Here is a 41724-nt window from a genome sequence, read left to right as displayed (position 1 = left end):
CGAGTTACAGTCGATCAGCGCAAATACCTGGTCACTGCGCATGGTCACGGACGCTATAACGCACCACGCCCCAGACCACCAGCTCATCACCCTCCATCACGTACCGCGGCGGATAGGCTTTATTCTCCGACTTGAGGATTACCAACCCGTCTCTTCGATGCAGACGCTTGCACATCGGCTCGCTGTTGATGGCAGCAATCACGATGTCGTCGTGCTCTGCCTCTCGCCCGCGATCCACAATCACCAGGTCGCCAGAATAGATGCCGGCGCCCTGCATGCTGTCCCCCTCCACTTTCACCAGATACACATGGGGTGCGCGGATGTCGAATAGCTCATCAAGGGACAAATGCCCCTCCAGGTGATCCGCTGCAGGCGACGGAAAACCGGCAGGGACGTGGAAAGAGTACAGCGGTAGAGGTTCAGATCCGCCTAGCGGCGTACCCAGGATTGTGACGGTCATGAGAAAGGGTCCAATGCAAACTGTATGCATATACAGTAAATCCGGCATTGGGCAGCCGGTCAATCCTGGTCAATGGAATTTCTGACGGACGAGAGGTGGAAAATGTGCGGACGCTACTCACTCTATGAGTCGATGGATCACTACCTGAAGCAGCTAGCATTGGACCTGGTGGTGATCAACGGGTACGACCATGAGCCGATCAATCGCTACAACATCGCGCCGTCGACCCGCGTCGAGGTGATTCGCCAGGTGGAGGAAGGCCTGACCATAGACCGGGTCAGGTGGGGATGGTCGCCCTTTTGGGCGAAAGGCAAGCGCCCAGACCCGATCAATGCCCGGGCCGAGACGGTGGTGACAGGACGGTTTTTCAAAGGGCTGTGGCCCCAAGGTCGGGCCCTGGCGCCTGCGAATGGCTGGTTTGAGTGGGTGCCTGACGCGGAAAACCCGAAGCAGAAACAGCCTTACTACATCACCAGCGCCGACGGCGCCCCGCTCTACTTCGCCGCGCTGGCCGAGGTGCACCAGGGAATTGAAGCCGATGAGAGAGACGGGTTCGTTATCATCACAGCAGCTGCAGACCAGGGGCTGATTGACGTCCACGATCGCAAACCCCTGGTGCTCACCGCTGAAAGGGCCAGGGAGTGGCTGGACCCGGCTACCTCGCCGGACCGCGCTGCGGAGATCGTAGAGTCAGGGTGCAGGCCAGCGGAGGATTTCCGCTGGTTTGCTGTTAGCAAAGCTGTGGGGAGCGTCAAAAATCAAGGCGCTCATCTGATCGAACCGCTCAATGACGCTCATCAGCAGGGCGACCTAGAGCTTTGAGCTGGTAGTCAGTCACGGCCTGGAATTGAGCCTCAGCGATCAAACGAAGCCGCTCCACTTCAAGAGGCGGCTCACCGGCTGACTGTGCCTCATGGAATCTCCGGAGAGCATCCACGGCATCCGTATACATTGGGTGGTCAGGATACAGGATCGGAGCTTTCGACTTCACGCGAGATCCTCCTGCTAGGCGTCAGTGCACCGTTGAAGGTGCCCGGCCCTGCTCAATCAATTGGAAATCTAAGACAGCTTCGAATAGGGAATCGGCAAGCAATCGACGCTGTCGGACTTCCTCGCTTGGCAAACCGGCATCCTCAGCCTCCTGGTACCGGCGAGTGGCATCAATGGCTTGTCGGATCAAGGACTCACCTGCCTTGATCGTGCCTATGAAGCTGCGTTTGGTCATCAATCCACCTCAGACACATTCCATTTCGCGCTAATGATGCCATCCAAAATGGATAAACGCCTGGGAATACTAATCGGGTTTCGGAGGATTCTCGTCCTCGTATGTGAGATCAACTACTAGCTTTACCGCCTCTTCATCGTCCTCCAGCAACTGGACGTCCCCCTCGTTATCTTCCACCTCATAGAGCTCGTCGAGGTCTTCCCGCTTATACCATTCTGGAATGTCTTCCCCGCGATACGTCCGTAATTTTACAACCATCTTCAATCCCTCCGTGCGTATCAAGGTGACATGGACGAGTCGGGCAGAGTTCAGCCGGATGATGCAGCGCCCCGGTAGGCGAACATTAGCGACAAGCGCCCGCTGCAGCCTCGAGTAAGCGCTCGTAGCCAATACGTTGCCGGCGCTCTGCCAGGAGGGCCCGCACCTTTACTTCCAGGCTGTCGCTCTGTCGCAGGCTCGCGGCGGCCCAAGGTGGTACGGCTACATCGGGAGTTCGGCAAGGAACCTGCACCGGCACCTCCACGCGCACTGTGCGGATCTCCGGCTCGACCCTACCTGCACAGCCGGCAAGCAGGAGGAACCCGGCGAGCACCCCCATCCCATGCAGGGATTGCCTTGCAATGGTCATAGGCCAAGCTCCTTGTCGATGATCGAGGTCGCCGCCTGGCACTGGTCGCCACCGGTGCGCTCCTGCTGCAAGCGGTTGGCGGCCTGGAAGTCGGCCTGGGCCCTGTCCTTCGCGGCGTCCACGGCCTGCTGGGCCTCGGCCTGGCGATGCTGGCTGGCTAACTGCAGGTCGCCAAGCGCCTTGCCCTGTTCAGTGGTCAGCGCAACCAGGTTGTCTCGGGCCGCCTGGCAAGCACCGGCCTCCCCGGCCATCTCCGCGACATCGGCGCGAGCGTCTTGTAGCTGCCCGTGCTGCCACCAGATAACGCCGGCAGCGGTCATGGCCAGTACGAGCCAGGGCGGTATGGCCTTGATTGCGGCGAGCGCGGCGTTCATGCCAGGGCCCGCCGCACGCCCTCGTCGATCACCTCGGCCTTGTAGGGGTTTCCACCGTTCTCGTGCACGATGATGCCCACCACCAACTCGCGCAGGGTCTGCGGCTTGGAGATGTCGATAGAGTCGCGCACGCCGACACCTAGGCGCTTGGCGATGGCCTGGGCGTAGGCATTGGTGTCGTTCTCGCTTGCAGGCGCCCAGCGGCTGATGAATTCGAGCGGGGTATCGATACCAGGCCGGCCCACCCCAGGCATGCCCTCCTTGCCCCGATAGTTGAGCAGTAGCTTGCCCAAAGCCCGTATGCCGTTCTCCGGTTGGTCGAAGCGGGCAAAGCGCGGCTTGGCCACCCCCACTTCCAGGCCGAGCTGGCCCTGCCAGGCGTTGCGGGGGTTGAAATCGATGTTGCCCGGGTTGTTATTGCGGATACCGCGAGATGTGGACATGGTTTTCTCCAGGCGAAAAAAAGCCCGCATTAGGCGGGCCACATAAAAGACGCGTTATGATCTGGTCATCTCACTGGAGGTGACCTGATGAAACAACTATGGATGGGAATGACACTGGCATTAGTGCTGGGCGGATGCGGTACCGTGCGTACGGTGTCCGACGAGTCAAAAGCCGTCGACGATCTGGCGAAATGGCAGACCGATTGTCAGACGATTCCCCGGGCGTATAGCGGCGTTGCTTATCAATTTTGCAATTTGAACGGGCCTCCGCGAACAGGCCCGCATTGGGCTACATTCCCGATCCTGCTTGACATGGCAGCGTCGGGAATTGCCGATACTGTCGTTCTTCCTTACACCGGATATCAGCAGTACAAACAAGGCAACGTGCCAATTCGTAGGCTGGAGTACTGATACCACAGCTCGGGTCACGGTTATCTCGGCCTGTCTAGATCAGGCGGGCGAGGATTCCGGCTCTGCGGCTGCAGGCTCCTTCGCAGTGATCGATACCTTGGCGCTGTAGTCCTTCAGCACTTGGGCAACGCACACCTGGGCAGTCGGAAATTGGTTAAGGATTTCACGGGCGCGGACGTCCGCCTCCTCCTGGGTGGCATAGCGGGTTTTGTTGGCCGGGTCGTAGTCGTTGGCCAGATTGATTGTGACATAGGGCATAGGTATTTCCTCTTGGTTATCTAAATGGAAATGGATAATCGGTAGCGCGAATTACAAGCGCTTGTGGTTGGCGATCGGTTGGAATGTCAAACCATGCAGTACTCGACCCTCCTGAATAAACAGCAGTGGTCGCGACGGATGGGCTAAAGAAAAAGCGGACGCCTCCGCTGGCTCCTCCACACCCTTCGCTCGCGCCAACCTGCGTCACGCCAAGGTAAGTACCCTGGGTCAGGCCGCACATCCTTGAAAACGTCAAACAGGCCGCCAGCTCTCCCGCTACAACAGGAACAAATACGGCTCCTTTTGGGTATATATAGTCATCAGCAGACCACTCCCGGCCTGCCTGCTCGTTTTGACTTCCTGCATATATCGTCCAGCGGGTATCTGTGTTCGGGGAAACAGGAGGATTAATTGCGGGCGGATCGACTGCGGCAATGATGTTGAGTGGTGGCATACCTGTCGTGAAACTGATTCGGCCGGTGGCGTCATAACATTCCATACCAGATTTTTCGCCAACATCACGCATCAAATCAAATATGAAGGCTTTCGTATTGGGCGTGCATCCTTGGAAATAAAGCGTCCTGACGTTACCGCTGATCGCCTCCCCGCAGGGCTTACCATCACCCACCAAGAAAACTATCGGAGAAATCGCTCCACTGACTGTTATCCCGCAAATAGGATCGCGTAGGTCGATGTACTGCCAGTTTGCTTCCTCAGCCGGATTCAGTTGAGCCGAACGAAGGTAATGCCTCCCCCATCTGTCTACCAGATTTAGATACCCGCTCTTCAACAGTCCGTAGGAAATCCGATCAATATCGAACAGCAGGGTGCCGTCCTCTTTAAAAGCCTGGAAACCGACAGGCATCTGGCCTCCTAATAATAGCCATAGTAAATGCGCGCATTAGCTGAGAACTGACCGAACCAGGTTGAGTGCCGGTACTGCCAGGTCAGAGAGTTTCCGGAGACAGTCACCCCCGGAATCTTCCCTTTCCAAATCTGCGTATCTACTAGGGGGACAATGATGTAAAACCGTCGCTTACCTGCAGGCAACGCGGGTAAAGCAATAGCGCCGTTCGCAGCGTTAGTGACAACATCACCTTGGTGCTGACTGATCGACATTGTCATGTTGACAAGTAGTCGACCATCAGCGCCGTATATTTCCAGTCCACTTGGCATGATTCAATCCCATTCGCCCATACGAATGCGACGAACACCGTTTATTACCATGTCGAAGCCAGAGCGGTTAAATACGGTGTAAGCACTTCCTTGCTTGTTCAGCATAATGATCGTACCGGTCATAAAGTCCACCCGCATAATCGGAACACCGTTATCCGCCAACTGAGCAGAGTTGATCGAACTCCCAACAATAGCGCTCTGAATGGTGGCCTTCGAAATGAAGGCCTCATTCAAGAACACCTGCCCATTCTGAATAGCAAATGGGCTGACGAAGCCATTACCGCTCGGATTGAGAACCGCAAATTTGTCGGCCATCACAGCGAACACCGACTGCAGCACTCCACTGCTGTTATCAGCCCCCAAGCCGAATCCAGCAGCCACGTATTGCCCGCCCGCCGTGACTTGAAGTCTCACCGAGTACGAGGCGTTGACTTTGTTATTGAGGTTGGTCTGCGCCGTGCTCACTTGCTTCACTGCGGCATTGGTCTCACCCAGGGAGGACTGGGTGTTCTGAATCTGCTGGCTCAATGAGCCGTCAGCATCAGAGCGGGCCTTGGCTTCGTTCTGTATCGCGGCGTTGGCATCGCCCACCGACGTGTTCAAGTCAAGAAGCTGCTTGGCCTGGGCGCTCAGGTCTTTTCCATTCTGAGTGACTTCAGAGGTCAGCGACTCCACAGCGCGACTGGAGGCCGCAGGCGCAACCCTGCCAACTGCAATCCAGTCCACATCGAATGCCCCACCACTGGTGGCCCCCAGGTCCAGGCGAAGCCGGGTGATGGTGCTGCTCAGCCAGTCGGTCCCACCTGCAGCAAGGTTGGCCATGTCCCACTCAACCACTGCCGACTGGCCTACTGCCAGATTGGGATTGGCGGCGACGGCTCGGTAGCTACTCGCGAATCCGTGACCAGATGTCTGATAGAAGAGTTGACCATCCCAGTCGGTCACCGCACCGGCTCGGCGGGTGATGCGTGCACGCAGGCGGCTGTACAAACTGCCTGCGATAGCCAGCGTCGCAGCCGTGCCGCTCTGCAACTGAGGATCCGAACCGGTCGCAGTGATCTTGATGAACCCCGCGCCCTGCGCCAGTGTTCCACCTGCCGCCACCCAGCCCTCTGTGCTGGTATCGAATTGCCAGAGGCAATTCGGTGCCGGATCGAGGCCAGAAGCTCCAAGCACGGCTTGAATCGAATCAAGGGTGTTGGTGAGCTGGGTGATACTTCCAGACTGGGTGGTATTCACGCCCTCCACATCGGTCACGCGGTTGGCCAATGTCTCGACAGCCGAGGCTGACGCCTTAGTTGCCAATCCGTTGGCCGTGCTGTTGACCGTGTTCTCCAACGTAAGGGTGCGTCCCGACACACTGTTCAGGTCTTTTCCATGCTGATCAACCGTGGAAGACAAGCCGCTCACAGCCGATGAAGTAGCAGCATTGTTGGCGGCATTGACTTGACCGTTATCCTTCCACCCTGTGGCACGTGTTCCATACTCTGCCTGTGGCCTGGCAAGCTCCACCGTTCCATTCGTAGCCGTAGCCGTCATGGCATACAGCCGGAAATAAACATAGGCCTCGCTAGCCCCCGATGGGGCGACAGCCGAGAATGCCACCCGAGCGCCTGCGATCGTCAACGGAATCAATTCTGAGGCAGGTGCGCTGATTACCGCGCCGGCGGTATTGATCCATTGGATGAACACACGCATCCCAATATCGCTATCACTTTTCCGGGCATAGACAGAGGCTGTCACAGCCTGACCGCTGCTTACCTTGATGCGCCTGGCCGCTGACGGTCGAAGTGACTTGTATTGAGCGCTGTTGGTCAGGCCTGGCGCAACTATCCTCTGCGCTTTTTCGCCCGAGTTCATCCATGAGGTGACAAGGGTGTCAGTCGTCGTCACTGGACCTTCGGTTTCCCAACCTTCAGCCGAGCCGTTCGAACTGGCAGCCTTGGTAAACCCAGGGTTGTAGAAGAGGTTTTCTCCGCCAACATCCCCAACGCTGTTGTCCAACTGGGTCAGCTGGTTGGACGCGCTCGTTAGCCCCTCCTCAGTCTTCAACACCCGCCCAGCTAGAGCAGTAGTAGCCGATGCGTTGGCAGCCGCTATCGCAGAGTTGGCCTTGCCATTGTCGCGCCACCCGGTGGCAATCTTTCCCAGCTCCAGCTGCGCCTTGTCCAGGTCCACGAATCCACCGGTGAGACTCGAGCCAGGCGATGAACGAAGCCTGAACAACACATCCATCTTGACGGCATTCGCCGGCGCTGGATTCGAGGTCAAAGACAGACGCTGGTAGGACGGAGTGAGCACGAGATTAGCGGGTCCATCTGTGCTCAGCGTTGCGCCAGCTGCATCCTTGTACTGCAGGTAAATCTGCGCCATCAGCCCGGTGTTCCCTCGTACGAAGACCGAAGCGGTGTTGATTACCCCTTCGTAAACTGGCGGGCGCACATCCGGGCTGGCGGCTGAGGGTACGAAATCCACGTAGGTCGAACCTGAGCCCGCCGTTAGCCCGGAGATGTCCAGTCGCTGACATTTGCCTTCAGCACCCAAATCAGCATCTCGAAGCGTCGGGATCACGATCACAGTTGCTGCTTTGCGCCAACCCCAGCCGTCTGCCAGCCCAGGGTTGCTGGCCGAGGCAATGTCAAACGACGGGTTGAACAGCAGGTTTTCCCCGCCGACCTGGGTCAGCGAAGCGTTGATGCCTGTAATGGCCTCGCCACTAGCCGTGATGGCCTCCCCCTGCTTGTCAACTTTGTTGACCAAGGTATCAACGGTCGACGCATCTGCCTTGCTTTCTACCTTGTTCAGGGCATTGGCCGCGGCTGCAGCAGCATCGACTGCAACCTTGTCCGTCACAGCCTGCCAGGCCGTGCCAGACCAGCGCTTGGGCGTGTTCGCACCTCCTGTAGTATCAATCCAGAGATTTTGAGGCAGACGCTTGTCAGCCGCTGGAGCCGCCGAGCCATAGATCACCTCACCCTTGGCACCTGCCGTATTCGCGGCGTTTTGCGCCGCTCGTTGGGCTGCTGTGACGTTGTCATTTGTGGTACGGAGATCACCCTGCAGGCTGATGATGGATTGGCCTTGTGAGGTCAACTTCTCTCCGGCTTCAGTCACCATATTGCTCAAGCTCGAAACAGCCTGGGCTGAGGCAGACACTGACCTTCTGCCGACCGCGATGTAGGCAATGTCGATTTCTCCACTGGTGTCACTGGAGTTCGACATGTCCAGGCGGATGGTCGAGATCTTCTTTGCATTCCAGCCAGCATGGCCAGAGAGGTCGAGCTCGATGTCCTGCCAGTCGCCGCTCGACGTGTTAATAGGCCAGTTGAACCGTCGAGCCTCGGCAAGCCCCCCATCCTCATTGGCCCAATACATCGCGGCCATTGACCGTGTGGTGTTGCGTCGACGCAGGCGAATACGCAGATAGGGGTTTTCAGCCCCTGCGACATAGGGGGAAAAACTGCATTGCAGGCTGATGGACTTGAACGCGGTCGCATACAGCGGCCCAGGCGTGAAGGTTGAACCGGCCGTCATCGCCGCCCATCCCTGAGTAGAGCCGGTGAACTCCCACGCCCTACCCGCCACGAATGGCTGGGCCGCGCCCACGCTGTTTTTCAGCTGAGTGATGTCACTGCTTTGGCTGGTAAGGGCTTTCTCCGTGTCGGTGATCCGGTTGTCCAGGGCTTGCACCGCCGAGGCATTCGCTTTACCGATCAAGCTGTCGTTCAGCGAAGTCAGGGCCTGACTTTGTGAGAAGAGCTGCCTGTCCTGTTCATCGTTTTTCTTCTCAGTTTCACTGACCTGGCTACTGACCTGTTGCAGGGCCTGCGAGCTGGCCTTGCCATCAATGCTGGTCTGCATGCCATCCAGCTTTGTGGCCTGGGAAGAAAGAACACCCTCGGCATCGTCGACTCGCGTCTTCAAGCTATTCACTAAAGTGGCATCGGCTTTCTTGGCCACCTGGTCAAGCGCTGACTTCGCTGCAGCTGCCGCATCTGTTGCTACTTTATCGGTAACCGCAACCCAAGCCGAACCGGCCCAACGCTTGGGCGTGTTCGCACTCCCAGTAGTATCGATCCACAGGTTCTGCGCAAGACGGTCCGCGACTGCGGGCGCTGCTGATTGGACAATGACTTTGCCTTTGCCCCCCGCCAGCGTTGCCGCGTCCTGAGCAGCTTTCTGCGCCGCCGAAGCGTTGTCTGCAGTGGTATCCAGGGTCGTCTTCAGGCCAATGATCTGATCAGCTTGTGCTGAGAACGACTTGCCCAAGTCTTCGACGCTTAGCCCAATTTCCTGCACGCGTGCAGATAATCCATTGGCCGTTACAACAGCCTGACCGATGTCGGTCCAGTAGGCAGCGTTCGGCGGTGGCGTGTTCAGCGGTACCGCTTTCAGCGCTTGGTAAAGCTTGCCATCGCTACCCAAAGCGCTTTGGCCAACGCTGTAAGCCTTGTCCTTGCGATATGGCAGAGAGCCGGCCAAAGCGGAAACGGCTGCAATCTGTTTTTCCAGATCAGATTTTGCAGAAGATACGGCCGAACCCACTTCGGTGAGTTGCTGCTCGAGGTTGCCCTTCACTATGCCAAGGGTGTTGTTCACGTCGCTGATCTGCTTGGCCAGCTCAGTCTTCGCCGCCCCTACCCGCTCGTTCACCGAACCAGGACCGTTTTTGTCGATTAGGTCGATGCGACTGGTGAGCTCCTTGCCCAGCTCGCTTTCAGTGATCTGGTCCTTGATCTGCTCGAGGATCGGGCTGGCATCGGCACTGGCCATGCCGGAAACCACCGTTGGCGCCACCGGGAAGAACGGGCCCACGTTGCCGGACCGGTCCACCAGGCGCGCCCAGAAGAAGAACCGCTGCCCGGCGCGCAGGCCCTGCAGGACGTGTTCGTTCTGCGGGTACGCAAGGTCAGCCAATTTGGTAGCCGCGCCCAGGTCGGTGCCCTGGCTGTACCACAGTTCGGTGCGCTCGGTGTCGTCGGCGCCGACTGGGAAACCCCAGCGCACCTTGATGCCGAATAGGATGCTGTCAGTGGCCAGGTGGGTTACCGCCGGGGGCGGAGTGGTCTTGCCGGCGACATTGGTCAGCACCGAATTGGTCGGGATCGAGGCAACACCCATTGAGCTGACCGCACGAACGCGTGCGAGGTACTGGCCTGCGTAGACACCGCGTACGTCAGCAGCAAGCTCGGCTGTCCGGGGCACCTTGACCCAGTCCCGGGAACCCCAGCGCCACTCAACGTCATAGGCTACTGCCCCCGGCGCCGCATCCCACGAGATGGTCATGGTCGTGACCGCAATACCCTGGTCTACGGCCGAGTGGCTGCCGATCAGCACGCGCGCGGGCGCATCCTGCACACCCGGGGGCAGCACGCTGATTGGCCGGTCATCGATCACGGTGCCAAAGTCGATCGCATCGAATTTGCCCGGTTCGTACTGGATGCACTCAAGCTGGAACTGGTGCCATTCGGGGCGGGTGACGTTGCGGACGTAGAACTGCATGATCTTCAGATCATCGAAGTCCAGCACCCAGCCAGATTCGGGTTGTGGCACCTCGGTGAAGTCCGCCATCAGCGTGATTTGACGGCCCTCAACGGAGCGAATCACGCGGCCCTCAGACTTGCCGCTAGGCAGGTTCACCAGCAGCCGGGCTCCAGCAGGCACGTCAATGTCGCGATCAACCGTCACAACGCGCCCGGCCACGCCCGCGATACGCCCACCATTCGCACGGCCTGCCAGCATCGGATCAGACAGAGTGATGACCTTGCCAGGCTTGGGTATGTAGCCATCCAAGCCAACGCGGAAGGTGGCCCCACGCAACTGCAGTTGCTCGGTCATGAGCGCCCACTGGCCAGCGCGCTGGGCCTGGCCGCGTGATGTGCACCCAACGGCCTCCACGGAAATCTCGCGTACGCCGTATTCAGCAATGGCGGCCTCATCGAAAACCGGCTCTTTGTCGGTATCGAAGCCGCGGGCCGGATCATCGAACGACACCATCGCCTGGCTATGCCGCTCGCGCAGTTTGCTGCCGGTGTACTTGACTGCGCCGTCATCAAGGATCTGCGACAGGGTGTAGTTGTAGACCGGATCCTGGGGCAGGTCCGCGTTGACGGTGATCTGGCTGCCGTCCCAGAACGCCAGCCCATGGAAGATCGCAGCCAGGTCCTGGAGCACGGCCCAGGCCTCCGCCTGCTTCTGCAGGTACAGGTTGCAGGTAAAGCGCGGCTCTTGGCCACCCATCCCGTCCGGCACCTGCTGGTCGCAGTACTGACCGATACGGTACAACGACCATCGATTGATCATGCTGGCATCAATGCGGTCCCCAAGCCCGTAGTAAGGGTGCAGCACCAGGTCGTAGAACACCCAGGCCGGGTTGTCGGTGTACGCTTCCTTGAAGGTGCCATCCCAGACACCATTGGTGGTGCCCGCGCCACTGGTGGCGTAAGTGCGGGTTGTTGGGTCGTAGTTCATGGGCACACGCACGATGCGCCCGCGCATCAGCACGGCGATCTTGGCGATATCCCCGCCGAACTGCTCAGCGTCGTACTCCACGCAGCTGACGGCCGTCAGCGGGTATTCCTGGTCGCTGTCGACCACCTCGGCCAACGCTTCCACGTACATGCCGTCTTGGACCAGCGAGCTGTTGGCCTCGGGCGTAATACGGCGAGCACGAATGGTCCAGCGCGAACCGGCTGGGAGCTCGATGCGGTGTGAGCGTTCGTACTTGGTAACGTTCTTGCGATTGACCTCGGACGCCAGCACCTGCTGGAACGGGCCATTGTCGGCCGATACATCGACCGCATACTCAATGCGGACGCCATCGATGTTTCCGCTCTGGTCCTGGCGCTGCAGCTGCGGCCAGGAAAAGCGCAGGCGCACGGCGTCCAGCATGGGGTTGCTGATGGTGTGCACGTAGGGCGCGCTGGTCAGCAGTAACTGGCTGACAGCAATCTCGTTGCTGGACTCGGTGATGCCAGTCATCCGTTCCTGGTTCAACTCACCTGAGCGGAACTGCCACTTCACACCCGGGTAGTTCATAGTGCCGTCGTCGGCCATGACCTGGGTGCCATCAAGCTTGACCGAGCGCAGCCCATTGACCGGCCCTACAATCGGGCCCCAGCTCCACAGGTAGACCAAGCGAGCCACGGCAATAGACGGAACGCTGTTGGAAGCGATGCTGGGCTGCTTCTGCTTCTTCTCCCCGCCCTTGCTGCCAACGACCTGGCGTTTACGGGCCGCAGGCGATCGCTGAGCCGCATGCTTCAGTGCTTGAACCATTCCAGTCTCCAAAAACGAAAAAACCCGCCGAAGCGGGTCAATTGATGCCGGCGATCACAGCCGGTCTTGCGTGTAAATGCCCCCAGACTCCACGGCCCCGCCAATCTCCCGCTCGCCGTACAGCACCGGGTAGGGATTGCCCTGAGCAATCGTCGTGACCGCCCCGCCGAATCCATAGCTGGGGTTGTTGCCGTCCTCATTGCGGTCCAGGCTGCCCGTGTTGGGCGTAGGTGAAAGCATCTGCACTACCCCGGTCGCGGCCATGGCAGCACCACCAGCAATCATCGCTACACCCACGGCCGAGGTTGTACCGAATGTGAAGTAGCCGGCCACGATGAGGACGACGCCGAGGATGGTCGTGAACATGCCCGACTGCTTGCTACCCTGGATGATCGGTGCGATTCGGATAACACCTGCATCGTCGCCTTTGAGGTCCAGATCGTCTGCGGAGAGATTCCGGGTACCGGAGAAGACGGTGAACGTCAGGCCCCTTTCCTCGCCTGTGGCCAGGAACTTTTCGAAGCCTGGCACCATGTTGCACAGCGCCTGGATGGCATCCCGGGTGCTGTTCACATCCAGGTCGTACTCTCGCCCGAAGTGCTTGCGCAGCACACCGTAAAGCTTCACCTTGCGCTTCATGGCTGATAGTCCTTGTGCCGCAGGATCAGCCGGCAGCGGTTGGCCATCGACCAGCCGTACACTTCCCGCGTCGAGGCCCTGCCGGCCATGTGGTGATAGATGAACGGCCCACTGCCGCCCAGGCGCGCCGCTGGCTCGCTGGTAAGCTCCGGCTGGTTGCCCAGGTAGATGGCCGCATGGTTAGGGTGGAAGCAGGGCCGGCCAGGCGATGGCACCATGAACACCAGCATGTCGCCGCGCTGGGGTTCGTCTACCTGGTAGAAACCGGTGGCGGCAAAGTTGGCCTCATACAGGCTCGGCCCGTTTTCCTGCTCCCACCACAGGTCATCGCGTTCGAAGTTGGGCAGCACCAGCCCAGCCTCACGCGCATACCAGTCGCGGCAGGCGCCCCAGCAGTCGAGCAGGCCGTGGGCAAACTCGCGGCCCAGCAGCGGAGCTTGGTAGCCGGACGGCTTGAACCAGTGCATATCGCCGCCGGGCCAGCCCACGATCCCCCAGGGCACCTCGTGTAACTCGCAGCTCACCCGGTCAGCCATACTGGGCGTGGGCGCCGCATCTGGGTGGCTGTGCACAATCGCCAGCAGCTCGCCCTGGTCCTCGGCGTCTGCCAGGTCCTCATGGTGGAGGCGGAAGTTCTCCCGCGGTGTTTTCGCCAGGTTGCGGCACGGCATATACGCCCGGCCCTGGTCGGTCTTGATCAGCACCCCGCAGGCTTCTGCCGGGTACACGCGTTCGGCATGCTCGCGGATCGCGGCCTGCAATGTCTGGTTGATGCGCATCGGTCACCTCGAACTGGCGATCAGGCTTGCGCCCATGGAACCGCCAAAACGGCGGGTGTTGCCGCGAAGCTTGCAGCTCTTCCAGCGCCCGGGGCAGCGGTCAAGGGCCGGGTTGTCGGTGGGCTCGTCCTGCTTGGTGTACATGCCAGCGCCGGTATAGGCGCAGGCCTCCCCCCGGTACTGCCCACGGCAGGCCCAGCGGCAAAGTTTGGTGATCTGCTGAGCAGGGAGCATGACGCCGCCCATGTCCAGCGGACTGGACAACTGGAAGGTCACCTGCTGGCGGTCTTCGTCAGTCTTCTGCTCGATGTACCAGAGGTTCTCCCGGGCCTGGTTGGAAGCATCGGGGTTTCCGTCCGGGAAGTTCGCCGCATCCAGGAAGTGGCGGAAGGTTTCGATGACCCTGACCTTCGAGCCAACCAAGTCCTTGAGCGCCAGGCACAGCGCCGTAACCGCCCCGCGCACGCCGGAAATCTCGTTGGCCATCTGCAGGGTCGGTGTAGCAGGCCGGCCATCACCGCGAATGTCGAAGCCTTTGGCCTCGATCTGCATGGCCGAATAGAGCTGGCCCTGCCAGATGATTTCCCCCTCCTGGGCATGGCCATGGAAGCGCATGATGTTTCCGCCCAGCCGGGTGGCGTCCACCTCGTAGAGCCGGATCTGGTTACCCGGCTCAAGCTTCTGGATATCGGATTCGAATGTCATGGGGCCTCTGAAAGAGAAGACCCCGCAAGCGCGGGGTCAGTAAGGGGTAAATCGCTGATCGAAAGTCCAGCTGATGGTCACCAGGTTAGGAGCGCCGCGGGCTCTTATTTTGTAGCCTTTGGCCCTGTACCGGCCCTGAACACCACCCGGTGGGGTCCAGTAGCAGGTGCGATAGCCCTCATGACGGTCCAGAAATTTGCGAATCTCAAAGGCCTCCTCCCCCTCAATCAGCAGGCCTGTGTGGGACAAGCTCCAGGACTGAGTCTTAGTGTTGATGCCGACGCCACCCGCCTGCACAAACCCATCCCCGAAGTTGTTCTCCCAGGTGTTTTGCTTGACCTCGCCGTCAGCTTCGGCCTCAACGTCAAAGCTGAAGATCTCTGTCATCACTTTCTCCAAAGAAGGCCGCCCTGCTGGGTTTCTCGATACAGCACATCACGCACGACACCTTCGAAGCCCTCTCGCAGACCCTCGCCCTGACGCCTCGCCTGCTCGTCACTTACTCCTTGCTGGGCCTGCACGTTGATGGGTGAGTTGATGATGATCTGCGCACCGTTCTGCGCGCGCTCCGCGCCAGCAGGAGCTGAAGAACCTCGGCCGATCATCCCAATGCGCCCATCGCTAAGAGCCTCCAGATTGCCGACGCCAATCCTGGCAGTTGCTTCGGCATCGAAAACGTATTCGCCACGGTGAACTGGGCCGGCTACTTCATCCCTCCGACCGTGGCCGGTGTAGCCGCCATCCATGAACCCTGCCCCTGCCATCGCTGAGGTTGAGGCTACCCCCGCAACCATGGGAGCTGTAGCAGCCGCCGCCGTGAGCGCAGCAGCAGGCGCCAGTGCGGGACCATAAATGGGGATGGCTGCGGTAGATGCATATGCGGCCAACTGCGCCTGGAAGGCCATTGCCTGGGCATTAGCTACCATCCCAAGGCTTGCGGACGACTGAGTGGTTTTGCCGACCACAAGCTGCACCGCCTGGTAGATCAACCACTGAGCCGCCATATCTGCCAGGGTTGATATCACTGACTTTCCGAAACCAGTGACCATGTCCGCCAATGCGTCACCGGCGTCCTTGGATCCGGTGGCCATATCGTTGAAGAATGCCCCCAGTTCACTGCGGGCGCTGCCGAGAGTAGACGCAGTAGCATCGGCTGCAATTGCAGAGTAGTTGGTGGCCGCGTCAGCGTAGTTTTGCCAAGCTTCCTGAGCACCCAGCACCCAGTTGGTCTGCAGTTCATCAACCTGCTCGTAATAGAGCTGCTGGGCGAACAGCTGCTTGTTCAGCTCTTCCTGTAAAACTTCTGTCTGGCTGGCATAGAGCTCAGGGGTAATCTGACCAGTGTTTCGCTGTTCGTTGAGGGCCTTCACATCCTCGACATACTTCTGCCGTACGGCCAGATCGGCACGCATCCGGTCACGGGCTTTGTCGCCCATCCCAATCCCCGCCAGCTCCTGCGCATAGCCGTTGATGGCTGTTTGTGTGCCAGAGGACTGCGCAGCCTTGAATGCACTCAGCTTCAGTGCATCCTCGTTGGCCTTCTTGATCTTGTTGAGCCCGTCCAGCTCTGCAGCCAGTTCCAGGAGCCGCTTTTGCTGAGCCTTCGACAGGTTGCCTAGCTTGCCCTCTTGTAGCTCAAAAGACAGCTTGGCGACCTCAGTGGCGTCCTGTTGCTTGTCGCCAGTGGTGTTGATCAGCTTGATCTGCCGCTTGTAGCCCTCCTCCGATGACTCGAAGTCTTTTAGCTGCTGCTTGGCGGCCTTTTCCGATTCGGACGCTTGTTTACGGCCTGCCTTGGCAGCAGCGTCATCGGCTTTCTTTTGCGCATCACGTGCAGCAGCCATCGACAGAATGGCCGTTTTCTGCGCGTCGGTGAGGTCAGTTTGCTCGCTGATGTGCCGCTTTGCGGCTGCTGTAAAGGTCTTGTCCTGGGCCGCAGCCAGCAGCTTCCCCTGCTGCTCGATGTACTTGTCGAACGCCTGAGTTGCAGCTGCGCGAGCGGCGGCATTCTCTCGCTCAGCGCGGGTATTCTCGTCCGTTTCCCCCGTGAGCTCGGCCATGGCCTGCTTCAGCCGCTGGATTGCGTCGGCCTTATCAGTTGCGGCGCCGCCGCTCTCCTCTAGAGCATCCGCCATTTCCGCCGTTACGCCTGGCACTTCGCGGATGATATCGGCCACCGCTTTCCAGTCGACCTTCATACCAGCGGCTTGGTCGGCGGAAGCCTTTTTAACCACTTCCATGGCCGCCTGGAACTCGGCTGGCAGCGGCGCTATGCCTGCCATGAATCCAGACGCACCCGCCAAGCCTGCGTTCGTCAGGCTGCTTTGAAACTCGAAGGCAATGGAACCCGAGGCGGTCTTGAGCTCGCCCTCGGCATCTTCGATGGAAGCCTTAAGCTCGCGCAGGGTCACCGACTGGGTCGCACGGTTGAGCTTGTTGAAGCGTTCGATAAGCTTGTCGATGGGGTCGCTGAGGTTGCCGAGTTTATCCTCCAGCACACTCGTGTTGTCGCGAAGGGTGAGGAAGGCTGTCGCCGCCCCGATAGCCAGGGCAGCAATGCCAGCGGGCCCACCCAATACACCTAACACGCCTACTGACGCTCTGCTAACGCCTGCCTGCGCAGCAGCGACTGCGTTGGTAGCACGCGTCTCAACCATCCGCGCTTCGGCAAGCTGGAGCGACAACTGAGTTTGCACAGCGGTTCCGCGCGCTGCGATGGCTTCTTTCTCTGCCAGGAACACAGCAGTCTGTGCTTTTTGCTGTTCTGCCTGAGCCGCAAGTAGTACGGCAGTCGCCTGCGATTTTCGCGCGATGGCATCGGCTACGGCAGCTCTGGTAGCAGCGATTGAGGCCGCAGCGCTTCCCGCTAACCCCCTTGCGTACCCCGCCAAAGCTCCAACCGCCACGACCCCAGCAATGTTCGCCAGGGTATCGAAGTTATCCCCGATTACGCTGATACCCTTGGCAAGGACGCCAGTTCCATCAGTGGTCTCGTTCAAGCGGCCAATGTAGACCGTGAAGGCATTGTTAAGATTTTGTAGCGCATCACGCACCGCTACGCCCATGCTGTCAGCTAGCTCACCATTTGCCTGGGCCGACTTACGCAGACCGTCAGTGAGGACGTCCAGGTTGAGCTTACCGGCCGCTCCTAGAGAGCGGATTTCCTCTGCGCTTTTACCAGTCGCCTTAGCTAACGTGTCAACTACCGTTGGCATTGCCGCGAGGATCGACTGCCAACCATCAGCTTCAACCTTTCCGGTCTGAAGCGCCTTGGAGTAAGCATCAATGGCGGATGCCGCTTTGTCAGTGCTCGCTGAGTTGGTCACAAGCAGGAAGCTGAAGCTGTCCATTACATCCAACGCTTGGCTGGTGTTGTAGCCCATGGACTTGAGGCTGTCTGCCGTCCGGATGTAAAGCTCTTGAGCTTCACTCAAGGGCCGATAGGTCCGCTTAGCTGTGTCTAGCAACCTGTCTTGCACTAGGTTGTATTCGTTGACGCTTGAGGTCGCCAGCCCCATTCGATCAGACATCTGTGAATAGGAGTCGGCTACATCAATAATGGAGCGTACTGAGGCAGCGCCCACCGCCACAGCTAAAGCATTTTTGATCAGAGCCCCGGCACGTTGGGCGCTTTCACCTGCCCTGTCAAAGCCCTCGTCGATTCGAGCAAGGCTTCGGTCAATTGCAGTAGCGCCCTTGGCAACCGTCGAATCAGCTCTCGCAATCTCTGAGCGAAGTTGAGCTGTGGTCGCCTCAATTCGAACCAGCATCCCCTGGATGTCTGTATCCGCCATCACTGTCTCCGGCCGAAAAAAAACCCGCCAGAGCGGGTTCGTGAGATTAGAAGCCTGTGGGTGTTAAATGAAAGCCGGCCGAGTTGGTAAACATCCTTCGCTTCACGGTGTCGCCTGGATTAAGTGTCACCTCAGACTCAAGGATGCCAGCACCAGCGCAATGCCTAGCGCCCGCTATGCCAATGGCGTGTGGCCCCGGCTTCAGCCCGAACTCAGCTGTTTCTCCAGCGGCAAATTCAGCAGCCAGTTTTCCATCGATGTAGAGCTCGTAGTTGCATCCTGCAGCAAGGAAACCTGAATCCCTCGTCACAATCAGTCTTGCTTGGTCTTTGGCAGAGAATGCAAAGATCCTCGAATCGGGAACTCGAGAAGCTTCAGACGATGGCATCGGAGAGGTTGAGCACCCGCTCAGAAATACGGCGATCAAGGCCGCAGTCATTAATCTCACGTCAGCACCTCACCCAAAAGCTTGAAACTTTAGCACCATCTTTTGCCATGGACGAATGATCAATGTCTTGTTTTCCCGGTCAGCGCCATCCGCAGCTTGTCTGCCACACCTGATGCACTTGGCCTGTCCTTCCCTGGCTGAGCCTTACCCTTCCCGAATGGATTCGTCATCTGTGACCACTCGATGCGCGCATCCATGGCCAGGAACAATTCCGGAAGAGGCGTGCGCCATGCTGCATCTGGTGACCAGCCAAGCCACCCGGTCGCGATTGCATAAAGCCGGTCTACGTAGCTGCCATCCTCGACAACGCTCACGCCTCCCCGGCTGTCTCCTTTCCCTCATCACCGCCGCGAGGATTGTAAAGCGCGACCAGGTAAGCATTGAGTTGGCTGGCAACGCCCAGCACGCCGGCTTGCCACACCTTCTCTGGCAGAGCGTCTGCAGCCTTGCCTTCCAGGCCGGCGCCAGCAGCCAGGATTATCGCGCAGCCATCAATGCTCAAGGCTGAGATGGTCTGCGAGGCGCCGCGGAGGCCACCAAAACGGTTTTCAATAGCCCGTACCGCTTTCAACGTTGGCTGGAGGACGAACTCCTCATCATCCAGTTTCACGGTCACAGTCCCGTGGAGGGTCTTGTTCATAACGCGCTGTCCTTGGTTACCGGGGCTGAGCCCCGGTCATTTAGGCGGCTGCTGGCAGCAGTTCCAGGATATCGGAGTTGATGCCGATGGTGATGTTGCGGCGTACGACGTTGTCGGCGGCACCTGGGGCGACGGTGTTGTTCATCACCTTGCCGCGCATGTAGAAGGTCGTCGGCCTGACCACTGGGGTGGCGGTAGGATCACCATCGTTGAGGGTGATCTTGATGTTGTAGTCGCCCTTGCTACGGTCCTTGTGAGCGACCTTCACCGCCTTCTGGCCGGCGTCGCCGTTGTCCAGGCCCACGGTCAGCGTCAGGTCACCAGCATCAGCGGTGCCTTTGTACTTACGCACGCGGCCGTTCTTCAGCGACGTGAAAGTCACGCTGCTGAATGTGTCGCCGAACTCGCCCAAGTCCTCGATTTCGCCCACCTCGACATAGGTGTCGGCTTCGTATTGGGTCTGGGTATCAGCGCCGGTTTTGCCGCCAAGCCAAAAGCGGCAGCCGGCGGCGGTGTTCAGGTTGTCTTCGGCCATGGGAAGTCCTCCAAAGGCACATTGGATAAAGCCGCGGTGCGGCTGGTAGGTGGATCAGTGGGTGGTGATGATGCGGACGGTGATCGAACCCTGGTAGGTAACCCCGTCAGCGTCACGCTGGGCGTCCGACTGGATAACGCGCACAGAGACTGCCCTGCCAACGGTCAGCGGCAGCGGGCGCTCGTCCAAGGCGGCAATGACCTCTCCGTTGATGCATTTCACCTCTGCCTGGCCAACCGTGTCAGACCAGACCGACAGGTACAGCAGGCGCTGCTCGCGTTTACGGCCCGATATCGGGCTGACGTTGACTGAGACCTCGCGGTCGATCGACACATAGGGCATGTCGGCGTCCATGGGGGCACCGTCATAAACCGGGCAGCTCACCTCGGCCTGCAGCCTGGCAAAAATGGCCTCTTGCAGCGATACCGAGGGGTCAGCCATTGCCCACCCCCTGGCTCGCCTTGCGCAGCGTCCGGCGCACTGCTGTCTCGATATCAGCCATTACATACTCACGGTTCACGTCGATGGAGGGCCGAAGCCACGGATGCGCCGGTCTGGCCGGAATGTCCGGGTACTTGCCGAAGAAATGCGTACCGTCGCTCTTGTTGGTCGCACGCCGGTTGCGGTTCCCGGCTCGCTTGCCGCCGATGTAGCCCTTGGTGCCGTACTCGATAAAGCGCAGGTAGAAGAACTTGCGGTTGTCGCGCTTACCCCTGATCCCGATCTGCGCATCAAGGCCGCTGGGAGCGACGTAGATCTTCAGCGCGGCGGCGGCAGCGCCCGTATCCTTGGGCATCAGCTGTTGCTGCGTGGCCAGCACCCGCTCAGCGGCCTGGCGCATGGCCGGGGCAAGTTCGTTGTCCATCGTCTTGTGGATGTTGCGCAGCGTTCGCCGTAGGCGGATATCGCCGCGCATCTTCGAGCGGCGGGCCATGGCCTACTCCTTGGCCTGGGCCTTGGCTGTTTTTTCCTGCGACGCGTCTTCCTTGACCTCGATCGCGTAGCCACGCGCGATCAGGCCTTCGCCGTATTCCTTCTTCACATCGAAGATATCGCCCTTTTCGCGCTCGCCGGATGCACCGGTCAGCGGGCCCAATGCTTGAATCTTCATGGTTCACCTCATGGGTTTGGTACTGATGAGCAAAGAAGTCTCATCAGCGTGTTTTCGTTGTCTGGCAACACAGCCTCGACCTCATACGTGACGCCGCGGCGGGTGAGCCTTACGCCTGCCACCATGTCAGCTCGAGGCCTGCTGATGATCTCGGCTGTAACTACCGCTTTGAGCTTTTCAGCTACAGCGATGATCCGGCCAGAAGGTGTACGCACTTCGCCCCACATCTTTGGACGAATTGCAGGGAGCCAGGTGACGACAGCCCCACCGGACTTGGTGCGCTCCTCATGACGGACAGTGACTTCAAACAAGTGACGAAGCGGTCCGGCCCTCATATGCCCCACCCCACCCGGTACGGAGTCAGCAAGGCCTGCGAGCCTCGAGGCAGGTCAGTCGCGATTGTCCCAGTCACCACGTCTTCCCGGTTGGCGTAGAGGTGACCCAGGATCAGAAGGCACGCCGACTTGAACGATGCGTTGCAGAGCATAGGCTTCTCGCCGGCTAGGCCTGCCAGTATCGCCCCTGCCATTGATTGCGCGTCGACGTAAACTTGGCGGTTGAGGTAATTCATTGCCGAGAGCTCGGCCGAGTCGATCAGCAACTGCAGATAATCGTCATCATCGTCTGGATCGCGAAGGTGGGCCCGGGCCTGCGCCATGCTGATCAATGACATGGCTCACTCCTCCAGCGGAGTGCGCGATACCAAGTTGCGGAGTTCAAGCTCTTCGGCGTGACGCCGTGGAACTTGGTAACCTGGCCCTCCGCGTCGCCGCAATTCGCCTTCGTCCATGAACGAGCGCAGCGGATAGACTCTGACCTTGGCTGGGTTTACCTCGTCCAGCCCTGCAGCACCGGCGGGGACATGCAGCGAGTCACCAGCCTGGCCTGGCTGGCTCGCCGACACGTCTGCATCCCCAACATACTCGGTCGAGGTGACTGCCGGCGCCACCCCTTCTGATACGTCTGTCGCCAAGCCACCCGCATCTTGCACGGTATTGACGCCCGATTCGGCAATAGGTGTGGTGGTTCCCGTACCACCCGCGGTCGGGTCGTCAGTGCTAGCGTCGCTGCCGATGTGCGGCGAGTTCAAGGCCTGATCAGTTGGATTTGCGCCAGCCTGCTCCTGTACGGGGGTAGGCTTGTCCTGCTTCTTAGTGTTAGCCATAGGGTTTCTCCTGGGGGCGCCATCTCTGGCGCCTTTCAAGTGGAGGGCTTAGGAACCGCTGCCGGTCAGCTCACCGGTAACGAAGGCCTCGCCGCGGTAGATGGCCAGCGCCAGACGCTGCTCAGCGCGAACGGTAACCATGTTGTTCTCGAAGTCCTTGTCGTTCTCGGTGGAGATCAGGATTTCAACATCCATGCGGTCGAAGATCTGCGCACCCAGACCGAATGCCCCGACGAGAAAGTCGTCGAGTGGCATCGCTTGAGTAGACACAACAGGCCGGCGCCACAGCGTTGGCTGTGTATCGCCCTGCGGTTGACCGATGAGGTAGCGCCCCTGTGCATCCTTCAGCAACTCGATCATTGCCCAGTCGATCGGGTTGAGGACGATACCGTCCGCTGGGAACTCAGCGAGCTCCGCCTGCAGCAGCGCTAGGCGGATACGGTCGATACGCTGCTCACCCGGCACCACTACACCACCAGGTGGAGCATAGAGCTGGGCAGCCGGCACGATACCGCCGATGTTCGCTCCGGTGCCGTTGCCGAACAGCAGCTGAGACTCTTCAGCCAGCTTGAGCCCGTAATGTCCACGGGCATCGATGAAGCTTCTCAGCGCTGGTGCATCGTCGAGAATCTGGCGACTAGCCTTGAACAGGTGCGCCAGTGTGCGTACTGGGGCATTTTCCAGCTTAAATTTGATGTCCGAATAGGGCTTGGCTGTCCCCTCGGCAACTGGACGCGCGCTGTTGGTGAAACCTTCTTCCTGAACGTACTCGACCGAGTTGCTACCGGTCTGACCCGGCGCGATCAGATCGCGAATTGTCAGGCGTCGCTCGGGGATCGCCTGAATGCCGTAGCGCCGGTCTGCCGGAACGGTATCAGCCCCCGACCCTGGCGCGGAAGTGATTGCGGCACGTGCCACCGAGATGCGTCGTGAACCGCGGAAGGACGAGTCAACTCCCTCCATTTCCTTGGCTGCAATAACGATTTCGCCTGCGGACTTCTGGCGATCTGGCTGGCTGCGCTCGCGATTTGCGTTCACCAGCTTTTGCTCGGCTTCGCCCAAGCGCGCCTGCAGTTCGCCCTGCTTGGTCAGCAGTTCATCCACCTTGGCACGAGTCTCGGCGTTCATTTCGCCAGACGCCTTCATCTGCTTTTCAGTGGCTTCGGCTTGGGTTTTGATCTGATCGCCAATGCCCTTAAGGCTGGCGTTCAGTTCTTTGACTTGCGATTCGAAATCCATGGTCAGTTTCCTTTGAGGGAGTTGAGAAGATCGATTGCCGCGCTCAGCGAGGCTGTGAGGTCTGGCGCGACAGCGCTTGGCGTGCCGGTCTGAACAGCGCGGGGCGTGTTCCCGCTGGCAGCGCGAGGCATGCCAGACTTGAAAGTGGCAAAGAGTTCGCGGCGCTCGGAGCGCGGCATACCGGCCTTGGCCAGGGCTGCGTCCATGGCCTTAAGAGCATTGGCCTGGCCGGTTTCCTCGGTCTCGCGCTCGGTGACCTCGGTCGCCGCCAGCAGGCCGGTAGCCAGCCCCAGCTCAAGCGCGCGCTTGCCGCGGATGAACGTCTCGTCATCCATCAGCTCGGCCATATCCTGGACGGGCTGGCCACTGGTCTCGGCGTAGAGGTCGGCCATCGCGGCATCGAACTCCTCCATGTCGTCCGATACGTCGCGCAGGTAGTGGCGGTTGCCGGATAGGAAAGTCCAGCAGTTGTGGATCATCAGGAAAGCGCTGCTGGCCACCTGGCGTTCGGAGCCGGCCAAGTAAATGACGGACGCTGCGCTGGCAGCCATGCCGAGCACCTTGGTGGTGACCTTCTGCTTGTGCTCGCGCAGGCGGTTGTAGATGGCGATGCCTTCGAACATGTCGCCACCGGGCGAGTTGATGTACACCGTCACCTCGCGGTCGCCGATCGCGCGTAGCGCCGCATCAATGCGCTTGACGGTCACGCCCTCCCCGTACCAGTCCTCGCCAATCACGCCGTAGATGGTGATGGTTTCCGAGGTGTTCTCTACGGCGGCCTGGATGGCGGGGTTCCATTTGTCGAGCGCACGCGGGCTCATCTCGCTGCGCAGGCCGCGAGACTGGATCTTGTGTTTCATGGGTTACTCCCCGGAGTTGCTTTTGAGCCAGTTCATCAGCGCCGCGCGCGCGGCTTGGCTGTCGTTTTGTTTGCCCAGCTGGTCAAGCGGCACCAGGTTCGATTGCACGGTGAGGATGTCGCCGCCGGGCATACTCGGCATGTTCTCTTTGTGCCGAGCCTCGTTCCGTGTCATCAGTGCGTTCTGGACCATGGTGCTGAAGTAGGAAGCGCGACCTGCGCTGTCAGCACGCAGGAAAGCTTCCAGCGAAAACTCGGAGTAGTGCTTGATCCGATCCACCGCTGTCAGGCATCGCTTGTTAACGCACTGCTCGATCGGTGCCGTATACGTCATGATGCAATAGGTCAGAAACGCGATCTGCTGTTGCTCAAGGCCTGTGCCCCAGTTGCTGCCCTTGTCGGTCTTCATCACCATCCAGGGCGGCACGCCGAACCAACGACAGATCTCCTCAATGCTGTGCCCACGCGACTCGAGCAATTGAGCGTCAGCCGGGTTGATGCCGATCATCTCGGGCTTCACGCCCTGCTCAAGCACCGGGCTTTTGCCCGCGTTCAGCGCGCCGGAGATTGTCTTCACGTAGTCTCGAAACTCGGCACGCTGCGTAGGGTTGAGCGTCTTATCCACCGAGAAGGCTACGGTGGGCATCATCCCGTTCTTGAAGGTGGTATTGGCCGCATCGTCGGCCGACATAGCCGAGCCGAATACATCGGCGCCGTAACGAATCGCCGACAGGCCCATCCGCCCGTCCAAGGTGAACGCTGGGATATGCAGCATGTCGGCCTGGGCGATCTCCCGGCGGGCGCCCTTGCGTGGCTGGAAGAAGTAACGCAGCCTGCCATCGTCGTCTGGCTCGGGAGTCACCCGCGACGGCATCAAGAAATCCAGTGCGATGACCCTTCCACCGGACCGGTGAATTTCGCAGTAGGCATTTCCCCAAAGCAGCATCGAAGCAACAACCGCCTGCCAGAAGTGGAAAGCGGCCATGTCCTCGTTCGGGCTGTTGTGCACCACATCGTAGAGCGGGAAGTCTCGCGCCGTCTCACGCCCGCCGTCCGGAAGGCGCCGGTAGATGCTGAGCGGCAAGCCTGCAACCGAGGTAGAGATGATGCGCACGCAAGCCCAGACCGCCGATAGGCGCATGGCCTTGTCGACCGTGACAGCCTTGCCGCTACTGGACTGGGCGCCCAAGAAAGCGCTCCAGAACCCACCGTCCGACAACCGAATGCTCTTGCCCAGCCAGCTGCTCATGCTTGCCGAGGGTTTGGCGGCTGCAGTGCCGAGTGCTTGAGAGAGGGTTTTAATCACTGCTCAACCCTCGGCGAATGAACGCTGCGATGCTGAACAGGCTGACCGAGCCCGCGAGCAGAGACCAGCCTGTACCCGCCAGCATCCAGATGCCCGCGCAGCCCAGGCCGAATCCGCACAGCGCGCAGATGATGAAGTAGTGAAATGCGTTCATGCGATCAGTGGATCCCGGATGCCGGCCATAAAGTTTTCCATGCCGCCTTGGCCCTCGGGATTGAGAGCCATCAGCGTCACGGCGTTGAAAAGCGCCATCAGTGGGTCGATCTTGGCCGAGCCGCTGGCCTGCTTGGTGATGAGGATTGAGTTGCCACGCGGCTCGACTTTGGCGTTACCGCAGCACCAAGCCATCATCGGCTGGCCCCCGTGTAGCAGCGTGCCCTCGGCCAGCTTGCGCTCAGCCGTCTTGATGGCTCCGCCTAGGCGCCAGCCCTGTGAAATGCCGTCGATCTTTTCGCGCGGAATCCCCACTGCCTCCAGCGCATCGAGAATCGCGCCGACGCCGGCCGGGTCCAGCCCGACCTTGTCGAGCAAGCCGGCTTGCTCAACCTGGGCCACCAGCTGCGCCACCGCCTCAATGTCGTCGCCGATGCGTTCAACCAAGGTCAGGTGTCCATCCTTGGCGAAGTCGCGGATGCGCGGCGCTTCGGATTTACGCCGCTCCAGTACTGATGGATGGGCCCAGGCGTGGGTCCAGGTCAGCCAGCGGCGTGTACCCTGCTCACGCCCGACTGCTGCCAGGCCAAGCAAGTCATCCAGCCCCCCGCCATCCACGCCGATATCGATCACTTCGCAGCGTTCGATAAGGTCTTCCATCGTGCGACATAGCTCGGAGGTCTGCGCCTCCCAGAAATCGGCACCCGCCCAGCGATCCGAAAGCAGTGCCAAGCCGATCTCGACATTGAGGTGCTTGGCCAAAAAGCCGCGGAACGATTCTTCTCCGTCGAGCTGGGCCTGTGCGTACCCACGCTCGATGAAGGGTTCGTCGACCGACAGCCCCAAGTTTGGGTTGGTGATGTACGCGTTGGAGAAGTCCCGGTGCTCACCGGCGTCCAACATCGCCTTGGGGAACTCGTACAGCACCGGCAGGAACGACTTATCGACGATCTCCCCGTCGCGAACCTTGCGGGCATATAACAGCTTCTGCCGAAAGACCCCGGCCGGCGGCGCATCGGACTGGGTTGTGGCCCAGATGATGAACCCCTCGGGTCTAGATGCCAGGCCGCCGGTGGCCTCGCGCAGCATGGCCTCAGCGTTGGCGCGCTTGCCGAACACCCAAAGCTCGTCGACGAATACGCCGATTGCCTTCTTGCCTGAGACCGTCTCGCTGTCTGCCGCCACCACCTTGAGCGTGGCGTTGGTTTGACGATGTGTCACAGTGCGCAGGTGGTCTTGCACTTTGAGCAAGGCTTTGAGCTCATCGTCGGCCGCCACCATGTCCCTGATTGGCAGGTAGGAGTTGTCCGCGATCTCCTTGGTCGGTGCGAGGATGATGAACTCACCTGAAGACCGCCAGTTAAGGATCAGTGCGGTCAGCATGATGCCGGCGGCGATGGTCGACTTGCCGTTCTTCTTGCTGATTAGCAGCATGAATTCGCTGACCAGGCGCCGGCCTGAGTCTGGGTCGTAGGCCCCGAAGATTGCGGCCACGAACTGGTTAACCCAGTCACGCACGGTCTCGCACATCAACGGACTGCCAGTGGCGTCCACCATACGCAACGCACCGAACACGTCTAAGGCTTCTTCAGCCTCAGCCGGAAACAGCGGCTCGAACGGAATTAGGCTCTGGCGGGCTACGATGCGCTGCTCCCAATCTGGGCAAGCGGTCGACCATTCCATTATTTCACCGACTGCAGCGGGCCGCGGCGAGTACCGAACTTGCCGGTAGCTGCCTTATCGGCGTTAGCCTGGGCCTGGTCCTTCTTACCGCTCTCGCCTTTTCGTGGATGGACGAATGGCATCAGCGCCTTTGCCGCGTCAACGCGCAGTTTCGGCTCGCTGCCCATGTCGTTCATCACCGACAAGAGAAAGTCCTTGGGATCGCGGTGCAGGAGTGCCTGGGCCAGGTCGAAGCCGGCGGGTTCCGGCTCGGAGTCATCCTCCTGTACCGATGGCGATTCATGGCCAGGCTCTAGCTCTTTGACGGCCTTGGCGGCAGGCCTGGCTTTAACATCCGGTTTAACATCGCCTTTAACATCTGGGGGCATCAGCCCCAGGGCGCGTAGCTTCATCAGCTCAGCCGCTACATCCTTGTCCTTGACCAGCCGAGAGCCCGCCGCAGACGCTGTCTTCTCGGAATAGCCGGCCGCCACAGCAGCGTCCCGATTGGACGCACCTTCCCTCAGCGCAGCGATGAAAGCGCGCTTGTGGGATGTTAAAGCCATTTAACAAAAATCCTGTGGGGGAAAAAAATCTGTACGTGGGGTCGGGAGCGGTCTAGCTAGATGAGAATCCCTAGCTTTTGCCCCCCCTACCCCTTTAGCGGCACGTCACTGCCGTGCCTCTAACCCGCTGCGTTGGGTCTCGGCGATCCGCTGACGCGTCAGCCACCCAGTCCCGCCGCCTCCTCAGCCTGCTTGACGGAGTCGTGGCAAGGCTTGCAGAGACTCTGCCAGTTGGCCTGGTCCCAGAAGAGAACCATGTCTCCACGGTGAGCAACGATGTGGTCGACAATCCTGGCGGCAGTTGTGCGGCCGTTCCGCTCGCAATAGACGCACAGCGGGTTGTCGCGCAGGTACCGCTCTCGGGCTTGCTGCCACTTATAGCCATAGCCGCGCTGGGAGCTGGTCATGCCGCTTCGCCAACTGCCAGGGCTCACCACCTTGACCCGAGAGCCTGCGCTCTCCTGGATGCGGGAGCCGAGCGTCTTGAGCCTGGCCATCAGCCTTTCGACTCGGTGATCAGACGCACGATGTCATCAGCCCGCTGCTTCACCTCCAGCACCTGACCGTCGAACATGCGAACGATGGCGCAGATGCCGTGCCACTGACTGCTGGTGCAGGCTTCGTCCACACGAGCGATGGCGGCGGGAGCTAGGTAACGCTTGAGGCCGTTGCTGTCGGTCAATGTGATCATTTGCTTACCCCTGAGCCTTGCGAGATAGGAACAGGTCGGAGTAGCTGCGAAGCTTCTCCACACCCATGAAGCCGACCATGCCGCCGGCGAAGGTGGCCATGCCCTGCGGCAAGCCCATCCATTCGAGCAGCGGCACTAGGGCCAGGGTGATGAGGCCGCACAAGGCGCCCTCCAAGAACATCTGCCGGCGGGTGCCACCGCCATACACCACCCGAAGGACGGCAATTGCGACGGACAGGCCAGCGGCATATAGCTGGGGCTGATGGGCCAGCACCCAGGTGAGCACGGCGGCCCACAGGCCAGGATCCTTCTCAGGCATGTTTGGCATCTCAGTTCCTCCCGTTGCGGGGAGCGAAAATTAATAAGTTCTAGCAAATGCTCAGGCTCGGATTTCCACAAAGGGTCGGTACTCATCCAGTTCGCGGAGCTGGAGGTGGGGTTATGTACCGAAGCCGCCATTGCAGAGAAGAGGTAGGGAGCAGCTCAGCGCAGCTGTTTGGACGAAGCGTCAGCAGAAACGAAAAAGCCCGGCGCAGTGGCCGGGCTTTGGGGGCATGCCTGAACAGTTACAGGAATGACAGCATGTGAGTAATTTCGCTCATTCGCTCAGTGACGTCAAGTCCCAAAAAGCTTCACTTCAACTGTTTTTGCCGACCCTTTACAATAGGCCCGAAAAGAGCCATGACGGCAGCCTTATTCTCATCAAAGTAATCCTCAGCGAAAATCTGTAAAAGCACCTTCTTTACGTCTGCTACTGAGGAACTAGGAAGTTGTTGCACCAAGGAGTCACAAACGCTATCCACTATGGCCTTGCAGGTGTCTCTCGCTTTTGGCTCATCAGGTAATGGAGGCGTAGGCACATCCTTAGCTTTTAGCAACAGCCCTCGGGACATATAATTGTCCTTCAGTGCTCCGATGACCTTTTCTCGTTGATCGTGAATGAAATGCGCCAGCCCTACCTCTGGCGTAAATGGCAAAAACGAAATTGAGGCACTTTCGCTTTTGTAAATTCTGACAATATCATCTTTTTGCGCACCATCTAATGACTCCTCGGCATCAGCATCAAGCATGACGTAAGCGCGGGTCACCGCTGGCAACAGTGGTTTCTGCTGCACATAAAAACGAAGTACATTTGTAAAGCCTCCAACGGCAATGGCTTGAACACCCGGCATGAGATCATGACCATTGAAAGCATCTGCCAGATAACGTCTTGCAAATTGATTAACCACAATCTTTGCGGCCTCATCCTCAACATAGACGATGACATCCGCTGCAAATTCTTCTTGGCTAGCCATCGCTCCCAAAACATAGGTTGGGTAGCAACCAACAGAACAACTAATTTCTCCACTTCCCGCTACTTGAAGGTACAATATATTGTGTCTTGATGACTGCTTTATCAGGGTTGCCGAGTGAGTGGAAACAACAACGGTAAGTGACTTTTCCTTTGAAATTCCAACAAGATATTTCAACAACTCACTCTGAGCCGTTGGGTGCAATGCAAGCTCGATCTCATCGATAAGAATCATCGCGCCTTTTTTGCAAGCCGCGAGTTTTCTCAATAACTTTAGAATGCACAGCTCACCTAAACTTAGATTTTTTTCCGAGTAGTACTTTTTCGCTGCTTTGGGCTGCACAGGCAGCTCAAGCAAGAAAGCAGGAGTTACCCCTTGACTAACGTTAATAACTTTTAAATTATCAAATTTTCGCGTACCAAATATTACATTTGCCGCCTGAATTATTTGCGCCGACGCAGGCTTAACCTTTCTGGGTACAACATCTTCCTTTCTGGGCTCAATCCTGTCAGCATCAGCTGCGATAAACAGCACTTCTGGATATTTCAGTGTTTCGAGCAGATGTCCGTGAGATTTTGGAGTAGGGACCCATCGCTCAGTTTTGTACTTATACGAAACAGTACCATCAGCTGTTTCGTATGAAATTGATGCGCCCTCGTTAGAGTCTAACTGATCTGACTTCCTCGACGCTGGGAAATGGACGGGGAAAGCATTTTTGTAACCTATCCGCCGAAGACAGCCCAGCACAGATGACTTTCCTGTTCCGTTCGGGCCGGTCAGGAGCCAAACACCAGGCTTCGGTATTTCAAAAGTCAGCTTAGAGATATGCCTTAGGTTCTCGATGATAATCCTTGCCACGTCCTTCTTCCTTTCGATATAGGGTACATTCATCAAAACCTAGCTATTTTATACCTCGGCAACCTATTCCGCATTGACTTTCAACAGCCCTTCGATCAGAAGAATATTTTCAGTCGCTACCAAGGCATCATTGACTAGGCCATCAAGCTTCTCATTGATTTGCGCTCTCCAACGACGGCGTGTCGGTTCGGGCGTTGCATCCAAGTCCCAGGTGTTCATGTCGTAGAAACTGTCTGGCAGGATGATCAGATCCTCTTCGAGTGCTTCGATGCGCTTCTTCGCCGCCTGTCCCGCTGCAACTGCAGCATTCACCGCGGCCTCCCGACGCCACGACGGCGCACCCAGTGGGATGTCTACCGAAACAGATTGCGGCGCCTTGCGCCGTACACCCTTGAGCTTTGGGATGGCCCATGCGGTCACCGCCTTGTAGATGAATAGTGTCGGCGCCGGGCTCGCAATGAGCGGTCGCACTAGCGTGATCGCATGTACCTTCTTCGCCTTGTTGGTGCTGTACTTGGCCACCAGCGCGTCCCATTGCCTGCTTTTGAGCATGTGGTGCAAGCGGGCCGACAGCCAGTAATCAATCTGAGAACGGTCGATGCCTCCTGATTGGCCTCCCAGTGAGGCCAAGCAGCCCCCTTCCTCCTCAGCGACCTTATACAGCTTCTGCCAAGCCTGGGCGGTCGCCGATCCCTTCTCGCCGGCCGCCAGAGCGGCCACTACTGCACCCGAAACACTACTGTAAACCATGGTCCTTTCCCCTCAATCCCCGGTGTAGTTGGTGCCGCCGGCGCCGCGCCGGTTGCATCCCTGATATGTCTCCTCAGGCCACGATGCCTGCGGGTCCTTTAATTGTTCGATCTGCCGAAGCGCTGACTGAAGCCTCATACTGAGCTGGGTTACTAGTTCATCCAGGGTCAAGGACCCGCCGGTTGATGCCACTACCCAGCCCGAGGCATTGCAGTGTTCGCATGGCAGTTCGTGAAACACGCCTTGAGTGACAGCTCTACCACGGCACAAAGGGCACTGAGCCAACTCGATCACAGCCTTCTTGAAAGCCGGGCCCTGGCTCTTTTTCAGCATTTCGAATCCTCGCTAGTAACAAGTTCGGGATAGGGGCTAGAGGCCTTGTCCGCTGCGGACTGCGCCTGAATCTGTGGGATTTCGGATAAGGCCTCTGTAAGGCCGTGAATGCGCCCAAAGCCAATGCCGTCTAACCAGGCATGCCACTTTTCCAGGGCTGCCCTACGCTGCTGCATCGCCTGGGTGTGGATGTAGGTGCTGGCGATCTTGCCCAGCGAGTGGTTCAGCAGCATCTCGCCGATGTGCCCGTCGATGCCCAGGTCAGTCCAGGTGCTGCGCGACACCTTGCGCAGGTCGTGGCTGGTCCATTCGCGCTGCCCCAGTTCGGTGAACAAAGTGCTGGCCTGCCCCTCGCTCAGGCACCCGCCGCGACGGCTGGGGAACAAATAAACGCCGTCATAGCCTTCGGCCTGCTGGATTGCCCGGTACCGCGTCAGCAGCGCGCAGACCTGGCCGGTCAGCGGCAGGCGATGCTCAGTCCGCGTCTTCGCGTTCGCCGCTGGGATAAACCACTCCCCGGCCGTGACCGATACCTCGCTCCAGCGCGCTTGACGGGTCTCGCCGATACGGGTGCCATGGGCCAGCATCATTATGGCCAGCATGGCCTTGGCGGGAGCCTCATCGAAGGCCTGGGCGAGCTGCTGCATTACGCCAGGCAAGTGCACAGAACGAAGCCGCGATGCCTTGGGTAGGATCTTGGCCTTGGTGAAATCGCTGAACCGCATGCCTGCCATGGGATCGCTGTCGATCAGGCCAAGGCGCTTAGCCTGCTTGAAGGCGGTCAGCAGCAGGGCGAACATCTGGCGCAGGTACGACAGCGATACCTCGGCCTGGGAGGGCCACATCAACTGCTTGTCCAAGGTGTCAGGCGTCACGTGGGCCAGGGCTAAGTCATCCAGGCGCGGCTTCAAGTGCTGGACGATCGCCGAGCGAGCACCAGCCTTGCGCTTGGTCGAAAGTGAGCGGTCGCGAGTCATGCGGTCGCCGTACCACTCCAGCAGTTGGCCTACGGTGGCCATGCCCGACACCACTGGCGCAGTGGCTGGATCACGCAGCAAACGCTGACGCAGCGAGGGCAACTCGGCAATCACCGCCGCAACGCTCAGTTCCGGCCAGCGGGCGACCGGTACCCACTTCTTGCCACGCACCAAGTGCCAGGTGCCGCGCTCACGATTGCTCCAGAAGCGCAGGTACAGGCCCGGGTGACGCGGATCGCGCAGATCGCGCACCGACTTGTCGGCGGCCTGCCTGCGCACCTCGGCCTCGCTCAGCTTCACTTCTCGGGTCGCGCTCATGCAGCCACCGTTGCAGGCAGTAGCAGGTAGGCGCGGATGGCCTCAACGGCGTCGATATTGCCCCGGCACACGATAGCTAGGTACCCCTGACCGGCCAGCGCCTGCATGTAGGCGTTTTGGCTAGGCGAAACCGGCGCATCGAACGGAGGCATGGCCTTGAACTCGATGTAGAGGCCGAAGTAGCCGCCGCGCGCCATCGGCAGCACCAAGTCGGGAACACCGGCTTTCACGCCCTGCTCTTTCAGCTTGGCGGCCACGGCCTTGACCCGGTGCCCACCGTTCGGAACGTGGTAGATCAGTTTGTAGGCTTGCGGGTAGCGCAGCTGCAGCTCCTGCATAAGCGCGGCTTGCTCCTGCCCCTCACGGTCGACGGGCTTGGCGCGGGCCGACTTAGCCTTGAACGATCGAAGGACGGGAGCGCTCATGCGACAAGCACCCCCTCGTTGATCAGCAGCGCCTGGGTGCGCATTACGCCCTCGGCGTGATACTGGCGAGATGTTTGACGATCCACGGCCTTGCTCCGCCCGTCGCAAGCGTCATGGCAAGCACTGCAGCACCAGGCGCCCTGCATGTCGTGCGGCTTTTTGCCAACGCCGCAGGTGCCGGCCAGGCGGTAGTGCGCCAAAACGGTAGTCTCGGGGTTGCCGTTGCACACGCCTGGGATGCGCACCTGGCATTCGCGGCCGCGCGCAGCTTTCGTCAGTTTCGATTGCCTCACGCTAAAACCTCGCACATAGGCCAGATCAGCTGCGCCTCACGCAGCGCACCGGCTTGATCCAGGCTCTGCTCCATCAGCACCATCTGGAAGGCCTTGGAGCCTACGATTACGGTCCATACGCGCTTCATGGGGTCTCCTTCAGGCCTGCGGCCTTGATGAACTGGGCGCAGGCGTGGCGCATGCCAATGGCCGAGTGATAGGCGTCCATGTGGCTATCGTCGATAGCGTCTTCCGGATCTTCGGGAGCCTCTGGCGCTGGCGGCAGCTCCACCACCAAGGCTTCTCGACTTGTCTGCCAGCCCTTCTGGAACGATTCCCAGTCGGCCTGGGCCATCGGGTCGAGGTAGTTGTTCCCCTTAGGCGGCTGGCGGCGGTGATCGCGGGAGTTGGTGCGCTCGAAGGCTTCACGCATTTCGCGCATCTTGTTGGTGTCCATCACGACTCCTCGCCTTGCAGGCTCTGCAGCAGCGTCTTGAGCTGGCGGTATTTCTCCATCGACTTGGCGCTGGATTCGCGCTCCTGCTCCACGGCCAACGCAACATCCTCGACCCGGCCGGCCAGGCGCTTCAGGTTGCTGGCCATGGTTGCGATTTCACCGGCCAGCTCGCTCAGCATTTCCAGCGGGGTGCCCTGGGCTTTCTGGTCGGCAACTACTTCGAGTTTCGGCTGCTGCTTGGCCATGACTGGCTCCTGAGTCTTCTGCTTGGCGTCTACAGGGGTGCGTTGGAAGTGGTCGCGACCCGATTTCTTGATGAGCCCGGAATCAACCAGGCTGACCAAGCAGCCCGAAACGATCCGGTTGTCCGGAGTGCTGCCGGTCAAGTTCCGCATGGCTGTCATGACCTGGACCGAAGTCCACGGCTCGTTCATGGGCACGCACTCGTAAACCTTTCTGGCCACGCCGGTTTGGCCCTGCATGAGGATTTCTTTCTTGGCTGGAGTCACACCCCCTCCCCGGCCGGCTGCCCGGCGCGCTTGATGTTCACCTGAGCGATGGCGGCACGCGTCTGCCGCTTACGCAGATAGGTTTCAACTCGGCGGCGCTGCGCATCCTTGACGCGCTGGCGGTCTTTCTTCGCCTGGGCGGCCTCGATGATGCAGCGGACCTCAGCGAGCTTCTGCCGCACTTCGGGGCTTGCCTTCGCCCGAACCTGCCCAGTGATCAGCCCGGCAATGGCTAATCCGTCCTCGCTGGGCGGTGCAATCTGTAGGTGAGCCAGATGCTTCGCGCCAGACTCTTGGCTGATGAGTTTCGAGCGCACAGCGGATTCGATCGCGGTAACGCGGCGTGCAGAGTCATAACCCAGAGAGACCTCCCACTTTGCAGGAGCCGCCTCAGCCCTTGCGGCGGCCACTAGGCGTTCGTAGGCACTCATGAAGGCCATGCGAGCGCCGACCTTGTCGCCAGCCTCAAGCACTGGGCTTGATGCCGTCATTGCCTGGCGAATCTCCCGGGTCATCACTACGGTTTCGCTTTCATCGCTGGCCGACAGGGCGATGGCCCAAGCCTCGTCCTTGCCTGGGTGGCCATCAGCCGCTTGGGCGTGCTTCAGGATGGCGGCCACGGTTAGCCGACCACCTTCACGGCGACAGTTGCGCAGCGCACCGCTCAGGACGGGCTCGCTGTAATCACGCAGGTCCTCGACCATCAGGAGCGCAGCGCCCTGGGTGAGTTGCTGCCCCATCACCTCCGCGGTGGCGAACAGGGATAGCAGCAGTTGGTCTTGCTGGTCTTCACTCAGCATGGCTTGCAGCCCTCTTCGCTCGCTGCGCTTGCAACGCCTGCTCGGCGGCGCTGAAATTGGCTTGGGTTTGCTCGATCTGGCGGGCAGTGGTGCCAGTCATCTGGCGATTGGTGACCCACTGGGTGTGGTATGCCTCAGCGTTCTGGAGCAGGTCGCCCAGGCTGTGCATGCGGTTGACCAGCTTGCTGTCGTTGATCCGGACAAAGTACGCGGCGACGTGGTGGGCAACATCGACACCCAGCCGATCGACCAACTGACCAATCTGCCCGCCGGCCTTCGCGTTCCACACCGGCCATGCGCCGTGGCGGCTGCGGTAGGCCATGGCGTAGTTAGCCCAGGCCTTGAAGGTCTTGCAGGACTGGTCTTTTGGTCCTGGCATATCCTCGGGAATTTCGCAGCGTGGGACAGTGGCTGGAACCAGCGCCAGCATGGCAGGCTGAGACGGCGCAGCCGGGGCACCCTGCGAACTGTGACTGGTATCCTGATTGGTATCCTGATTACTGGTATCTTGATTTGTCGGAGATTTTTCCGACCCTGGCTCGGATTTATTTCCGACCTTGCTCGGATTTTTTTCCGAGGTAGGTCGGATTTTTTTCCGACCCTCTTTGCCAGCCTTCAAGGTCGGATATTTTTCCGACCCATCCTCTTTTTTGTTCCACTGCGCCGCCTTGTCGGTCAGCCGGAAAAGCGTGACATTCGAAGTGCTCGAAAGCTCGATCAGACCAACGTCCTGCAGCGCCTTCAGCATGCGATAAGCCGTGTCCGGCTTGTCGGTCAGCAGTGGTAGCTCTTCGATGATCTTGGCCTTGCTCAGCACGAAAAAGACACCGTTGTCGGTCGTCGTAGCCTTGGCCCAACTAGGGCAGCCGTAAACGAACGCGAACAGGAGCGCCTGCTGGGAGTTCAGCCCCCATTCCAAGGCCTTGACCTGATTGATGGTCAGGGTGAATTGCATGTCAGGTACGCTCCTGAGTACGCGGCTTGGCGATTTCTTCTTCGGCCAACCGAGCAAGACCTTTGGTAGTTACCAGCACGCTGAAGGCCGCACGGTCGACGCCTGACTCCGGATCTGGCTTGAGCGATGTGACCTTGTGCTTGAGCAGGCCCGCGGTGATGCGGGGCTGAAAGGCGACCCAGCGTGTCGAGCCCGCGCGCCGGTAGATCCACCGGTTCTGCTCCATCCAGGCGAACAGCCTCGATGGCGCCAGCTGCAGCTGCTTCGCCGCATCGGTGATGCAGATTGCCCCACCGGCGCCGGCCAAGCGGTTGATGGCTGCGACCTTCGGAGCCTGCTTTGCCAAAGCGTCCTGAAGACGTTGGTTCTCTTCGGCCTTGTCAGCAGCGAGGCGAAGGGCCTCCGCAAAGTTGGTTGGGATCTGGACCTGGGCAATCACGCGCGCCTCTAGCTCCTGCCAGCGGTCGATGATCTTGGCGCGCAGCTCGACGCTATAGCCCGACACAACCACCAGAGTGTCCCGATAGGTGAGCAGGAACTCGGTGTACCGCTGGCCGTTCTGCTGATGGGTGTAGGGGGTCTCGTTTGATGAAACGACACCCCTTTTCACCAGCTGGCGTACCGTCTTGAGAACATTGTCGTGCGTGCTTCCCGTGAGCTGCGCGATCTCTCGCGAGGACATCACGTGGTCGACAGCGCGTGAAGGAAAACCAACCGCGCCGGGCTGGGTGTTGCGTGTATCGACTGCACTGGGCATAATCGACCTCGAAGTTAGTTGAAGAGACCGCCCGGCCAGGCGGTTTTTTTGTGCCCGAAATTCAGGCGTTATGGGCGTCCGGCGCATCCGTGGTAGCTTTTTGCTTTCACATGGAAAGGCCCAGGAGGCCGGACATATGCAATCCATCAGCCTCAACTACGCAAAGGAGTGGCAACGCCTTACGCGTGCTGCGTTGACTGAAATTCGTCCCGATGACACAAAAGCGGCTACTGAGGAACAGCGCGTGAGCGCCATCCTTAAAGCTCTGCCTGAATTCCTGCTTGCATGTTTTTGCGAACTTGAACGAGGAAAGTCCGCACGATTGTGGGAGCCACTCGAAGGCTTCAAACCGGCTCATCTCCATTTGATGCACAAGCATCACTGGACACTGGAGACGGTGCGCGCGATGACTGCTGCTGATCTTTGTCTGGCACTTCACTCAGAACTTCTTGCGATGCAGATGCCTGATGCAGCGAAGGAAGTGGTTCGGAGTGATGCGGCGCACTATGAGATGGCTGGCTTGAAGTTGGGGCTGTAGAGTCATTGCGCGACCAGCTAGGAAAGGCTTGCTTGAACGTTGCAAGCCTGTCGAGAAGCCGATCTCGTTCGGCCTCATGCCAGGCGGCCTGATCCTCAATGGTTTGGTAGCCGTTGCTTTTCGGCCACAGCATCACCATCGGCGCGTCGGGACCCGCATCCAGTGCCTCGATTCCGGCCAGGATCTGGTAAGCGGCCTCCACAGGCGTGCCCTGGGCCAGAGCCGCAATAGCCTGCACGGCAATCTCTCTGTCGAGACCGGTGAGCCGTGTCAGCGGGGTGTTGGTTTGGTCTTGGCTCATGGCATCTCTCCTGTCGATTGAGCTCGATGGCTTGTTGGCCTTGGGTACTGGATGGATCAGCAGGTGTTTCGGTCATCTACTGGCGAAGCGCCATGCTGTAGATACTTCGATACAGGGACCGCCCGGGAAAACCCGAGCGCCCTGACCTAGGCGGCTGTTGTCTTTGCATTTTTTTTGCGCGGCTTCGTCAGTTCCGCATGCATCTGGTCGATCGCAGATCCTGCTACGTAGCTCGGATTGCTTATCTGTCCGTTACGAATGCGGAAAATCGTCGAAATGTCGCATTTCGCACGCTCGGCAATGGCCTTGTAGGTCAGGCCTGAGCCAAGCAATGCAGTCAGCTTGTTTGGAAGATCGGTAGCGCCCATGGCTGCCTCCTGTGTAGATATGCACATGATCATGCACTGGTGCATATATGTCAACGAACCACCATATTGCTCTATGCACTGCTGGGAGGCAGCATTGCACCTATGCATAAGTCGATAGATAAAATTCTCGCTCACCTGATGGCCGAAAAAGGCATCAATCAGGTAGAGCTATCTGAGCGAACAGGGGTTGGGCAATCGACCATCTCCAGGATTCTCAAGCCTCTGGGCACCAAGGGGATCAAAGAGCCCGCAGACAGGCAGGTCCGCCCCATTGCCGATTATTTTGGAATCAGCACTGATCAGTTAAGGGGCTACGAGCCGCTTGCTGACAGCGACGCTGAGCCTAAGCCCCGTGATTCATTATCGACTTCAGAAATCGTCCGCCAAATGCTGGTGAAGCACGGCAAGGGGTTGTCTGCCGATGCTCGAAAGAAGATCGCGGAAGCCATTGACGAAAAATCTGCGGAGCAATCAGCGACTAAGCTGTTGACTGCCGATTTCCCTCGCCCAGGCCTAGTAGGCGATGAGGTGTGGATTGCTCACTACGACGTGCGCGGAGCAATGGGTGATGGCGAGGTAGCTCACGACTTCCCTGAGATGCTGCAAGACATCCGCGTCAGCCCTACTCATCTACGTGAGATGGGAGTGGAGTTCAAAGAGCACTTCCATCTGAAGCTCATAACGGGTGTGGGTCAGTCGATGGCACCCACCATCAAAAGCCGCGATCCGCTGGTCGTTGACATCAGCATCCGTGAGTTCGTGGGCGACGGGGTCTACTACTTTTCCCACCAGGGTCATCAGTACATCAAGCGCCTACAGAAGAAAGGTCGCGACCATTTCAAAATGATTTCAGATAACACAAATCATCCTCCTGAAGACATTCGGGTTGATGAGACCTACATCCAGGCGAGAGTGCTGCTGGTCTGGAATGCACACCTGGTTTAGCGGCAGGTATCTCTGTCTCAAGGACTGAGCACGAGCCGCTACGTTAGATGTCCACCTATCAAGCAAAAGGAGCTGTGCTAAAGTGACTGACAAACCCCAACGTCCCCCTCAGCCTAGACCTAATCCTATTCCTCCACGCCCAACTCCTACGCAAGACGGCTGGGGTAAAAGAGATGGCGGTGGCGGTCCTAACACTATCTCCGAAAGCAGACCGGTCCCCCCAAGGCCTAAAAGAGACCCTTGACCATGACAGATGTAGACATTGCCACAGAGGTGCATGAACTGGAGTTCTATGTCCAGCGCAATGTCAGGTATCACATGCGTCGTGGAGCATTTTTTCTTCGCTGGGGGCGGTTCACCGCTTTCGTAGGGGTTGTGTTCGGGTCGGCCACTGTCACTTCACTTATCGCCGGCTCCTCAGCTTTTTTAGTAGGTGGGTCTGCATTGTTGGTGACCTTGGCTTCCTCGGTAGATTTGGTAGTCGGGACCGGTCAACGGGCTTGGCTTCACAACGATCTACGAAAGCGGTATCTGGATATCGAGGCGGAGATGCTGGCCGTTCCTCCTGATTCAGCCAAGTTACGCGAAATGAGAAGTAAAATTCGTCGGATTGAAGCTGATGAGCCGCCGACGCTGCCGGCATTAGAGTTGCTCGCCCGTGATGATGTGATCCGATCAATCTATTCACGCGAGGAAGCGGCGAAGCATGTCAGCCGCCTTAGCTGGTTCAAGCGAACTACTGCCCAGTGGTTTGATTGGGATACATCGAACGCTTGAACCTCACAAATACAGACCGATCCTCTGCCGGTCCTTTTCAGCACTAGAAAGGCGCCTCCTCCTCAAGCTTTTCCTCCTCCCAGTCCTTGGGCGCTATCAGGTCATCGCGATCTTCGGGTTTCTGCGCCTCCCACCTAACCGTGACGCTCTCGTCATCGTTGAAAGTCAGATCCAGCTCAGGCGTTTCGACTAGCAGCCCCATCACCTCCTCCCATTCCATATCTCCATCCGTGTCCAGGCGATGGATCGTCACCCAGCGCTGCGACTGCGCAATCGGGTGATTGATCATCGATGAGACTCGAAGGCCGAGACGCTCTACCCCGGTCATTTCTTGGCGTGTTTGCTGTGTGAGTTTTTTGTTCCTGGCCACTTCGCTCTCCCTAATTACTGTATGCATATCCAGCACTCGAGAAGCATAACCAAGCCCTAGGGAAAAGGTAAACCCCTGCCAACGAAACGTCTTCGTAAGAGGTAGGAACAAATTCTATGCACCAGTGCATTGACATATTAATTGCACTGGTGCATATTTTCCTCGTCGCAGCCACTAACGCTGACTGCCGAGGCCAATGAGTCTCACCGCTCTTTACACAACCAGACGTGACCACCTCGACGCACCCAGGCCATCACCTGGGTCGGGACAAGCTAAGTCGTCGACCATGCAGCCTCTGGATAGCTGCCGGACTCCCCCATGGGAGGACGCCAAACCATGCGAGCCACCTGATGCGTAGCCAGTAGCTGCAGCAGGCAGTGGTGGGGAAACCCGGCGCCGAGCATGGAGCGGATCAAAGACCATAGGAGGAACCTGCCAATGAAGTAGCTAGCCCAGCCGGAACACGGACCGGCAACCCGCGACGAGCTGCCCTACCCAGTAGGCCGCCGAGCTGCAGCTGGCAGTCGTGTAGCGAATACCTAACCCCATGACCACCCCGCCAAGGCCGATCAAAGCGAGGTGACCAGGGAAGCTCAAGGCCAGACAGAAGATCGGGTGAAGCCATCGGTGGTGGAACTCGAGCACGGTTTCACTGGCTGGCCTTCTCACGAGGGCCAGACGGGAAATCAACCACACATGGATGGATCACCCAATGACTCAACAAACTCTTCAAGAAATGCTGGTCGAGCGCGTCAGCCTGTACGCCCAGTCTGATCGTGCGCGCGAATTGATCGATCAAGGCGTTGAAAGCATGTTCAAGGATGTGGTGAGAGACACTTTCCGCTCCTACAGCGATTTCGGCAAAGCCGTGCAGGAGGCCGTGAAGGCAGCTCTACCAGCAAACGTCTCCGACATGTTCGAGCTGCAGCGCTACAACGCCCTGGTGGCAAACGCACTTAGGGAGCGCTGGGAGGCAGCTGCGCTGCAGTCCACCGTCCTGGACCACGCTGAGAAAGCCATCGCTGAGGTGATGGACGGTGAAGGCCTGCTGAGCGGTGAAGTTTCGCTCAAAGGGTTGCTGGACGAGTTCGTGAGCGAGCACCGCGAGAAGGCCGCCGAGGAGCATTGGGTTAACCCAGAAATTCGCTTCGAAGAAACAATGAGCGGCCGGTCAGAG

53 protein-coding genes (1 of these 53 cut by a window edge) are annotated in these 41724 nt (G+C 59.1%); 5 read left to right on the top strand and 48 right to left on the bottom strand.

Translation table 11 applies throughout. The annotated features are described in order from the left end of the window. Nucleotides 1-31: 31 nt before the first annotated feature. Nucleotides 32-460, bottom strand: a complete 429-nt coding sequence (locus APH25_RS16970) for a LexA family transcriptional regulator (protein WP_060482745.1) — start codon at nucleotides 458-460, stop codon at nucleotides 32-34. A gap of 102 nt (nucleotides 461-562) precedes the next feature. Here APH25_RS16970 and APH25_RS16965 point away from each other — a divergent pair, with 102 nt between their 5' ends. Then, a complete protein-coding gene (locus tag APH25_RS16965; RefSeq protein WP_060482744.1) occupies nucleotides 563-1282 on the top strand; it encodes an SOS response-associated peptidase family protein in 720 nt (239 codons plus the stop codon). Here APH25_RS16965 and APH25_RS26310 read toward each other — a convergent pair. The 6 genes from APH25_RS26310 to APH25_RS16940 form a co-directional block, all read right to left on the bottom strand. Further along, nucleotides 1245-1451, bottom strand: a complete 207-nt coding sequence (locus APH25_RS26310; protein ID WP_082428355.1) for a hypothetical protein — start codon at nucleotides 1449-1451, stop codon at nucleotides 1245-1247. The genes APH25_RS16965 and APH25_RS26310 overlap by 38 nt on opposite strands. Before the next feature lie 21 nt (nucleotides 1452-1472). After that, nucleotides 1473-1685 carry a hypothetical protein gene (locus APH25_RS16960; RefSeq protein WP_060482735.1) on the bottom strand — a complete coding sequence of 71 codons (213 nt, stop codon included), beginning with the start codon at nucleotides 1683-1685 and terminating at the stop codon, nucleotides 1473-1475. A gap of 69 nt (nucleotides 1686-1754) precedes the next feature. Then, a complete protein-coding gene (locus APH25_RS16955; RefSeq protein WP_060482734.1) occupies nucleotides 1755-1943 on the bottom strand; it encodes a hypothetical protein in 189 nt (62 codons plus the stop codon). 85 nt (nucleotides 1944-2028) lie between these two features. Next, complete coding sequence (locus tag APH25_RS25995; protein ID WP_236405949.1) at nucleotides 2029-2283, bottom strand: hypothetical protein; 255 nt, start codon at nucleotides 2281-2283, stop codon at nucleotides 2029-2031. A gap of 26 nt (nucleotides 2284-2309) precedes the next feature. Beyond that, complete coding sequence (locus tag APH25_RS16945) at nucleotides 2310-2687, bottom strand: hypothetical protein (RefSeq protein WP_060482732.1); 378 nt, start codon at nucleotides 2685-2687, stop codon at nucleotides 2310-2312. Then, nucleotides 2684-3130, bottom strand: coding sequence for a structural protein P5 (locus APH25_RS16940; protein ID WP_060482731.1), 447 nt, complete (start codon nucleotides 3128-3130; stop codon nucleotides 2684-2686). The genes APH25_RS16945 and APH25_RS16940 overlap by 4 nt, the downstream gene beginning before the upstream one ends. Before the next feature lie 87 nt (nucleotides 3131-3217). Between APH25_RS16940 and APH25_RS16935 the strand changes: the two genes are divergently transcribed. Next, complete coding sequence (locus APH25_RS16935) at nucleotides 3218-3541, top strand: YceK/YidQ family lipoprotein (RefSeq protein ID WP_060482730.1); 324 nt, start codon at nucleotides 3218-3220, stop codon at nucleotides 3539-3541. Nucleotides 3542-3580: 39 nt separating this feature from the next. On the opposite strand, the gene APH25_RS16930 is transcribed toward APH25_RS16935, so the two are convergent. The 40 genes from APH25_RS16930 to APH25_RS16760 all read right to left on the bottom strand — a co-directional run bounded on the left by APH25_RS16930 (nucleotide 3581) and on the right by APH25_RS16760 (nucleotide 38455). Further along, entirely contained in the window at nucleotides 3581-3799 is a 219-nt protein-coding gene (locus tag APH25_RS16930) for a hypothetical protein (protein WP_060482729.1), read from the bottom strand. A gap of 16 nt (nucleotides 3800-3815) precedes the next feature. Then, nucleotides 3816-4664, bottom strand: coding sequence for a hypothetical protein (locus APH25_RS25510; protein ID WP_156333213.1), 849 nt, complete (start codon nucleotides 4662-4664; stop codon nucleotides 3816-3818). 314 nt (nucleotides 4665-4978) lie between these two features. Then, entirely contained in the window at nucleotides 4979-12253 is a 7275-nt protein-coding gene (locus APH25_RS16925; RefSeq protein ID WP_060482728.1) for a phage tail protein, read from the bottom strand. Between the two features lie 54 nt (nucleotides 12254-12307). Further along, nucleotides 12308-12892: a tail assembly protein gene (locus APH25_RS16920; protein WP_060482727.1), complete on the bottom strand. Its 585-nt coding sequence runs from the start codon at nucleotides 12890-12892 to the stop codon at nucleotides 12308-12310. Further along, nucleotides 12889-13671, bottom strand: coding sequence for a C40 family peptidase (locus tag APH25_RS16915; RefSeq protein WP_060482726.1), 783 nt, complete (start codon nucleotides 13669-13671; stop codon nucleotides 12889-12891). Before APH25_RS16915 ends, APH25_RS16920 begins: the two co-directional genes overlap by 4 nt. Nucleotides 13672-13674: 3 nt before the next feature. Next, nucleotides 13675-14376 carry a phage minor tail protein L gene (locus APH25_RS16910; RefSeq protein WP_060482725.1) on the bottom strand — a complete coding sequence of 234 codons (702 nt, stop codon included), beginning with the start codon at nucleotides 14374-14376 and terminating at the stop codon, nucleotides 13675-13677. Between the two features lie 36 nt (nucleotides 14377-14412). Continuing rightward, complete coding sequence (locus APH25_RS16905; RefSeq protein WP_060482724.1) at nucleotides 14413-14763, bottom strand: phage tail protein; 351 nt, start codon at nucleotides 14761-14763, stop codon at nucleotides 14413-14415. Further along, the gene (locus APH25_RS16900) at nucleotides 14763-18170 is read right to left on the bottom strand and encodes a phage tail tape measure protein (RefSeq protein ID WP_060482723.1); all 3408 of its coding nucleotides are present in this window, start codon (nucleotides 18168-18170) and stop codon (nucleotides 14763-14765) included. The genes APH25_RS16905 and APH25_RS16900 overlap by 1 nt, the downstream gene beginning before the upstream one ends. A 507-nt stretch (nucleotides 18171-18677) precedes the next feature. Beyond that, the gene (locus APH25_RS16895) at nucleotides 18678-18932 is read right to left on the bottom strand and encodes a hypothetical protein (protein ID WP_256217569.1); all 255 of its coding nucleotides are present in this window, start codon (nucleotides 18930-18932) and stop codon (nucleotides 18678-18680) included. Continuing rightward, complete coding sequence (locus APH25_RS16890; protein WP_060482722.1) at nucleotides 18929-19258, bottom strand: hypothetical protein; 330 nt, start codon at nucleotides 19256-19258, stop codon at nucleotides 18929-18931. Before APH25_RS16890 ends, APH25_RS16895 begins: the two co-directional genes overlap by 4 nt. A 40-nt stretch (nucleotides 19259-19298) precedes the next feature. After that, nucleotides 19299-19793: a hypothetical protein gene (locus tag APH25_RS16885; protein ID WP_060482721.1), complete on the bottom strand. Its 495-nt coding sequence runs from the start codon at nucleotides 19791-19793 to the stop codon at nucleotides 19299-19301. Between the two features lie 54 nt (nucleotides 19794-19847). Continuing rightward, a complete protein-coding gene (locus APH25_RS16880) occupies nucleotides 19848-20234 on the bottom strand; it encodes a DUF3168 domain-containing protein (protein WP_060482720.1) in 387 nt (128 codons plus the stop codon). After that, nucleotides 20227-20727: an HK97 gp10 family phage protein gene (locus APH25_RS16875; RefSeq protein WP_060482719.1), complete on the bottom strand. Its 501-nt coding sequence runs from the start codon at nucleotides 20725-20727 to the stop codon at nucleotides 20227-20229. Before APH25_RS16875 ends, APH25_RS16880 begins: the two co-directional genes overlap by 8 nt. A gap of 3 nt (nucleotides 20728-20730) precedes the next feature. Continuing rightward, nucleotides 20731-20904, bottom strand: coding sequence for a hypothetical protein (locus APH25_RS25715; RefSeq protein WP_177331195.1), 174 nt, complete (start codon nucleotides 20902-20904; stop codon nucleotides 20731-20733). A gap of 8 nt (nucleotides 20905-20912) precedes the next feature. Next, complete coding sequence (locus APH25_RS25045) at nucleotides 20913-21239, bottom strand: head-tail adaptor protein (RefSeq protein WP_082428351.1); 327 nt, start codon at nucleotides 21237-21239, stop codon at nucleotides 20913-20915. Beyond that, nucleotides 21236-21577: a head-tail connector protein gene (locus APH25_RS16870; protein WP_060482718.1), complete on the bottom strand. Its 342-nt coding sequence runs from the start codon at nucleotides 21575-21577 to the stop codon at nucleotides 21236-21238. The genes APH25_RS25045 and APH25_RS16870 overlap by 4 nt, the downstream gene beginning before the upstream one ends. 3 nt (nucleotides 21578-21580) lie before the next feature. Continuing rightward, nucleotides 21581-22069, bottom strand: coding sequence for a hypothetical protein (locus APH25_RS16865; RefSeq protein WP_060482717.1), 489 nt, complete (start codon nucleotides 22067-22069; stop codon nucleotides 21581-21583). A 48-nt stretch (nucleotides 22070-22117) separates the two neighbouring features. Continuing rightward, nucleotides 22118-23308 (bottom strand): phage major capsid protein, encoded by a 1191-nt coding sequence (locus APH25_RS16860; RefSeq protein WP_060482716.1) that lies wholly within the window; start codon nucleotides 23306-23308, stop codon nucleotides 22118-22120. A 2-nt stretch (nucleotides 23309-23310) separates the two neighbouring features. After that, nucleotides 23311-24168, bottom strand: a complete 858-nt coding sequence (locus APH25_RS16855) for a head maturation protease, ClpP-related (RefSeq protein WP_060482715.1) — start codon at nucleotides 24166-24168, stop codon at nucleotides 23311-23313. 3 nt (nucleotides 24169-24171) lie between these two features. Further along, nucleotides 24172-25473, bottom strand: a complete 1302-nt coding sequence (locus APH25_RS16850) for a phage portal protein (protein ID WP_060482714.1) — start codon at nucleotides 25471-25473, stop codon at nucleotides 24172-24174. Beyond that, on the bottom strand, nucleotides 25466-25627 hold the full coding sequence (locus tag APH25_RS25710; RefSeq protein ID WP_177331194.1) for a hypothetical protein: 162 nt from the start codon (nucleotides 25625-25627) through the stop codon (nucleotides 25466-25468). Before APH25_RS25710 ends, APH25_RS16850 begins: the two co-directional genes overlap by 8 nt. After that, nucleotides 25624-27309, bottom strand: a complete 1686-nt coding sequence (locus tag APH25_RS16845; RefSeq protein WP_060482713.1) for a terminase large subunit — start codon at nucleotides 27307-27309, stop codon at nucleotides 25624-25626. Before APH25_RS16845 ends, APH25_RS25710 begins: the two co-directional genes overlap by 4 nt. Next, nucleotides 27309-27854, bottom strand: a complete 546-nt coding sequence (locus APH25_RS16840) for a terminase (RefSeq protein WP_060482712.1) — start codon at nucleotides 27852-27854, stop codon at nucleotides 27309-27311. The genes APH25_RS16845 and APH25_RS16840 overlap by 1 nt, the downstream gene beginning before the upstream one ends. A 158-nt stretch (nucleotides 27855-28012) precedes the next feature. Further along, nucleotides 28013-28351, bottom strand: a complete 339-nt coding sequence (locus tag APH25_RS16835; protein WP_060482711.1) for an HNH endonuclease — start codon at nucleotides 28349-28351, stop codon at nucleotides 28013-28015. Continuing rightward, complete coding sequence (locus APH25_RS16830; RefSeq protein WP_060482710.1) at nucleotides 28351-28545, bottom strand: hypothetical protein; 195 nt, start codon at nucleotides 28543-28545, stop codon at nucleotides 28351-28353. Before APH25_RS16830 ends, APH25_RS16835 begins: the two co-directional genes overlap by 1 nt. Before the next feature lie 4 nt (nucleotides 28546-28549). Beyond that, nucleotides 28550-28873: a phage holin, lambda family gene (locus APH25_RS16825; RefSeq protein ID WP_060482709.1), complete on the bottom strand. Its 324-nt coding sequence runs from the start codon at nucleotides 28871-28873 to the stop codon at nucleotides 28550-28552. A gap of 304 nt (nucleotides 28874-29177) precedes the next feature. Next, complete coding sequence (locus APH25_RS16820; protein WP_218186311.1) at nucleotides 29178-30695, bottom strand: ATP-dependent endonuclease; 1518 nt, start codon at nucleotides 30693-30695, stop codon at nucleotides 29178-29180. A 63-nt stretch (nucleotides 30696-30758) separates the two neighbouring features. After that, a complete protein-coding gene (locus APH25_RS16815) occupies nucleotides 30759-31445 on the bottom strand; it encodes a hypothetical protein (RefSeq protein WP_060482707.1) in 687 nt (228 codons plus the stop codon). A 12-nt stretch (nucleotides 31446-31457) separates the two neighbouring features. Next, nucleotides 31458-31775, bottom strand: coding sequence for a hypothetical protein (locus tag APH25_RS25990; protein ID WP_060482742.1), 318 nt, complete (start codon nucleotides 31773-31775; stop codon nucleotides 31458-31460). Continuing rightward, nucleotides 31772-33073, bottom strand: a complete 1302-nt coding sequence (locus tag APH25_RS16805) for a site-specific integrase (RefSeq protein WP_060482706.1) — start codon at nucleotides 33071-33073, stop codon at nucleotides 31772-31774. The genes APH25_RS25990 and APH25_RS16805 overlap by 4 nt, the downstream gene beginning before the upstream one ends. Further along, nucleotides 33070-33498: a VRR-NUC domain-containing protein gene (locus tag APH25_RS16800; RefSeq protein WP_060482705.1), complete on the bottom strand. Its 429-nt coding sequence runs from the start codon at nucleotides 33496-33498 to the stop codon at nucleotides 33070-33072. The genes APH25_RS16805 and APH25_RS16800 overlap by 4 nt, the downstream gene beginning before the upstream one ends. Further along, a complete protein-coding gene (locus APH25_RS16795; protein WP_060482704.1) occupies nucleotides 33495-33791 on the bottom strand; it encodes a DUF1364 domain-containing protein in 297 nt (98 codons plus the stop codon). The genes APH25_RS16800 and APH25_RS16795 overlap by 4 nt, the downstream gene beginning before the upstream one ends. Then, a complete protein-coding gene (locus tag APH25_RS25985; protein WP_256217567.1) occupies nucleotides 33788-33919 on the bottom strand; it encodes a hypothetical protein in 132 nt (43 codons plus the stop codon). Before APH25_RS25985 ends, APH25_RS16795 begins: the two co-directional genes overlap by 4 nt. Then, entirely contained in the window at nucleotides 33916-34227 is a 312-nt protein-coding gene (locus APH25_RS16790) for a hypothetical protein (RefSeq protein WP_060482703.1), read from the bottom strand. The genes APH25_RS25985 and APH25_RS16790 overlap by 4 nt, the downstream gene beginning before the upstream one ends. After that, complete coding sequence (locus APH25_RS16785; RefSeq protein ID WP_177331193.1) at nucleotides 34227-34709, bottom strand: hypothetical protein; 483 nt, start codon at nucleotides 34707-34709, stop codon at nucleotides 34227-34229. Before APH25_RS16785 ends, APH25_RS16790 begins: the two co-directional genes overlap by 1 nt. A 23-nt stretch (nucleotides 34710-34732) precedes the next feature. Then, entirely contained in the window at nucleotides 34733-35536 is an 804-nt protein-coding gene (locus tag APH25_RS16780) for a hypothetical protein (RefSeq protein WP_060482701.1), read from the bottom strand. Then, nucleotides 35526-36491, bottom strand: a complete 966-nt coding sequence (locus APH25_RS16775) for a hypothetical protein (protein WP_060482741.1) — start codon at nucleotides 36489-36491, stop codon at nucleotides 35526-35528. The genes APH25_RS16780 and APH25_RS16775 overlap by 11 nt, the downstream gene beginning before the upstream one ends. A 1-nt stretch (nucleotide 36492) precedes the next feature. Further along, nucleotides 36493-37173, bottom strand: a complete 681-nt coding sequence (locus APH25_RS16770) for a Rha family transcriptional regulator (RefSeq protein ID WP_060482740.1) — start codon at nucleotides 37171-37173, stop codon at nucleotides 36493-36495. Between the two features lie 419 nt (nucleotides 37174-37592). Further along, nucleotides 37593-38087, bottom strand: coding sequence for a hypothetical protein (locus tag APH25_RS25505; protein WP_156333211.1), 495 nt, complete (start codon nucleotides 38085-38087; stop codon nucleotides 37593-37595). 146 nt (nucleotides 38088-38233) lie between these two features. Next, nucleotides 38234-38455 carry a helix-turn-helix transcriptional regulator gene (locus APH25_RS16760; protein ID WP_060482699.1) on the bottom strand — a complete coding sequence of 74 codons (222 nt, stop codon included), beginning with the start codon at nucleotides 38453-38455 and terminating at the stop codon, nucleotides 38234-38236. A 102-nt stretch (nucleotides 38456-38557) separates the two neighbouring features. Between APH25_RS16760 and APH25_RS16755 the strand changes: the two genes are divergently transcribed. After that, on the top strand, nucleotides 38558-39400 hold the full coding sequence (locus tag APH25_RS16755; protein ID WP_060482698.1) for a LexA family transcriptional regulator: 843 nt from the start codon (nucleotides 38558-38560) through the stop codon (nucleotides 39398-39400). 246 nt (nucleotides 39401-39646) lie between these two features. Then, on the top strand, nucleotides 39647-40177 hold the full coding sequence (locus APH25_RS16750; RefSeq protein WP_060482697.1) for a hypothetical protein: 531 nt from the start codon (nucleotides 39647-39649) through the stop codon (nucleotides 40175-40177). Nucleotides 40178-40220: 43 nt separating this feature from the next. On the opposite strand, the gene APH25_RS16745 is transcribed toward APH25_RS16750, so the two are convergent. Then, nucleotides 40221-40547, bottom strand: coding sequence for a DUF1654 domain-containing protein (locus tag APH25_RS16745; protein WP_060482739.1), 327 nt, complete (start codon nucleotides 40545-40547; stop codon nucleotides 40221-40223). Between the two features lie 712 nt (nucleotides 40548-41259). Between APH25_RS16745 and APH25_RS16740 the strand changes: the two genes are divergently transcribed. Continuing rightward, a protein-coding gene (locus APH25_RS16740) for a hypothetical protein (protein ID WP_060482696.1) crosses the window boundary here: on the top strand, nucleotides 41260-41724 show its 5' portion. The gene runs 318 nt beyond the window's last position; only the first 465 of its 783 coding nucleotides appear in the window; its start codon is at nucleotides 41260-41262; its stop codon lies beyond the right edge, outside the window.

It is taken from the genome of Pseudomonas sp. NBRC 111119 (assembly GCF_001320125.1).
In the GTDB taxonomy this organism is placed as follows: Bacteria; Pseudomonadota; Gammaproteobacteria; order Pseudomonadales; family Pseudomonadaceae; genus Aquipseudomonas; species Aquipseudomonas parafulva.
This window is presented reverse-complemented; position numbering and strand designations above follow the sequence as displayed.

Excerpts from the sequence above, each read along its gene's own strand:
- APH25_RS16780 (WP_060482701.1), bottom strand. The coding sequence starts at position 35,536 with ATGCTGAGTGAAGACCAGCAAGACCAACTGCTGCTATCCCTGTTCGCC.
- APH25_RS16790 (WP_060482703.1), bottom strand. The coding sequence starts at position 34,227 with ATGGACACCAACAAGATGCGCGAAATGCGTGAAGCCTTCGAGCGCACC.
- APH25_RS16800 (WP_060482705.1), bottom strand. The coding sequence starts at position 33,498 with ATGAGCGCTCCCGTCCTTCGATCGTTCAAGGCTAAGTCGGCCCGCGCC.
- APH25_RS16815 (WP_060482707.1), bottom strand. The coding sequence starts at position 31,445 with ATGGTTTACAGTAGTGTTTCGGGTGCAGTAGTGGCCGCTCTGGCGGCC.
- APH25_RS16925 (WP_060482728.1), bottom strand. The coding sequence starts at position 12,253 with ATGGTTCAAGCACTGAAGCATGCGGCTCAGCGATCGCCTGCGGCCCGT.
- APH25_RS25985 (WP_256217567.1), bottom strand. The coding sequence starts at position 33,919 with ATGAAGCGCGTATGGACCGTAATCGTAGGCTCCAAGGCCTTCCAGATG.
- APH25_RS16775 (WP_060482741.1), bottom strand. The coding sequence starts at position 36,491 with ATGCAATTCACCCTGACCATCAATCAGGTCAAGGCCTTGGAATGGGGG.
- APH25_RS16905 (WP_060482724.1), bottom strand. The coding sequence starts at position 14,763 with ATGACAGAGATCTTCAGCTTTGACGTTGAGGCCGAAGCTGACGGCGAG.
- APH25_RS25995 (WP_236405949.1), bottom strand. The coding sequence starts at position 2,283 with ATGGGGGTGCTCGCCGGGTTCCTCCTGCTTGCCGGCTGTGCAGGTAGG.
- APH25_RS25505 (WP_156333211.1), bottom strand. The coding sequence starts at position 38,087 with ATGAGCCAAGACCAAACCAACACCCCGCTGACACGGCTCACCGGTCTC.
- APH25_RS16805 (WP_060482706.1), bottom strand. The coding sequence starts at position 33,073 with ATGAGCGCGACCCGAGAAGTGAAGCTGAGCGAGGCCGAGGTGCGCAGG.
- APH25_RS16960 (WP_060482735.1), bottom strand. The coding sequence starts at position 1,685 with ATGACCAAACGCAGCTTCATAGGCACGATCAAGGCAGGTGAGTCCTTG.
- APH25_RS16930 (WP_060482729.1), bottom strand. The coding sequence starts at position 3,799 with ATGCCCTATGTCACAATCAATCTGGCCAACGACTACGACCCGGCCAAC.
- APH25_RS16860 (WP_060482716.1), bottom strand. The coding sequence starts at position 23,308 with ATGGATTTCGAATCGCAAGTCAAAGAACTGAACGCCAGCCTTAAGGGC.
- APH25_RS16940 (WP_060482731.1), bottom strand. The coding sequence starts at position 3,130 with ATGTCCACATCTCGCGGTATCCGCAATAACAACCCGGGCAACATCGAT.
- APH25_RS16875 (WP_060482719.1), bottom strand. The coding sequence starts at position 20,727 with ATGGCCCGCCGCTCGAAGATGCGCGGCGATATCCGCCTACGGCGAACG.
- APH25_RS16865 (WP_060482717.1), bottom strand. The coding sequence starts at position 22,069 with ATGGCTAACACTAAGAAGCAGGACAAGCCTACCCCCGTACAGGAGCAG.
- APH25_RS16845 (WP_060482713.1), bottom strand. The coding sequence starts at position 27,309 with ATGGAATGGTCGACCGCTTGCCCAGATTGGGAGCAGCGCATCGTAGCC.
- APH25_RS16935 (WP_060482730.1), top strand. The coding sequence starts at position 3,218 with ATGAAACAACTATGGATGGGAATGACACTGGCATTAGTGCTGGGCGGA.
- APH25_RS16840 (WP_060482712.1), bottom strand. The coding sequence starts at position 27,854 with ATGGCTTTAACATCCCACAAGCGCGCTTTCATCGCTGCGCTGAGGGAA.
- APH25_RS16785 (WP_177331193.1), bottom strand. The coding sequence starts at position 34,709 with ATGCAGGGCCAAACCGGCGTGGCCAGAAAGGTTTACGAGTGCGTGCCC.
- APH25_RS16920 (WP_060482727.1), bottom strand. The coding sequence starts at position 12,892 with ATGAAGCGCAAGGTGAAGCTTTACGGTGTGCTGCGCAAGCACTTCGGG.
- APH25_RS25045 (WP_082428351.1), bottom strand. The coding sequence starts at position 21,239 with ATGAGGGCCGGACCGCTTCGTCACTTGTTTGAAGTCACTGTCCGTCAT.
- APH25_RS16880 (WP_060482720.1), bottom strand. The coding sequence starts at position 20,234 with ATGGCTGACCCCTCGGTATCGCTGCAAGAGGCCATTTTTGCCAGGCTG.
- APH25_RS16965 (WP_060482744.1), top strand. The coding sequence starts at position 563 with ATGTGCGGACGCTACTCACTCTATGAGTCGATGGATCACTACCTGAAG.
- APH25_RS25715 (WP_177331195.1), bottom strand. The coding sequence starts at position 20,904 with ATGAAGATTCAAGCATTGGGCCCGCTGACCGGTGCATCCGGCGAGCGC.
- APH25_RS25510 (WP_156333213.1), bottom strand. The coding sequence starts at position 4,664 with ATGCCTGTCGGTTTCCAGGCTTTTAAAGAGGACGGCACCCTGCTGTTC.
- APH25_RS16900 (WP_060482723.1), bottom strand. The coding sequence starts at position 18,170 with ATGGCGGATACAGACATCCAGGGGATGCTGGTTCGAATTGAGGCGACC.
- APH25_RS16825 (WP_060482709.1), bottom strand. The coding sequence starts at position 28,873 with ATGCCAAACATGCCTGAGAAGGATCCTGGCCTGTGGGCCGCCGTGCTC.
- APH25_RS16870 (WP_060482718.1), bottom strand. The coding sequence starts at position 21,577 with ATGTCATTGATCAGCATGGCGCAGGCCCGGGCCCACCTTCGCGATCCA.
- APH25_RS16755 (WP_060482698.1), top strand. The coding sequence starts at position 38,558 with ATGCATAAGTCGATAGATAAAATTCTCGCTCACCTGATGGCCGAAAAA.
- APH25_RS16770 (WP_060482740.1), bottom strand. The coding sequence starts at position 37,173 with ATGTCCTCGCGAGAGATCGCGCAGCTCACGGGAAGCACGCACGACAAT.
- APH25_RS16890 (WP_060482722.1), bottom strand. The coding sequence starts at position 19,258 with ATGAACAAGACCCTCCACGGGACTGTGACCGTGAAACTGGATGATGAG.
- APH25_RS16910 (WP_060482725.1), bottom strand. The coding sequence starts at position 14,376 with ATGACATTCGAATCCGATATCCAGAAGCTTGAGCCGGGTAACCAGATC.
- APH25_RS16945 (WP_060482732.1), bottom strand. The coding sequence starts at position 2,687 with ATGAACGCCGCGCTCGCCGCAATCAAGGCCATACCGCCCTGGCTCGTA.
- APH25_RS16855 (WP_060482715.1), bottom strand. The coding sequence starts at position 24,168 with ATGAAACACAAGATCCAGTCTCGCGGCCTGCGCAGCGAGATGAGCCCG.
- APH25_RS16750 (WP_060482697.1), top strand. The coding sequence starts at position 39,647 with ATGACAGATGTAGACATTGCCACAGAGGTGCATGAACTGGAGTTCTAT.
- APH25_RS16915 (WP_060482726.1), bottom strand. The coding sequence starts at position 13,671 with ATGCGCATCAACCAGACATTGCAGGCCGCGATCCGCGAGCATGCCGAA.
- APH25_RS16835 (WP_060482711.1), bottom strand. The coding sequence starts at position 28,351 with ATGGCCAGGCTCAAGACGCTCGGCTCCCGCATCCAGGAGAGCGCAGGC.
- APH25_RS16760 (WP_060482699.1), bottom strand. The coding sequence starts at position 38,455 with ATGGGCGCTACCGATCTTCCAAACAAGCTGACTGCATTGCTTGGCTCA.
- APH25_RS16830 (WP_060482710.1), bottom strand. The coding sequence starts at position 28,545 with ATGATCACATTGACCGACAGCAACGGCCTCAAGCGTTACCTAGCTCCC.
- APH25_RS16885 (WP_060482721.1), bottom strand. The coding sequence starts at position 19,793 with ATGGCCGAAGACAACCTGAACACCGCCGCCGGCTGCCGCTTTTGGCTT.
- APH25_RS16970 (WP_060482745.1), bottom strand. The coding sequence starts at position 460 with ATGACCGTCACAATCCTGGGTACGCCGCTAGGCGGATCTGAACCTCTA.
- APH25_RS25710 (WP_177331194.1), bottom strand. The coding sequence starts at position 25,627 with ATGAACGCATTTCACTACTTCATCATCTGCGCGCTGTGCGGATTCGGC.
- APH25_RS16955 (WP_060482734.1), bottom strand. The coding sequence starts at position 1,943 with ATGGTTGTAAAATTACGGACGTATCGCGGGGAAGACATTCCAGAATGG.